Here is a 57671-nt window from a genome sequence, read left to right on the forward strand (position 1 = left end):
TCTCACCGGCATATCCGGTACAATAATAAGTAGGAATTCCAAGGTTCATCATAATATACTGAAAAGCCCTCGCATAGCCGGCGCATACCGTCCGGTTATTAACGAGTGCACTATATGCATTCTGATTCAAAGGGGAATTCTTGTGATATTCTATTTTATTCAAAAGAGTGTTGTGCACATATACTTCTTTGTTAAAATCACTATCCTGTGTTTGCGCTGCACTTATGATTTCCTGGGCAGCATGGTCGAATGCCGCCTTTGAAGCAGCGAGATTGTCAGCCGTTTCGTTAAATTGGAGGGAAATTTCCACACAATTTCTATTTCGCGTAAAGCGTCCTCTATAAGCCGAATCCAGCCAGAATATTTCCGGATGGTCATTAAATACCGCCATAAAGATATTTATAAGCTGTCTCGGAGTCACTTGCTCCACCGGAGTGAAGATGCCATTTAATGCGGTCGCATTCGCATATATCTGACGGTATAGCTTTTGCTCTGAAGTATCAAGCATTCCGTAATACGGGTAGAACTCTACATCGAAGGTAAGATCAGCACCGGTATCTCCAAAGGTAAGCTCCTGTTCCAATTTCTCCGCTTCTTCGTCGCCGACTTGTTCGCTGCTTTCCTGAATCGGCACATATCCGCTTTTATCGGACAGTTCCGCCGGTACTTCAATTCCCGTTCTTTCCGGAGGAACGTAGGAATTACCTGTATTTGTTATGTTCCGAAGCAATTCATCCGAGGTATAGACTTGATCGTTTTCAGGGAATTCTTCGTCAATGACAGCACTAGTCTCCTTTATTTCCTCTTTTTCGGGTGAATATAAGAGTTTCGCCACATGGTTAGAGAAGTCAGGGTGAAAGGCACTGATAATAATAAACAAACTTACGAGAGCAAGAAGGCCAAGCAACAAATATAACATTATTTTTATCAGTTTCATATTATGCGTCTCCCAACCCTCTTAAGTCCTCAAGTTCCTCTGCCGTCAGTTCCCGATATTCTCCTGCTTGCAAGGATTCATCCAGCCTAAGACTTCCCATTGCCGTCCTCTTTAAAAAGGTTACCTTATTACTCACTGCCTGCAGCATACGCTTCACTTGGTGAAACTTCCCTTCCGTAATCGTCAGATAAAGACTCTTTTCTGTCAATAGTTCTACCGATGCAGGGAGAGTAAGCTTTTCTTCACCGATATCTACTCCCTGTTCCAGCAGAAGGATTTCTTCCTTCGTTAAGGGACGTTCTATCTCCACATAATAGACTTTTGTCACATTTTTTTTGGGAGAAAGCAGAGAATGGGCAAGCGCTCCGTCGTTCGTCATAAGCAAAAGTCCCTCCGTATCCTTATCCAGACGTCCTACCGGAAATAAATCATGGTACCCTGTCTGCTTTAATAACCCTGTTACCGTTTCATTCACATTATCCTGTGTAGCAGAAACTACCCCCCGCGGCTTATTCAGCATATAATAAACATATTTCCGATAGACACAGGGAGATCCTTGAAAAATGACCTCGTCCTTTTCTTCTTCTATCTTCGTCTCAGGCTTCGTTATCACGGTTCCGTTTACAGTTACCATTCCTTTTTTTATGTAAGCCTTCACCTGACTCCTGCTCCCAGCGTTAACTTCACATAGGAATTTATCCAATCGCAGCATCTTATTCCCCTTCCTTACTTCTTATTTATTCCTGCCGTTCATATACCTTTACTATAATGCATTTCATAAACCTATGGTGGCATCATTGAAAAAAAATTGGAAAACTTTTTTTGTTACAGGATTCTTCCTTTTACTAACGCTCCTGCTTTTGACCTTTCCAAAAGAAAGCCTTGCCTATTCCTTCACCGGATTACAATTATGGTTCAACCGAATGATTCCAACCCTTCTTCCGTTTATGATTCTATCCGCAATGATGATACGGCTGAATCTGACCGGGCAATTCGTACGCGCTCTTTCTCCGTTTCTTTGTCCCATTTTCTCGATTGGACCGAACGGTATTTATGCCATTATCGTTGGATTCTTATGCGGGTTTCCTATGGGAGCGAAGGTAGTTGCCGATTTGCTCGTACATAATAAGATATCGGAAGAAGAGGCGGAATTCCTGCTATCCTTTTGTAATAATATCGGCCCCATTTATTTCATCAGTTTTGTACTTCCGACCTTGAACCTGACGAAAAAGATGCCGTACCTTCTGGGGATGTATGGCATTCCTCTTTTCTATGGCGTTTTTTTGAGATACACCATTTACAAAAATACGATCGGGATTCCAAGGACGGCCCACCCTTTTATAAAACATAAAGCATTGCTCTTAGCAGCGGAAAAAAATAAAAACATCCCCTTTTTAGATGCTTTGGACGATTCTGTTATGTCAGGACTATACAGCATCGCCAAGCTGGGCGGTTATATGGTTTTATTTAATTTGCTGAATTTAATACCGCAAGTTTTTATGTCAGGTGAGAAAATTGCAAGGAGTTCGCTTCCTTTTTTTAACTGTCTCTTGGAAATTACGAGCGGAATCAGCCGTATAGGAGATACTGCTCCTCTTATTGTGCTCTTATTTCTACCCTTCGGCGGTTTCTCCTGCCTGGCTCAGACTTATAGCATGATAAAGGATACCGGCCTATCCTTGAAAACATATACAATTCATAAACTCATTCTAACAGGCCTCACGGCAATGTATTATGGAATCTGGAAGTTATTTTCTCCGTCTTCGTTTCTTCTTTGAGCGGATAGCGGACAAAAGAATCACTATAGCAAATAGTACGAATAAAATAGCGACACAAATAAGGGATACCTGGAAGAAATATAAGACTGTGATTTCTTTCCGTTGTTCCTGCTTTTCCTTGTTTTGACTTATTAGGTCACTCGCATCCTCTTTGACTGACCCGTTTGTCTGCTCATTTTCTCCGGCCGCTATAATATTGCTCGCTTCTACGGCTTCCTCCTCATCTATCCCATAACGGATAGACGGTAAATGAATATGGTTGCTTTCGGTAAAACCATCAAATCCGTTATAGGCTCTTACAACAATCTCCGGAACCGTACCAGAAGGCACTTGAAATGTAAATCGGATGGTGTCTTCATCTCTCGGAGACCATCTTTGCAAATCAGAAAAAGTCACGCCTCCATCGTAGCTATAGGAGTAATACAACATATAACTGTCATAATCCTGGGCGGATACCTCTACGGTTACACTTCCGGTATCTTCTTTTACATCTTTCACATCAATAATACAAATATCAGGTGCCGTATCGTCAGGCGTTACAGCAGTAGATGGCAGTGGAATCTCTACATTTTGATAATAGCTATAGTCAACACCGAGCTGTTTCGACTGCAATCCATAGTATTTCGCCACAGCCGTAGCGTCCAAGATACCGAACTGCTTTAAACTTTCCGGGGAGGTATAGAATTCCTCATCATTTTCCTGATCCAGATGACAATGCTCGATTAATACAGCGGTTAAATCGTTAGCAGTAGCATGGCGGAGAATGCCATAATAGTCTGTTCCCCGATCGTTTAACTTCGTCTTAATCCCTCGGGAATATAAGCCCAGATCTGTCAGCATGTCCATTTCGACACTTGCAAAAGTGTATCCTCTTTGGTATTCCTTATCAAAAGCGGACACCCATACCTCTGCACCGAACAAATCATGTTTAACAGACATGTTGAAATGAAGGCAGAACAAAAAGTCTGCATTCACAGATTTGGCAAATAGCACTCTTTCTTCCAGTGTCATATCCTCATCATTTTCTCTCGTTAAATATACAGTAATTCCTTCGTATTTTTCCAACTCTTCCTTCATGGCTTTCGCCACTATCATTGTCATATATTTTTCCGTATATTTTCCATATTCAGCACCGAGATTCTCACCTCCGTGCCCTGGATCTAACACTACAACAACAGGTTCACTACCGTGAACAAGCTCGCTACCGCGAGCCGGAAGTACCTGACATAGGAAGAAGAAAACCCCTGCCCAAAAATAAACCATTACTTTATTCATTTCCCCATATATCCCCCTATCAAATATAAAAAACGGCTCCGCCAATGACGGAGCCCGTTAAAATTAACGTTAAAATATATTACAATAAATCCAGATTCAACGGTTCCTCGCCGGTACCATTCCCCTCATCTAAGAAATCTTCCTCCTGAGGATTCAACTCCGCCCGGTTAGCCCTTACAATCTCGGAATAGCTATTCAAATTATTTACAAAGCTTTCATAATGCGCTGTGGTCATATTGGCTGTCTGAGCAATCAGATTCTCCATATTGGCGAGCATATCATCCGCATATTGCATTACCGCAGTCTTAATATTGTTAGCTTCTATCGTAGCATTATCCAGAATCCCCTGTGCCTGATGGGAAGCGAGGGTCACCACCTCATTCGCCTGGCTGTATGCCTGTTGCATAATCTCGTGCTCATTAATCAACTCATTCGTATGAAGCGTTGCTTCATTGATAAGAGCTTCCGCCTTAGCTCGGGCATCATTTAAAATGGCTTCCTTATTGCTGATAATCTTCTGGTAACGCTTTATTTCATCAGGTGTCTTCATGCGAAGCTCTCTGAGCAATTCGTCAATTTCTTCTTTATTTACAATTATCTTTGTATTAGATAAAGGCTGATATTTACAACTGTCAATATATTCCTCTATCTCATCTATTAATTGTTCGATTCTACTGCTCATATATTAATCTCCTATTACTGATAATATCTGTTACTCTTCACCGAATCCATATTTTTCATAAACAAGCTTCACAATAAATTCCGGAACACACATGGAAATATCTCCATGAAAGCTTGCAATTTCTTTCACACCGCTGGAACTCAAATAAGCATACTCTAGATTAGGAGTGAGAAATATTGTATCCAACTCCCCTCCCGACAGCTTATGGTTCGTTTGGGCAATCTGCAGTTCATAATCATAGTCGGTAATAGCCCTAACGCCCCGAACTGCTACATGGATGTCCTTTTCCTTCGTATAATTAACCAGCAATCCACTGAAAGAATCTATCTTCACATTCGGCAAATCCTTAGTAGCTTCCTGTAATATCTTAACACGTTCTTCTACAGAAAACAACGGAGTCTTTAAGTTATTATTCAACACACCTACCGTTAATTCGTCAAAAATACTTGCTGAACGCCGGATGATATCAAGATGACCGAAGGTAACCGGGTCAAAGCTTCCTGGGTATATTGCTTTCTTCATTTCTAATCCCCTTCTCTTGCAACGAATACGTGCTTATTCGTTTTGTAATTCTTTACTTTCGTAATTTCAAATCCAAGTTCCTCAACATACGAAAAGTCGCTTTCAAGTGCGGCTTCCATAACAATAATGGTATTCTCCGTCACATAAGCTTTTTGAGAAAGTATCGATAAAACCTTTCGCTCATAGCCTGAAAGATAAGGGGGATCCATGAAAATAAGGTCAACCTCCTTCTCCCCTATCATGGAAAGAGCACCAAGCACGTCCTGCTTTAAAAGAACTGATTGCTCTTCAAAGCGAGTAAACTTTACGTTCTCACTGATGCAGGCAAATGCTGACTTATCATTTTCTACAAAATACACCTTTTTCGCACCACGGCTTAAGGCTTCAATCCCAATACCGCCGCTTCCAGCGAACAAATCCAAAAATACACTATCACCTATATAAGGCTGCATCATATTAAATAAGGTTTCTTTTATTCTGTCGGTAGTAGGCCTTGTGTTTTGCCCGGGAATCGTCTTAAGTCTCAGGCTTCTGGCCGTTCCTGCTATTACTCTCATATGAACTCCATCTTTATAGTTATTATTTAGCCGTTAAGCGCTTATAAACTATATATCAACATATTAATCGTTTCACGGCCTGTGGTCAATCTTTTTTACGAAATCTTATCCAAGTTCTTATACTCGAATCTTAACCCCTTTCGTATCTCGCTTTCCAAGCTTTAAGCGGTTTAGCTCAACATTCTTATTCTTATATTCTATTGTCTGATCCGAGGTGCTGTTTGTATAGTATACCGCTTCCACGTAATCATTATCGCTAAGCTTCATTCCGCGTACCCCCACAGCTCCCTTTTTCTTCTCAGGAATCTCATCGATCTGGAATCGAAGGAAAAAGCCTCCGGCCGTCTGCAGTACAATGTTTTTTTGCTCATCAGCAATTACTACACTTACCACTTCATCACCGTCCTGAAGCTTAGTGGCTGCAACCGTTCTTTTCATTACATCGAATTCTCCGCCGTCCACAATTTTCAACATAGACATTTTGGTCGCGAATATTACCCGATACAAGTTAAGCTGTGTTTGGCTGGTTACTAAGAGGATTTCCTCTTTTTCCGAACTATAATTGCTCACATTATCCACTGGGATTCCTTTATCCCTGAATTTTCCAAAGGGAATATCCTGGACCTTAATCGTATGAAGCTGTCCTTTATTCGTGAAAATACATATTCTTCCCACATTTTTACAGGAAAATACATATTTATTTTCTGCATCTGCCGCTTCCTTGTTGCGTTCATAGGTGGGCATATCGATTGTTTTTAAGTATCCGAAACGGTCCATCAGACACATCACTTCCATCTCTTCTACTTTCTTCTCTTCATATACCGCTTCTGCACCATTTTCTACTACAGTTCTTCTTTCCCTCGCATATTCTTTCTTGATGGCACCCAATTCGTTCATAATAACTTGGGCCATGGAGTCCCTGCGCTCCAGAATATCCTCATAACGGTAGATATTTGCCATCGTCTCTTCATGCTGATTCATTAAGGCTTCGATTTCCAGACCGATTAGACGGTATAGACGCATATCGAGAATGGCATCAGCCTGTTTTTCTGAGAACATAAGCTGGGTGGCCATGATTTTCGATTCTTTGGACTTGAATTTGATACCATCCACATTCCCGGACACAAGGCATGCTTTCGCCATGGCACGGTCCCTACTTCCCCGTAAAATTTCAATAATCAAGTCGATTACGTTGCAAGCCTTAATAAGACCTTCCTGTATTTCCTTTCGCTCCATCTCTTTTGCGAGAAGGGTCTCATATTTTCTCTTGGCGACCTCGAACTGAAAGTCTACATTCGCCTTAATGATCTGCTTTAAACCGAGCGTTTCCGGCCTTCCTTTGGAAATCGCCAGCATGTTCACTCCAAAGGTATCTTCCAGGCGTGTTTTCTTATAGAGCATATTCTTGAAATTCTCGATATCCGCATCCTTTCGAAGTTCAATAACGATACGGATGCCCTCCTTGGAGGACTGGTTGGAAATATCCACAATATCCTGTGTCTTTTTCGTTTCTGCAAGTCCGGCCACATCGGAAAGAAACTTAGAAATGCCGGCACCTATCATCGGATAAGGAATCTCAGTGATAACCAGGTTAGTCTTTCCACCCTTGGCCTTTTCTATCTCTATCTTCCCACGTACCTTAATCTTACCGCTCCCACTTTCATATATATCCAGGAGTTCATCCTTGTTAATGACAATGCCGCCTGTCGGGAAATCGGGACCTTTTACATATCTCATCAACTCTCTGGTGCTTATATTTTCATCCTTCATATAAGCTCTTGTGGCATCGATAACCTCTCCCAAGTTATGGGGCGGGATACTGGTAGCCATTCCTACTGCAATTCCCTCCGAACCGTTCACTAACAAATTAGGAATTTTTACAGGCAGCACGGACGGTTCCCTCTCCGTTTCGTCGAAATTAGGAACAAAGTCCACCACATTTTTATCGAGATCGGAAAGAAAAGCTTCCTGAGTTACTTTCTGAAGCCTCGCTTCCGTATACCTCATAGCAGCCGCACCGTCACCCTCAATGTTACCGAAATTACCATGTCCGTCTACTAGAGGCATCCCCTTTTTGAAATCTTGAGTCATCACTACAAGAGCTTCGTAAATTGAACTGTCACCATGAGGATGATACTTACCCATAGTATCTCCCACAATACGTGCGCTCTTTCTATACGGCTTGTCATATCGCATCCCTAATTCATACATATCGTATAGGGTTCTACGCTGTACCGGCTTTAACCCATCCCGCACATCAGGAAGCGCTCTCGCAATAATAACGCTCATCGCATAATCGATATATGATTTCTGCATCACTTCCGAATATTCGGTCTTTATAATTCTACTGTCTTCCATGTTACACTTACCCCTCCGACCAATTACTAAATATCAAGCTCGGCATCTGCCGCATGCTCGTAAATAAATGTCTTTCTTGGAGGCACCTCTGTGCCCATTAACATCTCTGTTACCTCAGAAGCCATTCTGGCATCTTCAATTTCCACCTGCTTTAACAGACGGCTTGCCGGATCGAGCGTTGTCTCCCATAGCTGATCCGCATCCATTTCACCAAGTCCTTTATACCTTTGCAAGGTAAAAGGCCCCTTATGTCTTTTCCTGTATCTTTCCAACGCCTTATCATCATAGAGATATTCTTCCTTCCCTTTGGAAGGCATCGCTTTATAAAGGGGAGGCATAGCCAGATACACATGCCCTTCGAAGATAAGCTCCGGCATAAATCGATAAAATAAGGTCAAAAGCAAAGTAGAAATATGTGCGCCGTCCACATCCGCATCGGCCATAATGATAATCTTATCATAGCGGAGCTTGGAAATATCGAAATCATTACCATATCCTTCCGAGAAACCACACCCGAAAGCGTTGATCATCGTCTTAATTTCCGCGTTGGCAAGTACCTTATCTATGCTCGCTTTTTCCACGTTGAGAATCTTTCCCCGGATAGGCAGAATCGCTTGAAATGCACGGTTCCTTGCTGTTTTTGCACTTCCCCCCGCGGAATCTCCTTCTACGATAAAGATTTCGCACACAGAAGGATCCCTGGATTCACAGTTTGCCAGCTTACCATTGGAATCGAAGGAGAATCTCTGTTTTGCCAGCATATTTGTCTTCGCTTTTTCTTCCGATTTTCTGATTTTGGCTGCTTTTTCCGCACATCCGATAATACTTTTCAAAGTTTCCAGGTTACGGTCGAAATAACGGATGACTTCATCTCCGGTCACCTTGCTTACAATCTTGGCAGCATCTTGGTTATCCAGCTTCGTCTTCGTCTGCCCTTCGAACCTTGGATCCGGATGTTTAATGGAGACAACGGCAGTCATTCCGTTACGGACGTCCGCTCCGGTGAAGTTTACATCTTTTTCCTTTAAAATGTTGAGTTCCCGCGCATAAGTATTGATAGTATTTGTAAACATGGTTTTGAAGCCGGTCAAATGAGTGCCGCCTTCCGCATTGTATATATTGTTGCAGAAACCGAGTACATTTTCATGAAATTCATTTACATACTGAAAGGCTACCTCTACTGAGATTCCTTCGCTTTCACCTTTGAAGTAAATAACATCATGAATGCTTTCCTTCGCCTTATTCATATCACGGATGAAACCGATAATTCCATCCGGCTCGCGATATGTTATCGCCTCTGTCTCCGCTCTTCTTTTATCCTCGTAAATGATGGTCAGAGCCGGATTCAAATAGGCAGTTTCGTGGAGGCGGCTCTTCACCTCATCCTCTTTGAACCTTGTCCTGTCAAAGATAGTATCATCCGGAAGAAAATTAACCTTCGTTCCCGTTTCTTTTGTCTTCCCAATGACCGGCAACAGCCCTTCTATCAGTTCGACAGTCGGGGTTCCTCTCTCATATCTATCTTCATAGATTAAACCGCCGTTTTTAACTTGAACTGTTAAATAGGATGACAACGCATTGACAACGGAAGAACCTACACCGTGAAGGCCTCCGCTCGTTTTGTAGGCAGAATCATCGAATTTACCGCCTGCGTGGAGCGTAGTAAAAACGAGACGTTCCGCACTGATTCCTTTTTCATGCATTCCTACCGGGATACCGCGTCCATTATCTTCAATCGTCGCGGAACCATCCGCCTCCAATGTTACTCTTATCGTGTCACAGTGCCCAGCCAGATGCTCGTCCACTGCATTATCGACAATCTCGTAGATTAAGTGATTCAACCCCTTCGTCGAAACACTTCCTATATACATACCCGGTCTCTTCCTGACCGCTTCCAAACCTTCTAATACGGTGATGCTCGATGCATCATAGGTACCCTCTCTTCCCATTATACACTGCCCTTTCTTCATTTCTTCATGAGTCTAAAAACACACACTGTAGTATAGCATATCCACCATTTCTTGGAAAGAACAAAAGTGTGCTTCTTCACTCTCGCGATTAAAACTTTTAGCTGCACAGCCCACTTCTTACTATGACAAAAAAACGAGCGGCGTATTCAGTCTTCACCGAATATGCCGCCTATGAAACTAATTTTCATTCCTAATTCTTCTTACAGCAGGCCACTGCCAGAGCACCTGGCCCTATATGGCAGGCCACGCTAAGAGATAATGGCGCCATATGCACATCGAATCCGGGGAATACCTGGAGCAACTCTTCCTTAAATGCATGAGCAGCTTCCACATTGTGTGCATAAGCAACCTGCAGCCAGATGTTGTCCTTATCTGCACCGCCGAAACGATTTATCATATCGTTTTTAATGGCTGTCGTCATAATTGTTTTGCCCTGTGCTGTAGTACGTGCCTTGGCAAACGCATCCAGTTTTCCGCCTTGAATCTGCAATACCGGCTTTAACTTAAGGAGCGTGCCGAGTGCTGCTGCAGCCGGAGTGATTCGTCCGCCTTTTTTTAAATAGTATAAGGTGTCCAACATAATATAAACACTGGAATTAGCCTTGTCCTTTTCCAGGAATTCTTTGATTTCTACCGCACTCTTTCCTTCTTTCACCAACTGAATAGCATCCAAAGCTGCCTGCCTCTGTGTTACAGAGATTCTCTGATTATCGACTACCTGCACTTTTCCTTCGTAGTCATGAGAAAGCATAATTGCACTCTGGCAAGAGCCGGAAAGGCTGCTGCTCATAGGAATATGCACGATTTCATCATAATCATCTAATAAATTATTCCATAAGTTCATCACCGCTTCCGGAGAAGGCTGGCTAGTTACCACCTGATCTCCCGCAGCGAGTCTTTCATAAAACTGCTCTTGAGATAAATCAATATCTTCAAAAAAGGTTTCTTCATTAATCATAAAAGGCATCGGTAGTATATGCAACCCAAGTTCCTTTGCCTGTACCTGCGTAATTCCACTGTTGCTGTCCGTTACAATTGCAATATTTGCCAATTTCATTTCCGGCATCCTCTGCTCATTCCGGCACGGATACCTCTCCTTCCGCCTGTAAATTTTGCTCTTCTTATATCTTACTGTCAGATTGTTCTAAAGTCAACCGAATTTATTACCTTTTCCAGATACTGCTTAAGGGGTAAATGCATAGGATTATCGAGCATTTCATCTTTCAAAAGAAGTTCATCCACACATTCTCCGGCTTGCTTTAATACATCTGAATCTTGATAAATATCTCCTATTTTAAAGTCCATCAATCCGCTTTGCCGAATACCGAACAAATCGCCTGGTCCTCGTAGCTTCAAATCTTCTCCCGCAATAAAAAATCCATCGTTGGAGTGATTTAAAATATCCAAACGTTCCATCGTCTGCTTCTTATTCGAACCGCTTACAAAGATACAATAGGACTGATGTTCTCCACGACCAACACGTCCTCTTAACTGATGAAGCTGTGCTAAACCGAAACGTTCTGCGTTCTCCACCATCATCACCGTCGCATTCGGTACGTTAATTCCTACCTCAATTACGGTGGTGGATACAAGTACATCGATATGATGTGCTGCGTATGCCTCCATAATTTTATTTTTATCTGCAGGTCTCATTTTACCATGAAGGTAGGCTATTTGTATGTTTGAAGAAAGGACATTTTTCAGCTTTTCCGTATAGGAAATTACATTTTCTGCGCCTTCTATTTCTCCTTCCTCCACCATCGGGCAAATGACATATATCTGCCGCCCGGCCTGCACTTCTTTTTCTATAAACCGATAGGCTTTCTCCCTGTAATCCGTAGATACAACAGCATTCTTGATGGGAAGCCGATTAGCCGGAAGTTCATCTACAATGGAAATATCCAAATCTCCATATAAAATAATGGCGAGAGTTCGAGGAATAGGGGTCGCACTCATTACTATAACGTGTACATTCTCTCCTTTTCCCGCAAGGGTTTCCCTCTGTCTCACTCCGAAGCGATGCTGCTCATCCGTTACTACGAGAGCGAGCCTGTGGTAGTTGACCTTCTCCTGGATAAGCGCATGTGTGCCGATAATCAAGTTGACGCCGCCGCTTTCTATTTCTTTATATGCCTCTTTTTTTTCTTTCACAGTCATAGAACCGGTCAGTAATATAGGAATAAAAGGCAGATTATGTGCTTTTGTAAGTTCTGTTACTGCTTCGAAATGCTGCCTTGCCAACACTTCGGTCGGAGCCATGAAAGCACTTTGATAGCCGTTGGATACACACATTAAAAGAGCAAGAAAGGCAAGAATTGTCTTACCGGATCCAACATCGCCTTGTATGAGTCTATTCATCACTCTGTCGCTCAATAAATCTTCCTTGATTTCTTCCCATACCTTTTGCTGGGCATTGGTCAACGCATAAGGAAGCCCTTCGATTAACCGATTCGTCTGAGCGACCTCCATCATTGGATAAGAGTTCGTAAGAACTTCATTGTGCTCTCTACATTTGCGAAGCATTAATATGAATAAAAAGAACTCATCGAACACAAGCCGCTTTCTGGCCGCCAGCATCTTTTCATAGTCGGGCGGAAAATGAATATGTTCTATCGCCTGTTCATAGGAAATAAGTTCTTGAGACTCTTTGATATCCTCCGGTAAATAGTCCTCGCCAAAATGATAATGGGACAATGCCTGCTTTACAGACTTTGTAATCATATTGTTCGTCAGTCCGGCTGTAAGAGAATATTTAGGCTGCAAAATTCCGGTTAGTTTGAGATATTCTTCCGGTTTATATATTTTCGCCTGCTCCATAATTAACCGGCCGCCCCTCATCTGAGGAATTCCGCGAAAAATATAGAAAAGTCCCTTTTTCAACATACTTTTTACATAAGGAGTATTAAAGTATGTCATAGCAACTTGTCCGCCTGCATCCTTAATGACAAAATTCAGTATAGTCAGATTACCTGCCTTTTTCGTGCTAATATTACCTACAAGGCAGGCACGTATCGAACAAACCTCCCCAATAGGCGCCTCGCTAATCATAACAGGCTCCTGAAAAGTCTCATAATCTCTTGGATATTCGTGTAAAAGTTCTCCTACATTACTTATATTAAGCTTTGCAAAAAGCTTTACCGTCTTCTCTCCCACACCTTTAATATCAATAATATTCGTACTATCATTCATAATCATACCATCTGTCAAAAAAAGGACGGTGTCACTCCGTCCTTCTTACACCTGCTTTTATTTATCCTACTTGGATGTGAAGAGTAACATCCTAATTACCAGCTCTATTCCGCAGAAACAATATAATAGTAAATGGGCTGGCCGCCATATTGCAGCTCCACATCACATTTCGGATATGTCTCTTCTACTTTGGCTCGTAGATCTTCCGCCGCTTCCTCAGAGATTTCTTTTCCATAATAGATACTGATAAGCTCTTTGTCAGCATCCATAATACCTTCAATCATGGAGAAAGTAACGGCCTTCATATCCACACCGTTAGAAAGAATACCGCTATCTCCGATTCCCATGTAATCGCCTTCTTTAATCTCTTTATCGTCGATGACGGTATCGCGCACTGCGTAAGTGACCTGCCCGGTGCTGACTGCCTTGATTTCTTCCATCATCGTCTCTGTATTCTCTTTTACAGAAAGATCAGGTATATAATTAATAACAGCCGTAATACCCTGCGGTACCGTTTTTGTAGGAATTACAACGATTTTCTTGTCTTCCGACATATGAACCGCTTGCTCTGCAGCGAGTATAATGTTCTTATTGTTTGGAAGAATATAGATAGTATCCGCATTTACCTTATCGATAGCATTGAGCATATCCTCAGTACTCGGATTCATTGTCTGTCCGCCTTCTATAATATAATCAACGCCCAGACCGGTGAAAATCTCATTGATTCCCTCGCCAACTGAAACAGCAATAAATCCAACATCCTTTTTAGGCATCTGGGCAGCAACTGCTTCCTGGCTCTTTTCTGCCATTTTAAACAGCTTTTCCTCATGTTCCAAACGCATATTATCAATCTTCATATTAGATAAAGAACCATATTTCAGCGCTCTTTGGATAGCGAGCCCCGGATCATTGGTATGTACGTGTACCTTTACCACATCATCATCCGCCACTACTACAAGAGAATCACCGATGGATTCCAAATACGCCTTAAAGTCAATTTCCTGTTTGATATTAAAATTCTTACCACCCAGCATAATAATAAACTCTGTGCAGTAACCGAATTTGATATCCGCCTGTGCATGGGTATCCATGTTCATCAAAAGTCCTGATAAGTCAGCTGGTTTCGCATCCGGTATTGTCAGATCGATTTCTTTTCCAAGGAAGGCATCGTAAGCGCCTTTTAACACTTGCATAAGACCCTGTCCGCCGGAATCCACAACCCCTGCCTGCTTTAATACGGGTAACATATCGGGAGTCTTACTTAAAACTTCATCCGCATATTGAATAATTTCTCCAAAGAAAATCTCTAAATCTTCCTGACCGTTATCTGCAAGCTCACGTGCTTTCTCAGCCGCACCTTTCGCAACAGTAAGGATCGTTCCCTCCTTCGGCTTCATAACAGCTTTATAGGCAGTCTCTACTGCCTTATCGAAGGCTTCAGCAATTACATCTGCGTTCAATTCTTCATATTCTCTTACGACTTTTGTAAATCCGCGAAACAACTGGGAAAGAATTACGCCGGAGTTACCTCTTGCCCCGCGCAAAGAACCGGAAGAAATTGCTTTGCATAAAGAAACCATATCCGCATTCTCCATAAGGGATACTTCTTTCGCTGCCGCCATAATGGTCAATGTCATATTCGTACCGGTATCGCCATCCGGTACCGGGAACACATTCAAATCATTGATCCATTCCTTCTTCGCCTCTAAATTTTTCGCACCAGCCAAGAACATCTTGGAAAGTATCTTAGCATCGATTGTATTAACCACAACAAAATCCTCCTTACGAGTGTTTTCTACTCATTAATCAATTACTCTTACACCTTCTACAAAGATGTTAATCTTCTCAATTTCAATACCGGTAAATTCCTCCACCTTATATTTCACATTACTGATCAAGTTATCGGAAACCGCGAGAATACCCACTCCGTAAGAAACTATCACATGAAAATCAAGTATCAGTTTGTTATTATCAAGAGTAACCTTAATTCCTCTTGTCATGCTCTCCATCTTTAAAAGCTTCACCAGGCCGTCTTTCACATTAACACTGGCCATACCTACAATGCCAAAACATTCCATTGCCACCGAACCGGCATACTGTGCAATTACTTCATTATCAATAGCGATATTTCCCATATGGGTATCCATAGAAGAAGCTCTCATAACATACCTCCTTATATTTTAATCGTAGACATATAATATGTATTATAACCGCTTCGTTCCAAAAAAGAAACTAAAATAATAAAAAAGTTTACCCTTTGGAAATTTAGGCTTGCATTCCGTTATCTTTTCTGATATTATACTACTGTTGTGAGTATAAATTCCGAGGAGGTGCAAGACGATGGCTAAATGTGATATCTGCAGTAAAGGCGCTCATTTTGGTAATAATGTAAGCCATTCCAATAGAAAAACTAACAGAATCTGGAATTCGAACGTAAAAAGCGTAAAATGCAAAGTGAACGGAGCTTCTAGAAAATTGCATGTTTGTACAAGCTGCTTGAAATCAGGCAAAGTGGAAAGAGCATAATTTTACTAAAGTATTCAAATCAAAAAACAGCTTAATAAGCTGTTTTTTTAATGTCATAAACCTTTTTAAGTTCCTCATATTCCCTGTTGATCAGTTGAACCATATCATGGTCTCCTGCCACATTATCCGGATGGAACATCTTCATCAAATCCTTATATCTCTTCTTCAAGGCAAGACGATTATTTACTCCGCGAAAAAGCATACCCACCATATTAGAACTGCCAAAAAATGATGGTTCTTCCTCGTAAAGTTCCTTTTTTGCATTGAACATGTCCTTCTCTTTTAGAAATTTACGGCGGTCTTCTTCTAAATCTTCAAATCCACTTTTTAGAAGTTTCATCTTCTGGTCGAAGAAAACATTTTCCCTTTCCAACCTTTTCCGGTCAGCTTCCAGTAAACGGTTCTGAGACTCCGAATGCTTTATAAACTGTTTCTTCTCCTCTTCCAGCATCTCTTCTCTATGATCGAGATCCTTTCTAAGGTTATTCAAACGAACATTTTCTTTAAATAACCATACCTTCAATTCATTCCATTCATCGCTGGAACCATCTCTTAATATTTCTGCCAACTCGCGTTCAAGGTCCTTTTCCCTTTGATAACTCATTGTAAAATAATACCCCTCTTTATAATCCCTTATCTCAATCGCAATAATAGAAATTGTAACCGACTAATAGTAGCAGCGCACATACGATTAAACCGAGAAATCTACTTGCAAAAAAAAGCATAAGTAACATGCCTACCGCAATCCAAAAAGCGATAAAACCAATCATTTTTTTCATGCAACCATCTCCGCTTATGCTTCTTACTTTATCTTATGCAATTTCTGCACAATAGATACCCATTACTCTTCACCTTCAGGAAATGCAATTTCTACCGCATCTTCATCGTTCATCATTTCTTCTTTCTCCGATGGCTTTGTAAACTTATCTACAATGTCAGGAATCATATCGAGAACCTTCGTTATCGTATCCTGATTCTTAATATTTACCAACTTAGTCGTGCCGTTCTTGATAACGAGTACTGCGCTCGGTGTCATCTTCCCGGTAAAACCACCCGCTCCTCCGCTCTTCTTATCAGCAGCACTGGATCCTGCTCCTACACCAAATGTCACATCCACGAGCGGCAATATGATCGTATCGCCTACCTGTGTCGCTTCACCAACTACCGTCTTTGTAGAAAGTACAGAATCAATACCCTTCATCAACGATTCTATTACTCCTGAGAAATTATTTTCTGCCATTTAAGCGTCCTCCCTTTTTAACATTTTTAACAGTTGTCTTATATTCTTATCGCGATATAACCGCAAGGCTACTATAAGTAGCGTAAAAGCGGTGACTTTTCCTCTTATCTTCAGGTTTCCTTTTATTATCATCTCTTCAAAATCAGCCTGTAGCGAAACGTTTCTTCCTATGAAAGGATAAAGCATGCCATAAATGGCAAATATCTGTCCCGTACTGGCAGGATCTCCCGTTCCTATGGTCAAACAGATATCGCATTTTCTCGGACGAATACTTCTTATCACTCGAAAAAGCTGATTCTTCGAGAAACCAAAGACCTCTTTAAACAGTTCCCCTTGTATGATTTCTGCATAATATCCTATGTTTCCAATAACTTTTTTTATTTTATCACATATGCTCGTTATTGTGTACTCAATATTTCTTATTATATCCAAAAGTTTCAGAAAGAGACTTACGATTTTGGCAAAAAGATTCTTTATTTTTATCCAGAGGCTGTCTTTCTCTTCCGCATCATCTCGCACTTCTCTTGTATTTCCATCTTCCGCTTCTGTCCCAGACGCATCTCCATGGTATTCATCTTCAACTTTTATACTTTCTTTTTTGTTTATATTGTCATTTATTGTATTATCTATATCCTCATTTTTTTCATTATCCGTATTATCATTTCTTCCGTCATCTATATCGTTGTCACTTACTTCTCCATTAATATTACTAGTTATACGGTCACTTTCCATTTCTTCTGTTTTATTCTTTTTATCAGCTCTTTTTTTCCTGTTTTCCCTGCTTTCTTTTCTTTGGCTCTTCCCTTTATCCTTGGATATCCTTGGCTTTGAGGAATCAAAAATAGTAAATATAAGAATTCTGGCTTTTATATAGGAAGCATTAGGATAAGACAGAAGAATATTTACGAGATGAAGCAGCCATGTGACTCTGATTTCCACATGAAACGGCTCATCTTTTCCCCATTCCCCCTCCGCATTAACGCGGTATCTGACTGGAACGAACAATATGAGGATAATAGCAAAAAGCAAAACACCAATAATAATTGCCAGTACTATTCCTATTATTTTCAATATCAACAATAATATGTGCAGCATAGATACCCCTTAATGATTTACTTGAGAGAACAGAAACTTCTTAATGTCAGGACTTCCACTTTTTTCTATCGCCGCTTGTACGATTCCTATTACAGTATCTAGCGCTTCCTCATATCCTTTGCAAATGCCTATAATATAAGGAGGATGTTTGCGATAATATTTCTGCCGCAGAAAAATACTATGATAAATCTCAAGCTGGTCACTCCCTTTGGCTAGGGTGATTACATATATGTTCGGCTGCAGAGCTCCATAGCGCAGCTTCCATTTCACCTTATACGGTTTTTTTATAGTTTGACCAATATATAGACTTTTATAAAATTTCATTCTGGGAACGCCTTTCTGGCAAATGTTTATAAAAACTAGAATCTATTAGATAAAGGGATTACTGTTCACAGGTACTATTCCGCGAGGCGTTTTGTGCACAATGTGCACAAAATCCCGAGTTTAACAGACGCCAAATTGCATGTTCTTGATGCAATTTGTGTGATATTGTTACTGTGAGCACCATAGGTGTGAACAGTAACATAAAGGGATTATACCACAATACTTCCGGGAAAAAAACATTGACATTTTTTTGGAGTAATTTATACTTTATATTATAATATACATAATTATTTCATCGCAAAGGAGGAAATAAACTTATGATAAATACTGCGTGTATTGCTCTGAAACCCGGCATGGAAGTGGGTGAGGATGTTTTTAATTATAAAAATGAACTTCTAGTTCCGATAAATACTATACTTACCGAAGAACATATTAAAAAGATCACTAGGCATTCTGTTATGTGTGTCCTTATAAAAGAACCTGTTGACTATGCTACAACTCATTTTGAGAGGGTGCGGCTAAGCCAGGAATTCCAAATATTTGAAGTTATTTATAAAGAAAATCTCACTCGTTATAAAGAGCTTATGAACGACTTTGTTATAAATGGTACTCCTTTGGAGATCAGAGAGCTTATGGATATCTATAACACACTGGTTCCTCATGCCAAAAATGACGATTTTCTGTTGGACTATCTGTACCATATGCTGCCGAGTGAAGATGATATGACTCACGCACACTGCCTGAACTCAGCTTTGATTGCCGGAGTATTTGCAAAATGGCTTAATCTTTCGAATGAAGATACCGACATCCTAATCCAATGCGGCTTCTTCTATGATATTGGCAAGCTAAAGCTTTCCAGCGACCTGCTGTGGAAACCCGGGAAGCTGACAGATCTGGAATTCGCTCAAATGAAAACACATACTTTAATCGGATTCAATTTATTAAAAGAACTGGATTTAAATCAGCATATACTAAATGCTACACTGATGCATCATGAACGTTGCGACGGCTCCGGTTATCCTTCCCGGCTTAGAGGGGATAAAATAGACCGTTTTGCCAAATATATTGCTATTATCGATTCCTATGAGGCGATGACCTCTGCCCGAATGTATCGTCAGTCCATGCATCCCTTTCAAGTGATCGAACGTTTTGAAAAAGCCGGATTTATCATTTATGAAGAATCGATCCTTCGTCCTATACTCTCCCATATCGCCGGCACCCAGATGGGTTATAACGTACGGCTAAGCGATGGAAGAATCGCAGAAGTTATTGTAATTAATCAAAAGCATCTTTCCCGGCCGCTTCTGCGTGCCGGTAATAGTATTATCGACTTATCATCGGATCTATCCTTACAGATAGAAGTTATTTGCTAAGTCAACCGATATCTTGCTGTCATGTTCCAAAATAGGCGTCGAAGATTCTCTTGGCAATAGGCACTGCATAATCGCCGCCGGAGCCGGCGCCTTCTATAATGATAGTTACACATATCTCCGGATTTTCAGCCGGAGCAAATCCGGTAAACCACGCATGTGAATCTTCTTTCACATTATTATATTCTGCAGATCCCGTCTTTCCTGCCGCTGTATAGGATAAGCCCTTTAAACGGGTAGCTGTTCCTTCTTCTACAACGTTTGTCATTAGCTCAGTAAGCGCAGCCGCTTCTTCTTCCGATATTATTTTGCGATAAGAAGAAGGTGCAAACTGTTTCACTACCGTTCCTGTACTATTTTCCACTCGTTCAATCAAGTATGGCCGCATCACATTCCCTTTATTTGCGATAGCACTCGTAATCATATTTAAATGAATAGGAGTCATTCCCGTCGTTCCTTGTCCGATAGCGACCTGCATCATATCTGCATTGGTGGAGTCCTCATTCACTGCAATTCTACTTTTGCTGTAGTTCATCTTCAAAGGGAGTTCCTCGTTAAACATCAGATTCGCCAGAGTGCTTTGAAAGCTTTTTCTGTCTAAATTAAGACCGATATTCGCAAAGGAGGAGTTGCATGATTTCGCAAAGGACTTAACAAGATCCTCATTGCCATGACTCTGCCCATGGTAGCAATTAATCCGGTCCGCCCCATTTGTAAAGCTTCCGGTGCAATTAAAATGATAGTCATGGTAATTACCCGGATTTTCTTTTATATATTCGAGCGCTGTAATGATCTTAAAGGTAGAGCCGGGAGGATAGAGCCCTTGTGTCGTGCGGTTTAATAAAATACTATTATCTTTATCCTCGACCAGTCCATCCCACAATGCCTCAATTTCATTCGGATTAAAATCCGGTTTGGATACCATGGCCAATACCTTTCCTGTGGAAGGCTCTGTCACGATAATCGCTCCTTTATAAACCCCGAGTGCGTTATAAGCCACTTCCTGAAGCTCTACGCTTAACGTCGTATATACACTGTCCCCCGGATATTTTTCCCCGGAGACTTCATTAGCGACCTTGTCGGAAAGGGGCGCATTAGAATTAATCAAATAATAATTCCCCAAGGCTTCCACCCCTGCCCTTCCATTGGTGGAATAACCTACCGCATGAGCGAACAGATTCGTATACGGATATTCCCTCACTTCCCTGCCATCTTCCTGCGTTATTGTCTCGGCAAGAATATCTCCATCCTTTGAATAGATGGTTCCCCTCGTATTTTTGGCAATCAACATTTTCTGCCTGCTGTTATAGCTATTATTAATCAACTCCTGTTTATTGGTCACTGAATAATAACAGATATAAGACATCATACTTACGAAAAGGCCAATGAATAAAATGGTCACTGTTACAATCTGCAAATTTACTTTTTTTCTATCTTTATTTTCATTTTTATTCTTCTTCGTTCTCATCCAAATCCTCGAAATAAGTCACTTTCTGCTTTTTCTTTTTTCGCGCCTTCCGATTCTCCCTCTCCTCATCTCGCTTGATCATACATAGCCCTTCAATAATGGCAAACATAATCAATGTCGTTAAGACAGAACTTCCACCATAACTGATTAGCGGTAACGTAACGCCGGTCAACGGAATGAACTTGCTTCCTCCACCAATCGTAAGAAATACCTGAAAAATATAAGTCACTCCAAGGCCAAAAGCAATCAATTGATAAAATCGATCTTCAAGATTCATGGATATATTCATAAACATAAGAAAACAACTTATGCATATGAGAATCATACACATAGAAAATACAATACCGAGTTCTTCGGCAATTGCTGAGAAAATAAAATCAACCTCCACAAAAGGAATCGATTCCGGCGTTCCCTGAAATAATCCAAGCCCGAACCAGCCGCCGCTTCCGATAGCGAACAGCGATTGTGTAATCTGAAAACCGCCTGAGTCAATCTGACTCCACGGGTCACTCCATGCCTGCACTCTCACTTGAACATGGGTAAACACCTTATAAGCGATGAAAGCAGCACCCGCTCCCCCTATTCCTCCTGCCAAAAGATAGAGCGGATTCTTCGTCGCTACGAATACCATAAATACATATACAATAAAAAAGATAAGAGCACTCCCTAAATCTTTCGATATAACCAGCACAATTACATGAATTCCTGCCACTACGGCTGTCGTGAATACTTCAAAAAAAGAAGATGCTTCATACAATGCGCTCGCTACAAAAAATACAAAAATAATCTTCACAAATTCTGATGGCTGAAACGTCACACCACCGATAGAATACGATATCTTCGATCCGTATGTGGCCGAGCCTAAGATAAGTACTATACCGAGCGCTCCAATGCCGAACAGTGCATAGATCCATGTTAAGTTCTTCAAAAACTTCAACTTATGAACAAAAAAAGGAATGAGCATAGCAACCACAAGGGAAAATGCTACAATCATAAATTGTTTTACCGCTTTTTCATAAGAAATTCTCGTTAAAATGACAAAACCAATACTTAAAAGCATGCACATATTGTTAACGATTAATCGGTTTGCTTTCGGATAAATCAAATGAAAGAGAACGACTGTCGCAAACAATACAATCTGCTGAAAAGCATAAAAAATCAAATAACTCATCTCTCCCGTTTCGAAGCAAATAGCCATAAAACAGGAGAAGTGAATACTTAGCATCAAAAGATTCTGTCTTGTATAAATACCGCTTCGCGCTTCCTCATCCCGATACCGGAATACCGCAAAGCATTCATATGTGTATAAGGCCATCAGAAGTGCAATGACATATTTGGATAATTCCGTTATATATAATTCCATAATTCACCCGTACGCCTAAAAAGCGTAATTTTATTCTACCCCTCGATTGAAATGCCCATTTGTAAATTCCATAAAAGGAGGCTGTAATTGCCCTTTTTTCCTTCCCTTTACAAACTCTTCATAAAAAGTGAGAATATCTTTCGTCTCTTCCTTTGTTTCTGTCGTAAAATCCAAACGAAACGATGAGATTCCAAGACCTTCCAGTTTAGTAAGTCCATTGTGTAATGACATCGGCACTGAATTATAAATTATATTATAACAGTGTCTGCAGTTACAATAAACAGGAAATTCTTTACGATATCTATCCCTTAGGAAATCGGCAATATCCTCATGCGCAGTCTCCGCTCCCGCCAGTCCCTTCCTGCAGCGTCCCATCGTTTTGGTAATGCAGTTGGCAGTTATCATCATCGGAATCCTACCGTAAACAATCTGCGACAGATTTTCATTTCCCACTGTATCTATAAGCCTTGCCGTCTCTTTAAAGTTCAGTTCATAAGGAAGATATCTTTCCTGACAGACATCCATGTAAGCATCATAAGCTTCCTTATTCCAAATGTATAAGTTAGCATCTGAAACAATTCCTTTTTTCCATGAAATCTCCTGCAACCATTGAAGTTGCTCCTGATTACGGATCAATACTCCTGTAAACGGATTTTCTTGCAGCAATCTTTCCATTTGATTTAGAAATAGAGTATCGTAATCTCTTATAACATAAGGCAAAGCCAAATAAATTTCCACATCTTTTTTGAAATTTTCAAGAAGTTTTATGGAATCCTCTTCCATAAATAAGTCGGAAGAAAGATAGATTCTTGCCACTTCGCTCCCCCTTACCGCCTGAAGCTGCCCTTTATTTTGCACAAAGGCGTGCAACTTTGTTTCTGCTTTCCTATTTTCAGTTTTGGGTTGCGCTGAAGTCGTGTCCTCTTTCTCAAAGCTATCTCCGACAGCTTTGATATCCCTGATAGCTTTGATATCCTGTGTACTCTGCGGCCTATTCCTATAAGCAAGCTCATTTCTTTCTCTTATTTTCTCTTCCAGTTCCTCACAGGCTGTGCGCCTTAATTCATTAAGGGCCTTTACCGGAATAAAAATATCGGACTCCATGTCGATATCCATATGCTCAAAGAAAAAAGCTGTATTTCCGCTTTTTATGAGTTGCTTTTTAACACCATCTTCGGTTAAAGGCTGCTTTTGAGCCTTATCTACCACATTTCCATAACTAACAGCCTCTATATCTTTATAAGTAACCGTAAAACGAGCCGGTCGATTCTTGTATAACACTGCTTTCCCTATGATAGGAAGCCTGAAATCGCCTTCTAAATATTCCTGCCTGATCTCCTGCAATACAGCCTCATCCTGCCCCCGATAGCTGGGATTATCCAAAGTTATCATATCCCTGCCATTATGCTTATGATAATATCCTTCACTAATTTCGCTTCGGATATACAAACTGCGTAACTTATCCATGTCGGCTTTATCCACTTGAAATCCTTCTAAGTCTTCCGCATAATATTTATCAATATATTTACGATAAAGTGAAGTTACTCCTGCCACATACTCGGGGCTTTTCATTCTTCCTTCTATTTTAAAGGAATCAATTCCTGCTTCAATCAACTCCGGGACAAGTTCTATGCTGCACATATCTTTTGCGCTGAGGGGATACGTCTTTCCATCCTGCCTCTTTTTGCCTTCTTTTAATTCCACTTCATAGGGCAGGCGACAGGGTTGTGCGCATCTTCCTCTATTACCGCTCCTTCCCCCTAAGATACTGCTGAACAAACATTGTCCTGAATAACAATAACAGACAGCTCCATGGACAAAGGTTTCTATCTCAATGTCCACCGTATCTTTTATTTTCTTAATTTCCGCCAAAGACAGTTCCCTTGCCGGAACAATCCTTTTCGCTCCCAATTTCTTTAAATAGGAGGCACCATAGGAACCCGTCACGCTCATCTGCGTACTGATATGGAGTTCCAGATCGGGAAACCACCTTCCGATCGCATGAAAGACTCCCATATCCTGAACGATTACGGCATCCAATCCTGCAAGATAAAGAGGAGACAGATAATCATATATTTCACCGAACTCCTCTTCTTTTACTAATGTATTTAAAGTTAGATACACTTTGCTTCCATATACATGAGCATATTTTATTGCGCTGATAATATCCTCCCTGGAAAAGTTATCCGCATAAGCCCTTGCACCGAACTTATTGCCGCCTAAATAGACCGCATCCGCTCCGGCATGTATCGCGCCGAGAAAGCATTCATAATTGCCTGCCGGTGCCAATAGTTCTACTTTTTTCATCTTTATACCCCACGCTGATACATTTCTATTTGACTAGAAAAAGCTGCCTTTTCTTAAGACAGCCTGTACGCTACGGTTCTCTTTATATTACTTTTTCGCTTCCTTCAGTTCCATTTCCATACGAATCATCTTCTTGGCACTCTCATTGATTTCTGCTTGCAGACCTTTTACATTCTTCTCTGTATTTTCCAATTTCATCTGCGAAGTAATCAACTCGTGTTTCAAATCATATAGTTCCTTTTCCTTGCTCTGAATCTCTTCTTCTAAAAGGCTGATTTGCTTCTTAGCCTTAAAGTAATCGTCGGCAATGTTAAGCTGCAACAACACATTCTGGGTGTCGGAAGGCTGTCTTCTGAAGCTGTCAACTTTACCATATTCTATCATTTTATTATTAATATAGGATGCTACCCGCTGTAAATACTCTTCACTTTCATAACCGCTTAGCGTGAATACCTTGCCGCCGATAATCACTTCCGTATCCGTTTTTGTTGACATTTTCCCACCCCTTAACACCAAAATATGCCATAATGTGTTCTTAAATTACACAATATTTATTATATAGATATTAAGAGGGAATTTCAAGTCCTAAATGATGATATGCCAAATCTGTCGCCATCCGCCCTTTCGGAGTCCGATTCAAAAACCCGTTTTTCAAAAGATAAGGCTCATATACATCCTCCAACGTTCCTGCATCCTCTCCAATGGAAGCCGCAAGGGTATCCAGCCCTACGGGGCCACCCTTAAATTTATCGATAATAGTCGTCAAAATATTGCGATCGATATAATCCAATCCCATACGATCCACATCCAGAAGATCCAGTGCTGTTCTGGCAACTTCCCCGGTAATAACACCATCATATTTAATCTGTGCGAAGTCTCTCACTCTCTTTAACATTCGGTTCGCCAGACGAGGCGTTCCCCTGCTTCTCCTTGCCAGTTCCTCGGCGCCCTGCTCTTCGATTGCGACTTTTAAAATGCGTGCGGAATGGAGGATAATAAGTTTAAGCTCCTCCACCGTATAAAATTCCAGTCGGTGTATCACGCCAAAACGATCTCTCAATGGAGCGGTCAGAAGACCTGCCCTCGTAGTGGCACCTACCAAGGTAAACTGAGGCAGTTCCAAACGAATCGAACGTGCACCGGCGCCTTTTCCTATGATAATATCGATGGCATAATCTTCCATGGCCGGATAAAGCACCTCTTCCACTTGCCGGTTGAGGCGGTGTATCTCATCTATGAACAACAGATCTCCGGGTTGCAAATTGTTCAAAATAGCTGCCATCTCCCCGGGTTTTTCTATCGCAGGTCCGCTGGTCACTTTCATATTAACGCCCATCTCAGTCGCAATAATCCCCGCAAGTGTCGTCTTGCCAAGCCCCGGAGGACCATAGAACAATACATGATCCAGAGAATCATTCCTAAGCTTTGCCGCGTCGATATATATCTTCAGATTCTCCTTAACTTTAGTCTGGCCGATATAATCGGAAAGACACCTGGGCCTTAAAGAGCCTTCTATTTTCATATCCTCTTCTGTTAAATTCGTTTCGATCATTCTCTTTGCCATTTATATAACCGTATTCCTTCCAAACTCCGGCACTTTTTAATACATCTTTTTCAGCGCCATCTTTAAAATTTCTTCCACGTCCATATCGGGAGTAAGATTGAGTTGCTTCACTGCCTTCAATGCTTCAGCAGATGAATATCCGAGTGCTGTAAGGGCCTCTATCGCCTCATTTCTCGCACTCGTTTCGCCGGAAAAAGCTTCCAGCGCAGATCCATCGGTTCCTTTATCCATAAAGGCATCTTCGATGGAGACCTTGTCCCTCAAGTCTAAAATTACTCGCTCTGCCGTCTTCTTACCGATTCCGGGAGCTTTCGAAATAGCCTTAATATCCGCAGAAATAATCGCAAAGCGCAAATCATCCGCGCTCATAACGGACAAAATGGCGAGCCCGCCCTTAGGACCAATGCCATTAACCGTAATTAACTTCTTAAAAATATCCAAATCATCCTTTGTCAGAAACCCGAACAATAAAAAGGCATCTTCTCTCACATGAGTATACGTATATATCTTCACTTCTTCACCGATTCTCGGAAGGCGTCCTGCCGTTCCTGATGAAATCTTAATATTATAACCGATATTATTCGCTTCCAGAATAAGATTCTCTTCCGTAATATCTACAACTTCACCTATTATATATGCTATCATAATGATCTCTCCTGATTTTTATGTGATAAGTATATCACGGTGAACATATGTTTGCAAGTCTATCCCTCCATAATTTGTAAAGAACGGATATAAGGATCTGCAATGCCTTCCATCAGCTTGGCAACATGATGTTCCAAAAAATTATCTTCTCCCTGAGTAAATCCTTGTGCAACTAGTTCTTGAAGCACCAAATTACAGACTGCCTCTATAATGATTACTTTTTGATCGTTCATATTTAAAAGGTAAAGATAATCCTCTGTCTTTGTTCCCTCCCAGGCACTTGCCTGACTGCCCATTTCTACAAGCAGATTCAAAATATCACCGATTTCCGACAATATGGGAAGGTCTTTCATTCCACGATGCATCCATTTATAAAAAGGAGTATATTTCCTATTCAGAAGATAGACCATAGAAATCGTAGTTTTTATAAATTCCGACAAAGAAAGTTGAGCTGCCACATATTCCCCTCTCTTCATCGCTCTGGCATAATTATATTGTCCTGATTGTGCCATAACAGCCGCCCTTGCCGCTATTTTCTTAAGGCGTACATCTTCCGGATAAAAAGAAAGGAGCTTTTCTCTAATCGCACTGAACTCTCCTAACGGATCCTCAAACACCTTGCCATTTACTGCGAGTCCAAGCCTTGATTCCGGTATTTCCATCCACTCCATCAGGCTATCAGGTGCCTTTTCCATGCCGATCAATCCATAATAGAAATCAGAAATCATATGCACGCCGACCCGTCCTTGTCCTCCTGCGCTAACGATTCGTCCTTTTAACCCCTCGAATTCTGATGGGAGCCTATCATATTCCTCCGACAGTCTGCATCCATATTTCTCATAATCTTCTTTTGTCAGCCAGAGGCAAAAAGATGGACCATAATCATGATCCATAGAAAAAGCATCATCAAATCCAAGGCATTCCGATCCTTGTCCTACCAGGCCTGCCGCTACTTTACCGACTAAATCAGGAAACTTCTCTTCCAGCATCGGTCTTCCATATGCAAAATAATATCTCTCAGCTAGTTCCAAACCTTTCATTTCTTTTCCGCCTACCTCTTGCCTTTACTGCTCCACTTTCAGCCCTTGATAGATTTCCTCAGCTTTTGTACGGTACTGCTGCGCCTTTTCTTCCTCTTTTAGACATTCACAGACCGCCGCACAGTTCTCACAAAGAACTCCATAGCTTTGGTTTTCTCCAAAATGCTTTTTCACTTCTGCCAGCGCTTTTTCATAAGAAAGCAACGCATTCTTATAATCTCCCATACGATAATATGCCTCTCCGACCCCGGCAAGGGCTGCACTGTAATGAGCGTCTGTCTCGTCCCCATTCCCTGCCTGTTCAAAAAGCAAAAGAGCGTCCTTTAACGCCTCCGAAGCGTCCTTAGCCCTGTCCAACTTAAAATATAAAAGAGCTAGATTCGTTAGAGAAGTAGCTTGCTGTACTTCGCTGCCCTCCAGCTTTCTTACGATGGAAAGTGCTTTTTCCGTAAGTTCTATCGCTCCTTCATTTTTATCCATCTGTTCAAGAAGAAGGCTCATATTATTATAGAGGCCTGCGAATCGATAATCATCTTCCGCAAGCAGTTCTTCGTAAATCTTCAACGCCTGTAAATAATAACGGTAAGCAGACTCCAACTCCCCTGCCGCGCGGTAAGCAGTTGCCGTATTCAAAAGAGTAGTGGCGAAATGCTCGCTCGTATCCAGCTGTATCTCTTCCATTAAAAGAAGAACATCCTCTGCGATATCGAACGCCTTTTTATAAGAAGATATACTGCGGTAAAACCCTATCATTTCATTGCCGATTACAATATATCCGGGATAATCTTCCGCTTCCCTGGCCTTTTCCAATTCCCGGAGTAAATAAGGCTCCACCTTATCTATTTCATTTTTTTGAAACAATTCATCCAACTGTTTAAAAAATATTTCCGCATTCATAAATTTTCTTACCTTTCTCTCTGTTTTACCTGCATATTTGGTATTTTAACATATAATGGCACATATGGAAAGAAAGCAAATACAGGGTATATTCTTATGATGATGGAATAAAAATAAAAAGTCTTTCAAGAAACCGGAAGGATCCCGTATCTGAAAAACTTTTTATATCATACATATTTTATTATTACTTATTATTGATGTAATTGATCAATCCCTCAGAAGCAATAATCTTCTGCATGAATTCGGGAAATGCCTGACCCTGGAATTTCGTACCCTTCGTCACATTTGTGATCATCCCTGAATCAAAATCTACTTCCACTTCATCACCTGCTTCAATTCCCTTGGAAGCCTCCGGGCATTCTATAATAGGAAGCCCGATATTAATTGCATTACGGTAAAAGATTCTGGCAAAGGTTTCAGCAATTACACAACTCACTCCGGCTGCTTTAATAGCAATCGGCGCATGTTCCCTTGAGGAGCCGCATCCGAAGTTCTTATCCGCTACAATAATATCACCTTTTTTTACCTTTTCCACAAATTCTTTATCGATATCCTCCATACAGTGAGTAGCAAGCTCCGCTGGATCAGAGGAGTTCAAATATCTTGCCGGAATAATTACATCCGTATCCACATTATCTCCATATTTAAAAACTGTTCCTTTTGCTGATTTCATATATCCCTCCATACTGCCTTCCGGCAGCTTTTTACTTACTATTCAGCCTTCGACTTCCTAGCAACACTTTATGCACAGAAATACTGCTATGCAGTATTTCGCGCTTGCTAAACTCGGGTTTTCTGTGTGCTTTGCGCACAAAAACACCTCGCGATATTGATGGCTGAACTGTTACGCTTTTTATTCTTCATACCGTTTCCTTACTGCAATCTGTCCGGGCTGGAAATCTTCCCTTCGATAGCACTCGCCGCAGCGACTGCAGGACTAGCCAAGTAGATTTCCGATTTCACATGTCCCATACGTCCTACAAAGTTACGATTCGTAGTGGATACGCATCGCTCGCCTTCTGCCAGGATTCCCATATATCCGCCAAGGCAGGGACCGCAGGTAGGTGTACTTATTACCGCACCGGCTTCGATAAAGGTCTTTAAGAGTCCTTCCTCCATCGCCTGCATGTAAATGGACTGAGTGGCAGGAATAATGATACAACGCATCCCCTTTTTCACATGTCTTCCTTCGAACACTTCTGCTGCAATACGCAGATCATCCAGACGACCATTCGTACAAGAACCGATAACTACCTGATCGATCGCCACATCTTCTTTCACTTCATCGATAGTTCTCGTATTCTCGGGAAGATGAGGAAAGGCGATTGTCGGCTGCAGAGCACTTAAATCAATCGTATATTCTTCCTCATAGACCGCATCCGCATCCGCCTCATAAATGGTATACGGCTTCTTCGAGTGTTCCTTCATATAGAGAATGGCCAAGTCATCCACAGGGAAAATTCCATTCTTTCCACCGGCTTCAATTGCCATATTGGCAATCGTAAACCTATCATCCATGGAAAGGTTCTTAATTCCCTCTCCGGTAAACTCCATAGATTTGTAGAGAGCGCCGTCCACCCCTATCATTCCGATGATATGTAAAATGACATCTTTACCGCTCACCCATTTGGACATTTTTCCTATTAAATTAAATTTAATTGCCGCAGGCACCTTAAACCATGCTTTTCCGGTTGCCATCCCTGCCGCCATATCTGTACTCCCCACACCGGTAGAAAATGCTCCGAGTGCTCCATAAGTACACGTATGAGAGTCCGCTCCGATAATAACATCGCCTGCAACAGTAAGTCCCTTTTCAGGTAAAAGTGCATGCTCAATTCCCATTTCCCCTACTTCAAAGTAATTCGTAATGTCATTGCGGTATGCAAACTCACGCATACATTTACAATGCTCCGCCGATTTAATGTCTTTATTCGGTACGAAATGATCCGGCACAAGCGCAATTTTATCTTTATCAAAAACGCTGTCTACCTTCATCTTTTCCATTTCTTTAATTGCCACCGGACTCGTAATATCATTGCCGAGAACTAAATCCAAATCCGCCTCTATCAGCTGTCCAGCTTCTACTTTATCGAGTCCCGCATGTGCTGCCAGAATCTTCTGGGTCATTGTCATTCCCATCACTTCATACCTCCTACAAATATTAATTTTCTATCTTCACCTATAAATTCTTTCATCTTTTATTCAACCTTTTCTATATTGGTGAATTCTTGTAATAATATTATCATAAAAGGGGCATTTTGAAAAATATCATGTATTCATATTTGCAATAACTTGTAGTTATACCCACTAAGTGATACAATTACTAATATTTATTATTTATATAAAAGAAAGGCAAAGAACCATGGAACAAAATCTCAACCTATATCAAATATTTTATGAAGTGGCAAACTGCCGCAACTTTTCTATTGCTGCCAAAAAATTATATATCAGCCAACCTGCCATCAGTAAATCGATTGCAAAGTTGGAAGAACATCTGCATACTGCTCTTTTTCACCGTTCTTCCCGTGGCGTCACCTTAACGACTGAAGGTGAAACTCTCTATAAACATGTGGAAAGCGCTATCCTCTCTCTGCGCTCGGGAGAAGATCTATTAAAATCTGCAACTTCCCAAGGAATCAGTCACCTTTCTATCGGTGTCAGCACGACGCTATGTAAATATGTACTCCTTCCCTTATTAAAAGATTTTATCGCAACCAATCCTAATATTAAAATTACAATATCCTGTCAGTCAACCTTTGAGACCATTGCGGATTTAAAAAGCGGGGCTATCGATATCGGTCTGGTAGGTATCCCCTCAGGGGATATCTCGGAAGCTTCTTTCATTTCCTATCTCCCGATTAAAACGATAGAAGATATTTTCGTCGCTACGGATACTTATTTAGCTCCCTTTCTTCATAAAAATAAAGCGGACTCATATGAATTCGAAGCATTTTTCAAAGAAGCTTCATTTATTATGCTGGACAAAGAAAATATTTCGAGGAAGCATACCGATACCTTTTTGAATGAACATCAATTCACTTTGCATAACATTATCGAAGTGAACAATATGGATCTATCCATCGAGTTCGCCAGAGCCGGCCTTGGCATCGCCTGTGTAATTAATGATTTCGTTAAAGAGGATTTGAAAAACGGAACGCTTCGTGAATTAAAATTAGGACATAAGGTTTCCAAACGTCAAATCGGCTTTGCATATCCATCTAAGATACCGATGACAACATCTATGAATACTTTAATTCAATATTACCAGATGCTTATGTAAAATAAGCATCTGGTACGCAGTGCTTTCTATCTATATGCCGTAAACCCTATAACCATTCTCCAAAACGGCGTATATAAACTACTTTTAGTAACTGCGTTGATAAACAGTACCCCACAAGAAGTATAATAAGCCATGGAGCAAATTCCAACGGCAAACGAACCATATCAAACCCCACTGCCATATCTGAAAAGGCAACTATCAGAGCCGCAATAGCAATGATTGTTGTTGAAGCCATTAATAGTCCGGTGGGCCAACTTTGGATAAACGGAACCTTTGCAGTACGGATCATATGAATAACCAAAACTTGTGATACTGTACCGAATACGAACCATCCGCACTGGAACAATGGGGCATATTTCACACCGTTCGCCCCAATCATCCACCACATTACCAAAAAGCATAGAACATCGAATACCGAACTTAGCGGTCCCATAAATGCCATAAATGATTGAATGGATTTAGTCTCCCATTTGCGAGGTTTCAGTAAATACTCCCTGTCTATATTATCGAAAGGAATACCCATTTGAGAGAAATCACACAATAAGTTCTGCGTCAGGATCTGTATGGGCAGCATAGGTAGGAACGGCAGAAAAACAGAAGCAATAATTACGGAAATCATATTTCCAAAATTGCCGGACGCTGCCATTTTAATATATTTAACAATATTTCCGAATGTTTTTCGCCCTTCTATTACACCTTCCTCTAGTACCATTAAGTCCTTTTTAAGCAAGATTATATCGGCGGTTTCTTTTGCGATATCAACAGCAGAATCTACTGAAATGCCGACATCTGCTTGCCGTAATGGCGGCGCATCATTAATTCCATCGCCCATGTAACCTACCGTATGCCCGTTCGCCTGAAATGCCTTGACCACTCGTTCCTTTTGCGAAGGTGACAACTTCGCAAAAAGATTGCATGTATTAACGGCAGCCAGCAGCGCCGCATCGTCCATTGATTCAACATCTTTCCCTGAAAGGAAATGTTCGGATTCGACACCAACCTTACCGCAAACCTTCACCGCAACTCCTTCGCTGTCGCCTGTTAGAACTACGGTACGAACACCATGCTCACGCAATGCAAGAATCGCTGCCTGTGCGCTTTCCTTAGGTGGATCAAGGAAGCCTACAAATCCTATTAAAACCATGTCACACTCATCGTCTACGCTGAAAACTTCAATACCCGGCACTTCATTTTTCTGTGCTACGGCAATCATACGCAGGCCATCGGCATTATGCTTTTCATAGGTAATTCGAACACGTTTGCACATATCTTCCGTCAATTCAACAATCTGGTCATTCCATTCCACAAAAGAACAAATATCCAGCATTTCATCTACCGCCCCTTTGGTAACAAGCTGGCGTTTACCGCTTTTATCTTCTAAAACCACACTCATTCTGCGGCGTGAAAAATCAAATGGAATTTCATCTATACGCGTATAGGCCGCCAAAACACTTCTAAGGTTATTCTCCACAGCTCGATTTATGATGGCTAAATCGATCAGGTTTTTAAGCCCCGTCTGAAAATGGCTGTTCAGATAGGCGTGTCGAAGAATACGGGCATCATCCTCGCCTGAAGCATTCATATATCTTTCCAATACAATTCGGTCTTCGGTCAACGTACCCGTCTTGTCGGTACATAGAATATCCATTTCTCCGAATGTTTGTATCGCTCCCAGTGTTTTGACGATCACTTGATGTTTCGACATGGAAACCGCACCCTTGGCTAACGTAGATGTCATAATGACCGGCAGCATTTCAGGCGTAAGCCCTACTGCAATTGTAATAGCAAATAGAATCGCGCTGCTCCAGTCGCCTTTGGTAAATCCGTTAATAAGCAGTACTACAGGCACCATGATAATCATAAGACGAATGAGCAGCCTGCTCACCGAATCAACACCGCGTTCAAAACTATTTTTTGCCCTGTCCCCAGACAGAGATTCTGCCATAGAGCCGATATAGGTTTCATTACTCGTGGCCAGAACAATTCCTGTTGCACTGCCGCTCACCATGTTAGAACCCATAAATCCAATATTTTTTATATCAGTCAGCGCATCATCTAAGGCTGAGCGGATGTCTGCAAACTTCTCGATCGGATTGGATTCCCCTGTGAGCGCCGCCTGCGCCACAAATGCGTCTTTTGCTGAAAGGAATCGTATATCCGCCGGAATCATATCTCCCGAAGAAAGACGTACAATATCTCCCGGTACAATTTCATCTATTAAAATTTCAATCTGTTCACCATCTCTCAAGACATCTGCTTTGTTAGAAATCATTTTTGACAGTTTCTCCGCAGCCGCATTCGAACGCTCCCCTTGTACAAAGGCTACCAAACTGGATAAAGCGATTAACGATAAAATAATACTAACGGTTAAATAATCAGGGCGTGAGGAATAAATAACGTCTGTAAATAATGTTATGAGAGCAATGATGAACAACACTATATTAAATGGATTTATAACTGACTCCCTCAGTCGGTGCCGCATGGTATTGTTTTGGCCTGATGTGATTACATTCTTGCCATACTCTTCCTGTCGCTTTTCAACCTGTTCAGCGTTAAGACCGGAGGGCGAAGACGAAAGCGTCACGTATAAGTCTTCCAAACGAAGAAAAGCATAGTTACGCAGGTTCTTTTCGCTTTCATTCTTTCTTTGTTGAAGTTGGACACTGCTTTTTCTTAGAATTTTCATTAGAATCACTCCTTTCATTATTAGGATTCCCATAAAATACAAAGGCAACAAGAAAGCTGCCCCAAAAGGCTGTGCTAAAATAATAATTCATTAATAAATAAGGCATTGTAGGAAATATATTCCTTACAATGCCTTAAGATTAATTATTAATTAATTTGTTACTTTCATTGTTCCAGCTATAAAGGCTGCGAATCTCTTTACCTACTGTCTCAGAAGAATGCTCAGTCGCTAATTTTCTCATGGCTTTGAAATGTGCCTGTCCTCCGGCCTGTGACATATCGAGAAGGAAATCTTTCGCAAAAGTTCCGTCCTGAATATCGGAAAGCACTTTCTTCATTGCCTTCTTCGTATCTTCTGTAATGATCTTAGGTCCTGTAATGTAATCACCATATTCTGCAGTATTGGAGATGGAATATCTCATTCCTTCGAATCCTGACTGATAAATAAGATCTACAATCAGCTTCATTTCATGGATACATTCGAAATATGCATTTCTTTCATCATATCCTGCTTCCACTAATGTTTCGAAGCCTGCCTGCATAAGCGCACAAACACCACCGCAAAGAACTGCCTGCTCACCGAAAAGGTCTGTCTCCGTTTCCGTACGGAACGTAGTCTCAAGAACACCTGCTCTTGCACCACCGATTGCCGCGGCATATGCCAGAGCGATATCCAATGCCTTGCCTGTTGCATCCTGGTGCACTGCCACAAGACTGGGAACACCTTTACCTTCCTGATATTCGCTTCTTACAGTATGTCCCGGTCCTTTCGGAGCAATCATAGTTACATCTACGTCTGCCGGAGCAACAATCTGTCCGAAATGAATGTTGAAGCCGTGTGCGAACATAAGCATATTGCCCGCCTCGAGGTTGGGTTCAATGGACTCTCTATAAGTCTGAGCTTGAAGCTCGTCGTTAATGAGAATCATGATAATGTCCGCTTTCTTAGCCGCTTCCGCTGCTGTATATACCTCAAATCCCTGCGCCTGTGCTTTTGCCCAAGATTTAGAACCTTCATAAAGACCAATAATGACATTGCATCCCGATTCCTTTGCATTGAGTGCGTGTGCATGTCCCTGGCTGCCATAACCAATCACGGCAATTGTTTTCCCATCTAAGATGGAAAGGTTGCAATCTTCCTGATAATAGATATTTGCCATTTCTTTTTCCTCCATTAAATTAAGTAATTTAAAATAATTTTATAACTGAAAGGGTTCTTCCCTAAGAGCTAACAGATTATAAATAAGTAACGTTGTGGCTGCCTCGTCCAAGTCCCGTAATTCCGGTTCTTGCTAGTTCGAGGATATCATAGCCATCTAAAAGGCTTATAAAAGCTTCAATCTTAGACTGTGCCCCGGTCAATTCGATAATAAGACTTTCTGAAGCAACATCGATAATCTTGGCACGGAATACATCCGCTATGGCAATCACGGCTTGTCTTTCTTTCGCCTCCGCTTTCACCTTAATGAGAACAAGTTCTCTATACACGCTGTCGTCCGGTTCCAAAACCTTAATGTCCCTTACATCGACAAGTTTCGCTACCTGCTTTTCTATCTGATCCAATATTTCATCATCACCCGAAGCTACAATTGTAATTCTTGTATATCTGGCATCTGCGGTCTCTCCCGCTGTAATGCTCTCAATGTTGTAACCGCGTCTGGAAAACAGACCCGATATTCTGCTTAAAACACCAGATGTATTATCTACCAAAAGCTGAAATACTTTCTTACGCATGGAACGTCCTCCATTCTCATTTGTCGATTGACATCTATTTTAACAATACTATTTATAAAAGTCAACAAAAATGCTTTAATTCTCTAAGACTTTAACTCGTTGAATTGCAAAATATATATTTACAGCAATTCTATCTTATTCCATATCTTTGCATTTTTGAAGGGCCAAAGTACCAGTTCTCGCAACTTCTACAATACTGATAGACTGTAACATATTAATGAATAGCTGAATACGTTCCGGCACATCACAAATCTGAATAATCATCATATTTTTCGACATATCTACAATTTGAGCTTTCATAATATCACAATTTTCCATAATATCGCGCCGGTTATTTTTATTGTATTTTACCTTAATCAGCATAAGCTCTCTGCTAATGCTCGCACTTTCATCGAAAGTTTTTACTTTAATAACGTCTAACTTTTTATTTAATTGTTTTTCTATCTGTTCAATCGTTCTCTCATCACCACTGCTTACGATCGTCATACAAGACACTGTGGAATCGTCAGTTTCTCCTACGGCTAAAGAATCGATATTAAAGCATCTTCTGGAAAAAAGACCGGCCACTTTACAGAGAACGCCCGAGCGGTTTTCTACCAGTACGGAATATATTCTTTTCATCTCATTCGTCCTCCTATTTTACTAAATCCATCGGATCTATCAAGCATTCCAACAACATGGATTTATCCTCTTTTAAGAATGCATCAATAGTTTCTTCTGCCTTTTCCATATCGCACAGACGAAGGAAATCCAACTCATACGCGGATGCCAATTTCTCTAAATCAGGGCTTCCTGATAAATCTACAACAGAATAGTTATCCTTATAGGTATAATGCTGATATTCCCTCACCATTCCCAGGTAATTATTCTTCAATACTACGATTTTAACCTGGATTCCATGCTGTTGCATCGTCGCCAATTCCATCATAGACATCTGGAAGGAACCATCACCGCATACAGCCACCACCTGCTTTTTCTTATCAGCAATCTTAGCTCCTATCGCCGCAGGAATAGAATATCCCATAGTTCCCATTCCTCCGGAAGTTAAGAAACGACCTTTTTTTACAACATGATATGCACAGGACCAAATCTGGTTCTGGCCTACATCTGCAACATAGATACCGTCATCCTGCATTTTCTCAGAAAGTCTTGTAATGAACTTTGCCGGATCCACATAATCTTTGTTCGGGTTACGCCTAATTACCATAGACTCTCTATGCTCGTCCAACGCCTTCACCCATTCTTCATGTTCACAAATCATTTCTTGCTGTTCCAAATCTTTAAAGATATGTCCTGCATCTCCAACAAGGGGGATATGAGGCCCTACATTCTTCCCTATTTCTACCGGATCCACATCGATATGTATTAACACCTTATAATTCGTAATCATATTGGGATGGCTGACTGCTCTGTCCGCCACCCTAGCCCCTACTACAATGAGCAAATCCGACTCTTTTAATGCACGATTAGCACAAGGCGTGCCGTTATTTCCTACCATTCCATAATACATCGGATGTCCGGTGGGCATAATACCGATTCCCATCATCGTGGATACTACCGGAATGCTATATTTTTCCGCAAATGCTCTTAACTCTTCTTCTGCATTGCTAAGAGATACTCCGCCACCGGCACAAATTAAGGGTTTCTTTGCTTTTTCCAGTTCCTTTGCCACCTTTTTTATCTGAGCCATGTTTCCTTTTACGGTAGGCTTATAAGTTCTCATATTAACGCTTTCCGGGTAGCTGAATCTGGCAAGGGCTGCCTTCTGTACATCGATCGGCACATCGATAAGGACAGGTCCTTTACGTCCTGTATTCGCAATATGGAATGCTTCCTTAAATACCTTAGGAATCTCGTTGACATCTCGAATCAGATAGCTGTATTTTACAAAAGATTCCACCGCTCCTATGATGTCCGCTTCTTGAAAAGCATCACTTCCTAACAGCTCGCTATCCACCTGCCCTGTAATACATATAAGAGGGATGCTATCGGCAAAGGCCGTTGCAATTCCCGTAATCACATTGGTTGCCCCGGGACCCGAGGTAACCGCGCATACGCCTACTTTTCCTGACGCTCTTGCCAACCCGTTTGCCGCATGGGCCGCATTTTGTTCCGTGCGGACGAGTATTGTACGGATGTCAGAATCCAAAATACTATTATAAAACGGACATATTGCCACTCCGGGATAACCAAAAACAAACTCTACGCCTTCTTTTTCCAGGCATTTTACCATTGCATCTGCACCAATCATTTCAATTCCCTCGTCTTTCCATGTATTTTTACGGTCAGCACAGTAACTGCGCAGACCGGATAAATAGTCACTATGTATCCTCACCGGACCATACCGTACTATTTAAATCTATTCATAAAGTTGGCAAACGGAGATACAGCAGCCTCAAGGTCTTCAATCGCCTTATTAAGCTTTTCATAATCAATAGAACTGATATCTTCCATCGTATCCGCGAGTACTGATGAATTTTCTTGTACGAAGGTATCCACGTTTCCACTCGTGCGAATCACATCCTGGCTCATTTTCCCTAAACCAGCCGCTGCATTTTCAGCTTCTGCCAGCGTAATCTTTGCCGCAGTAATTGCTTCGTCTGCATTGTTAATAAAATCATTGAATCTGGGAAGTAAGATAAACATACAGGCGACTACCACTGCCAGAATTCCTACTGCTGATATCGCAGTCACCTTAGAGTAGAGTGTACGCATTTTATTCTCACTTAAAATTTCTTCCAATAGCTCCCGTTCGCTTAATTCCTTCTTTTGCTCGTTTTCTAATATCAGATTATCCATGCCAATAACCATGCCTTTCTTACATATATATTATGATGTTGGGGTTAAAAGGTATTTTTACCTCATGATACCCATGATCTTTTGACCCTGGTATCATATTATATTTTATAGTATATCGGCATTATTTATGTTCTTAATACCACTTTTTTATTTTCCGTCCTATTCTGAGATATGAAGTATCCGCTTTGTCAGCTTCACGGCATCTGCTGCATCTTTGGAGTATCCATCCGCTCCAATTTCATCCGCATAATCTTGTGTGATAACAGCGCCTCCGATAATTACCTTCGCCTTAACACCTTGTTCCCTCGCATGAGATATTACTTTTCTCATCTCCTGCATCGTTGTCGTCATAAGAGCAGAAAGTGCGATCACACTGGCATTATGCTCGATTGCCGCCTGAATGATATGTTCTTTTGGTACATCCTTTCCTAAATCAACCACACGGAATCCATAGTTTTTCAACATAAGGGCCACCAGATTCTTACCGATATCATGGATATCCCCTTCTACCGTCGCTATAATGACGGCCGGCATTTCCTGCTTTCCATTCCCTTCCTTCAAAAGGGGCTCCAAATATTCAATCGCCGCCTTCATTGCCTCCGCGCTGGAGATAAGCTGAGGAAGGAAGTATTTCCCTTTATCGAAAAGATCGCCCACCTCATTAATAGCAGGAAGCAATGCATCATTTAATATAGACTGCGGTGTTTTCCCTTCTTCCAAAGCGCTGATCGTATATTCCGTGATCTTTTTCCGGTTTCCTTTTAAGACAGCCTCCCATATAACATCCATTATGGACGCATTCCCGGACGTTTTCTCCTCACGTTTTACTGTACTTAAATTCTCACCGGGAGCTTCTTCTTTTTTCTTTTTCTCTTCAATACCGCCTATCAGCTCGATATAGCGAATATCAGCCTCTTCCTTATTCAGCAATAAATCGGCTGCAAATGCGCTGCAAACCAATAGCTCTTGTGAGGGATTCGCAATGGCCATCGTCAACCCTTCCTGAATAGCCATCGTTAAAAAGGCAGTATTGATATAACCTCTCTGAGGAAGTCCAAAGGAAATATTAGACAGTCCGCAAACCGTTGCATAACCATTTTCTTTGCAATAGCGTATTGTCTGGAGGGTTTCCAACGCCGCCCGCTTATCTGCACCTACCGTTGCGACCAGACCATCCACCACAATATCCTTTTTATCCATACCAAGCGCCACTGCCCGTTTCGTTATTTTATGGATAATCTCCTTCTTTTCCTCCAGATTTTTCGGAAGTCCTTCATCCGAGACGGGAAGGAGAATGAACATAGCACCATATTTTTTCACAATGGGAAGCAATGATTCGAATTTCGCCGATTCATACGAAACAGAATTCACCAGTGCCCTTCCGGGATAACGCCGGAGTGCTTCTTCCAGTACTTCTACGTGGCTGGAATCGATAGCCAACGGGAGATTTGTAACTCCGCCTACCTCCTCTAAAGCCCGAAGCATCATTTCTTTTTCATTTATGCCGCTCATTCCCATATTAATATCTAAAATGGCAGCACCGCATGCTTCCTGAGCTTCCGCGAATTCCATAACCATATCCATATTTCCGGCACGAAGCTGTTCCTGAAGCTTCTTCTTACCGGTAGGGTTAATCCGCTCTCCGACGATCATAAAGTTGTCATTCAGACCGAATTCGACCGCCTGACGTTCCGAGGTCAAATAACGTTTCTCAGCTTTTTTACGCTTCTTGATTTCCATTGCCTTTGTATGAGTACATAGTTTTTCAATATACTCGGGTGTCGTACCGCAGCATCCTCCCAATATGGAGGCTCCTGTTTCGACAAGCATCGCCATTCCTGCCGCAAAATCATCGCTATTCATATCATAGACCGTATTGCCATCTTTATCGAGATAAGGAAGACCTGCATTCGGTTTCGCAATAATCGGTATGGAAGTGACTTCTGCCATGCTTCTTATCACTTCTGCCATTTTATCGGGACCGGTAGAGCAGTTGGCTCCTACCGCATCGGCACCGAGACTTTCCAAAACAATGGCCGCTGTCTTCGCGTCCGTTCCATAAAGGGTTCTTCCGTCCGCCTCAAAGGTCATCGTTACTATTACCGGTAACTCACAGACTTCCTTCGCGGCAATCAACGCTGCCCGGCTCTCCTGCAGACTCATCATCGTCTCAACAGCAAGTATGTCCACACCTGCACTGACAAGATAACCAATCTGCTCCTTATATATCGCAATCAGCTCTTCAAAATCCATAGTTCCCATGGGGGAAAGCTGTTCTCCTGTCATAGTGATATCAGCGGCAACAAGACAACGCCCATCTGCCGCTTCTTTGGATATGGCAACCAGCTCTTTATTCATCCACTCAATATCGTCGCCCAGTCCGTATTCCTTAAGCTTTACAGAATTGGCCGTGAAGGTAGGGGCGTAGATAATATTGCTGCCTGCCTCTATGAATTCTTTTTGCAGTCCTATGAGCACATCTCTATGCTCTAAGATCCATTTTTCGGGGCAGACCCCTGCGGGCATTCCTCTTTTTAGCAGGTTTGACCCTGTGGCACCATCCAAATAAATAGGATGCTCTTTTATCAAATCTTTAAATTCATTTTTAGTCATTTTACAGCTATACCCCTTTCAAGGTCTTCGGAACATATGTATAGCACGAATTGCCCGTACAAAGGTTCGTTTGTTTTTCATGCTACCATATATTAAAAAAAACTACAATATTTGATATGTGTATTCTTGCTTTCATACACTATATATGGTAATTTCTAATATGACAAATATTTATTTTTCTCGATACTTTTCGAATACATCATTATGCCAATGGAGGAAGAATCTCTTGAACAAAAAGCTTATATCTCTCTTATTTCTTTTCGCCTCATTTCTTTTGGCTGGATGCAATAGCCATAAAGAATTGGAGGAATACAAAAATAGTATGAATACTTTTTATTCGGATATTTGTGAATATAATAATATAATAAATGCTATAGATGCTACCTCCGAAAACTCTGTTAAAGAACTGCTATCCGCATTGGATAACGTGAAAGAACGCTTTGTATGGATGGCTTCTTTGCCTGTCCCGGAGGAATTCTCTTCCATTGAGATTCTTTCAGATGAAGCGAAAGAGTATATGACTAATGCTGTTTCGCTTTATCATCAAGCTTTCAAAGGCGATATATTCGATCCCTCTGCCGCTGAAACTGCAAAGGAATATTATGACCAAGCCAATCAACGAATGCACGATATTCTAACCATTCTTCATGGCAAGGACGATGATGGCGGTACGATTCCCTATTCCGAATCAATAGAGTAAGCTGCGTGAATACTTTTATACTTTACTACAGCGAGGTTTTTCCTATGGTATAAAAAATATGCCGTTCATTTCGGCATATTTTTTAAAACAGAAAAGTTATGCATTGCAAACTTTTCTGTTTTTATTTTTATTCAAGTAATAGAAAATTATCACCTGCTATTTTAAGAGCCTGATTTTACCAATAAGAGGAACCTCTTTCTCCTCTTCGTTAATTGCTGCTATGAGTCCAATAATCCAACAAACAAAAATGAAAATTGACCAAATTGCTCCTATGTAAGGAATAACTCCTAATAAACCAAATAAGAAGATAACTAATGCCTGATTCACATGAAATTTGGCTCCTTCCTTATCTCCTGCAAGAATAGCAATAAGTAAGCCTATCCAAGTGATGTACGCTACAATACCTGTCATTTTTTTATCCATATCTTTTCTCCCTCCATAATAGATATTTTTGATATTCTATCACACTTATTTTCTTATTGCTATAAGAATATGAGAACTTTATGATGAAATATGACAAATTACTGATAAATGCGAAATAAACAGAATATTGTTTGGCAATTAATATCTTCTACTTCGTTAATATTTCTTTAATATCAGAAATACTATGACCACTTTCTCTAAGATTCTTAATCTCTGCAATTCTTTGCAACGCCTCTTCTCTTAGAAACCTACGGGTCAAATTCTCTTCCTCCTGCCGGAAAGGCAGCAATCCTTCTTCCGTATAAAATTTCAGCGTACTATAGCGGCAATTTGTAATCCTAACCAATTCTCCAATCGATACATATTCCGACGCCATAATCTTTTCTATTGTTCTTTGTCTGGACATTTTTCACCTACCTATACGCTGGCAATAATTCAACCCCCTGAATCGGTAACTTACATGAACGGGTAGAGGGCCATATTCTATAGTATCTATTGTCCACTTTTACAAGTGTTTCCTCTCCACTTCGCAACTCTTCACAGGAGTGACCATGTTCGCATAAAAATTGCATCGCACTTTGACGCCTGTCTTTTACAGTCGTTCCCAGAATTACCATATCGATAAAAATTGCCTGTCTTCTATCAAAAAAAGGAAAGAGTAAATTAATGCCTTCTAGATAAGGATTCTTAAAAAGATTATGTTTCCAATTAAGAAAGCTCAGATAAGTTCTCCTTACACCGCTGTGAAATTCCTGTTCCAAAATTATTCTATAGAGTGGATTTTCTGCCATAAGCTTAATAAGTCTCGCTTGTATCTTTGTCTGCTCTTCAATGGAGAAGATATCATGGATACATCCGCACTCTCGAAAGAGCCAAAGGATAGCAATCGTCTCCAAAGGGATCTCACCCGGCTCCAGAATAATAGCACGCAATTCTTCCGTTACCCTCAAATATATCTCTTCCTTCCCCTTATATTCACGCATCGTTATATTTGCCGTATAGTAAGTCATATCACAACCGAGGATATTAGGAACTTCTTCGAGAACTTTTCCTGCCTCCAAAATCGATGCCATCTCTTTTTCTACTGCCCGGCGCTTCCTGCTGCTCATCCGTTTTATTTCTTTCAACTTCTCTGTAAAGCGAAGTTGAAATTCATCGACATCCGTTTGGACCTCTTCTATGAATAATTCTTGTAACATACCGGCCACAGCAATTCCAATCACAGCAGCTTTCTTTGCCTGTGTATTATGCTTGCTGTCTTGACCGTCCAAAGCAACCAAAGCAAACTGCTCCTTTATCGTATAATCTTTAATCATTACAGTCTCCCTTCCTATACTCTATCATAATCATCCTACTTACCACTTACTACTTACTACTTACTACTTACTACTTACTACTTACTACTTACTACTTATGATATATAAGGATAATAGAATTGTCAATACAATTTGCCAAATTTAAAGTGGAAAGAATTATATGAAAAACTTTCCGAGCGATATTAATTCACCCCAAAGCTGGCTGTGACCCTATTAATTTTATCTACTCGAATTAATAGGGCCGCAGCCAGCTTCTTCTAATAATATATATTTACATCTTACTAATTTGAAATGAATAGTGAATATCCGATCCTGCATCTATGTGATAGTCAGGCTCCACATCTGCCCCCCAGCTATCGATTCCACCCACTCCTCGTACGGCTCCTAAGATAGAAACGACTGTCCTTCTTGCCGGAGGTAACTCTTCATGATGAGTGGCGCTTTCCAACTCGATCGGTGTATACGGAATACAGGAAAAAGCGAACTCCGCTCCCCCTTCCAGCATCGAAAAGCGAAGACCGAAAGATGAATTCGGCTCTTTTCTTTTGCTATTATTTAATGTTGTATTTCTATGAACTTCTACCCATTTCGTATTCATATGAACATTACAATCTTGAGGCACCAGATATTTCGTTACCGGCAATCCCTGTACTTCATAAATACCGGGAACTCCTCCTGCCATCCGATCCGGATAAGTCTCTCCCGACAAACCTTCATATCGATATCCGGTCGCTTTGGTAGGTATAATAAATCGCATACCGAATACAGGCAATTCAGGCAGGCTATCATTCCCGTGATACTTCACATGAACCTGTATCTTCCCATCGGCAAATACTTCATAAGTGACCTCTACCTTTGTCGAAGGGGTCGTTACTGTTTCATACAAGAATGTAATCTCTACCTTTTTAGCTCGCTCATTCTTCGTATATCGGTTGTTTTCCGGCGCTATAGGCAGAGTGACTTCTCCTCCATCCACCGATAGCTTCGTATTAATGCAGTTAATAAATGCATCCGCCCCCATCCACATCGCACTACGAAGCGGAAATCCATTCCCTCTATCGTTGTCAGTCACTGCACGCCAGAAGGCCGGACGAGGTATACGATATAGCCATTCATTTCCTTCAATAACTAAAGACTCCATCCCTCCTTTGACATAGGAAAATAAATAACTGAAATCTTCCCCATGCAGCCCGAGCACTACATCTCCATATACGACACGCATCGTATCTTCCTCATGATTTTCTCTATTTATGTAGTCCATAATAATATTTCACCTCCTGCATTGCGGGCTTTTCCATTCTGTCTGCAAATACAATTCCGTCCCCGGAAAACTCATAGTCAGAGGGACGATCATCAAAATCACCGCCATAACGGAGGACTTTCTCACCACTCACTTCATCCTCTACCCAAAGCGCCTGGTCGATATAATCCCAAATAAAGCCTCCCTGATACATTGGATACTCATCGAGCAAACTGATATAGGACTTCATTCCACCGAGAGAATTCCCCATATCATGCATATATTCACATAAAATAAAAGGCTTAGCCGGATCGTTATCCAAATATTCTCTGACCTGTAAAGGAGAAGCATACATGCGGCTTTCCACATCCGAAATAGCAGCCTCATATGCCCTGTTATGAACCACTCCTTCATAATGTACCAGACGGCTTTCATCCGTTTCTTTATAAAAGCGATTCATACTCTCAATATTATCCCCCGCATAGGACTCATTTCCCAAAGACCAAAATAGTATGGATGTATGGTTCTTAAATACTTCGAAGTTCGTCTTCGCCCTGTCCATCACTACATCTTTCCATTCGGGAATACTTCCCGGAATGTTCCATGACGGTTCAACGACCCCCATCTTCTGCCAGGATCCATGGGACTCCAAGTTCACTTCCGCCATCATGTAGATGCCATTTTGATCACACATATGATACCAGGAAATCTGATTCGGATAATGGCTCGTTCTGACGGAATTGATATTATTTTCCTTCATCGTCTTCATATCCCATTCCATCTCACTCCGACCAATACAACGGCCGTTTTCAGCGCTCCATTCATGCCGGTTAACACCATTTAAAATCAAGCGTTTGCCGTTGAGCAACATTATCTTATCCTTAATCTCAATTCTTCGAAAGCCGACCGGATAGGAAATGAACTCTTCCACCAGGCCATCTTTCGTTTCTAAGACTATCCCTAATTCATATAAGTAAGGATTCTCATTGCTCCATGCAACTACACCGTTAAGAGCTACGGATTCTATCTGAACCTCTTCTCCCATAGGAAGCCTCTGTTCCAAACAGACTCCTCCCTTCTTATCGGTTAAAGTCACTATCACAGTTCCTTCCTTTTCCATATCCTTAGAAGAAAGCTTAAGAGAAAGAGAGAAGCTCCCGGATGTATTATCCTCTGCAAGTATAGGCTTCGCCCAGAAATCTTCCACATGCAGATCCGGCTTTGCATATAGGGTCACATTCCGGTAAATGCCAAAGAAACGAAAGAAGTCCTGATCTTCCAAAAAAGCTGCCGTGCTGCGTTTATGTACTTCTACAGAGATTACATTGCCTGTTTCCTTAATAAAAGGAGTTAGGTCAAACTCGGAAGGGGTGAAACTATCTTCTGCATAGCCGACAAAATGCCCGTTTAACCATAGATACATGGCCTGTTCCACTCCTTCGAAGCAGATAATAACCCGCTTATTCTTAAGTCCCTCCTCCAGGTCGAACTCTTTACGGTAGGAGCCTACCGGGTTATAGTCGGCCATACTAAAGCTTCCTGCCTCAGTATTTTCCTGTAAAAGTGCATGAGCAGGCCTACGAAATACATGTCCTTCCCACGGGTACATCGTATTGATATAATGAATCTTATCATATCCGGAAAGCTCGATATGCCCCGGAACCTTAATATCATGAAAGCCTTCTTCTACATATTCCTCCAGATAGAAATCCGCCGGACGCTCCATCGCATTTATGGAATAGCAGAACTTCCATTCGCCATTCAATGACTGTTCCAGAGAACTTTCTCCTCTCTCGAACTCTTCCTGGCTGCGGTACCACTTATGGTCGCTGCGCGCCGGCAGCTGATTCACCCTGAAAACCTCAGGTTGATCCAGCCATGCAATCTCTGCCTTCATAAAGCTTCCTCCTTACAAAATCTTTGTATTTTACTTATTCCTTCACGGCCCCTGCCGCTACACCTGCCAATATGTATCTTTGGAAAAATACATAAATCGCTATAGTCGGTATCATAATAATGATAATACCGGCAGCCAACGTCTGCCACGAGCCTTGTTGTGCATTCGCATAGTCCATCAAAAAGGTAGTGAGCGTGCGCAGCTTGTTTCTCGGCATGTATAGGTACGGAATATACATATCGTTAATAATATTAATCGCTTTGATAATACATACGGTCGCTGTGGCCGGTGCCAGCAATGGGAAAATAATCTTGATAAACAATCCGAAATAACTGCAGCCATCGATGAGTGCCGCTTCATCCAGAGCAACCGATAATCCCGAAATGAATTGTCTGTAAATATAAAGCTGCATTAAATCGGATGCCACATAGATTACAATAGGCGCTCCCAGTGAATTGTATAACCCAAGCCCTTGTATTACTTGAAAACGTGCAATCTCCGTTACGAAAGTCGGGATGAGCATCCCTATGAAAAACAAGGATACCACAAGCTTTTTCCCTCTGAATTCGAATCGTTCAATAATAAAAGCTGTTATCGTACCGAACATTACATTAAAGAAAAGAGATACTATCAATATAATACCTGTATTCTTAAAGCCAATCAATAGGTATTTGTTCGATAAAACATCTTTAAAGTTATCAAAGGTAACTCTATTCCATTCCGGCAATAGCAAAGGAGAAGTTGCCACCATATCAGCCTTTGTTTTCAATGCGGCGAACAAAGTAAGGATAATCGGAGCCATGACAAGTATTACCATGCCTACACAAAGAATCTGCTTTATCGCTTGTTCTGAAATTCTCTTTATCATATCAACCCTTCCTCCTATCCTTAAGTATCAACCCATGAATCACTTTATTCTGAACGAGATAAATAGCCACAATCATAATCATAATCGCCACAGCCATTGTAGATGCAAGACCGAAATTAGAATAAGTGAATGCCGTAGATATCGTGTAAAGCGTAAATGTAGAAGACGCATAGCCGGGGCCTCCTGACGTGATAACGAAGGGTATATCGAACACTTGAAGGGCACCTCTAATGTTATCGAACAATACAAAGTCTACCATAAGCATAATTCCGGGGATCTGGATATACTTAAATAACTGCCAGGAGGTCGCTCCATCCACTCGCGCCGCCTCCGCCACATCCTGAGGAATTGATTGCAACGCTGCCATAAAAAGAATTACGTGATATCCGCTGAAGCGCCATACGGAAACAAAGGCCAGCACATAATTTACTATTTTTGGATCCGACAGCCAGCTTCTGATTAAAAACTCCAGATTAAGCACTTCTAAAATAGCATCGAAGGCTCCGTTAATCGGGGAGAAAAAGTAAGAAAAGGCATAGGCGACCGCAACACCATTGATAATGTAAGGCATAAATACCATCGTCTTATAAAACTTGGCAGCACGAAGTTTTCCTGTCAAAATTACGGCAAATCCAAGTTCCACCGCAATCATAAAAAGATGAATGACGAAATAAACGGCATTATTTTTCAGCGATAGCCATAAATCTTTATTTTTCAGCATGGAAACATAATTAGCCAGACCGACGATATCATTTTTATCCGAATAGCCATCCCAATTGGTGAAGCTCATACGAAACAGATCCATCGCCGGAACGACAACAAATATGATTAATAATATAATAGGAACGACCAATGCCGTTATTATGAACTGCATCCTCTTTTTTCTTAATCTGCTCATAGCAATAACTGTGCTCCTTCTATTGTTTCATTTGATTTGAAAATTTGAGGACTGCTTTTGGCAGTCCTCGCATCGTTTCCTTCTTACTTAATTTGCAATTTACTTCTGGCATCTGTCCATTTTGCGTTCAATTCATCGAATGCAGCATTTAAGTCAAAGCCATCTGTCATCATCTGCGCACCAAGTTTCTTATAATCGAAAGTTGTTTCATTTTGTATCGCTGTAAAGTCATCCCCACCGCCATCATACATAATCAATACTTTATCAGGAGTGAGTTCGTCTGCCTGTGCCAATACAGGATCTTTATCCTTAGGGAAGTTTGTCATGGATGATGCTGAGGATACATAATTGATGTAATCCGGATACCATGCATCTGAGTAGAACCATTCCACGAAAGCAATCGCTGCTTCCTGATTCTTAGAATGTGTTGTTACACCCATGAAGGAGTCTCCCTGTACAATTACATTATAAGGATCGGAGGTTGTATTTCTTGTAGGCAGATAGAATGTTCCGAGCTCAGAAATGTCTTCTGCTCCATTTTGTATGTTCTGAAGCCCCCAATCTCCTAAAGCAATAATCGCTGCACTTTTAGCTGCGAATAAAGAAGTTACCTGATCATTACCAAGCCCCAATGGATCTTTGCCGAGCACACCTGATGTAAATAAGCTATATACCTTATTGTATGCCTTATTGATATCAGTTCCCTCTGCAAAAGGAGTATCCTCTCCCGCCATGGTATTCCAATTCTGTCCATTTCCGGCTTCCAGTGCAGGCATAAACTCCATATAAGGATAATCAGGCCATTCATCCTTTAATCCGCAAGCGATTGCCATAAAGTCTGCATTATCTTTCCCATAATAATCTTGTAACGTTTTAGCAGCTTCTTCCAGTTCTGTCCATGTAGTAGGTACTTCCACACCCGCTTCTGCGAACATATCTTTCCAATAATATACATATTCATAACCGGAAGTCATAGGAATACCTAATACTTTACCGTCAATGGCATAGCCGGAAGCCAACTCGTTATTCACACTTGCCTCTGTTCCTGATAAATCTACAAGATAGTCTTTGAATCGCGATAAGGTAAAAGGTTTATTAAACATTACATCCGGTAATTGGTTCGCAGATGCACGCATCTTCATCGCATTCCAATATTCGCTGTCGTCTTTGATTTTCTCAACTTCAATGTCTACATTAGGATATCTCTCCTGAAATCTTCCTACCATATCATTGTCCTCGATAAAATCATTTAAATTGTTATCCCATATTGCAAAAGTAATGGTACCGCTTAAATCCGTCTTATCCGTCTGTGTTTCCGGAGCCTCCTCCTTCTTCGTTTCGGACACCGTTTCCTGTGCCGGAGTTTCTGTCGTCTCCGCTGTGTTCTTGTTTCCGCATCCTGCAAGAGCAGATACAGCCATTACTCCGATTAATAAGGTTGCTAACATTCTTCTTTTCATTGAGCAATTCCTCCCTTTCATTTTGTGGCTTAATCATAGCAATCAAGGGAAAATGATACCATCTCTTATCGTTATTTTTATTGATGTTTCTTCAGCTTTCCATTTTTCCGTTTCTTGATGTTTTGAAAGTTTTACTGATATATCGTAAGAAAACCATGCGTATTTACATGGTTTTCCGGTACTGAGCGGGACTAATTCCATTTATCTTCTTGAACATCCTATTGAAATGTTCCACATTATGATATCCTGTCATCTCAGCAATTTCATATACCTTAAAGCTAGTTGTCTTTAATAATTCCCTCGCCTTTTGCATCCGGAGACCTGTTACATACGAAGAGAAATTCTCTCCCGATTCCTTCGTAAAACGATTGGTAAAATATTTTTCATTTAAGCCCACATGTTCAGCTACTCGTCCGAGAGAAAGTTCCGTATCTTCATAATGATCGGTAATATAACGCTTGGCTCTTACTACCATATCTGTTTCTGAGGCATTAAGCTTAGAAGCGGAATAATCCATAATCCATGCAAAATAATTGGTCAGCCATATTTTCAAACTTCTAGTATCTTCAATGTTACGAAATTTCTCAATATAGTCATATTGTTTTCCAAACACTTCAAAAAAACTGGAATTATCTTCGCCAAATCGGTTTCCTATCGCTAAAATAGCCGCGCTGACCCTTCTTGAAATTTCCTCCATGGAATGACCACGAAACCATTCGAATAACTTTTCCTTTTCCTCCACCATATTTTTCTCATCCGCAATATAAAGGGCTCCGGCCAGTTTTCCATATTCTTGTGATAACATAAGAATCTCATCCCAATGAAAGGATTCATCACTTAAATCAATAATTGCACATTCGCCTTTCAAATGACGAAGGCATATTCTATTCCTGATATCCGTAACTTGATAATCGAACTCTGTATATCCCAAAGTCTTCTGTCCAATTACTGCCGAAATCTTCACATCGAACTCCATTCGTCCGATTCTTTGCAGTTCTTGTATCATTTTCATAATTCCTGGCAGATAGTCTTTTTCATTAATTCTATAATACACAAAAAAGAAGGAAGGCTGTTCTATGTATATGCTGCATCTGGAAGCGAACCTAGGGTTGCGTTCGAAGCTATCAGCAAGCTTAGAAGCACTCTTTCTCTCATTCTCCTCCCCACGGTATCCTTCTATAAAAAAGCCAAGTATCGCATAGCTTTCCGCAAAAAATTCTCCAAAGATCGAGTTTACTTCTTCCGGCGTCATTTCTCCTTGAATCATTGCCGCCAAATAGTCTTTTGCGCCCTTTCCTACACTCTTCATTCTATCTTCATATTCCTTAATTAACACATTCAACCTTCTTACCATGGCATTGAACTGATGAATCATCATCCGAATCTCAGATTGACCGCTGGGTGATATATGCACCTCCAGATTCCCTTCCTCTACCTGCCTTAGTCCACTGCTGATTTCTTCTACCGGCTTTACAATGCTTCGCAGACAATACCTGGAAAAATATGCTGCAAACCCAAAAATCAGTATTGCAGCAGAAAGAAGGAACATTGCATTCTTCCAGTAATCAGCAGTAAGTTGCGAGGTCTTAATATAGCTCTCAATATACCATGCCATATCGTTAAACTCGATCGGTGTCCTCACGAGAGTATATTCTCCGCTTAAAAAATTGTTATCCTCTTCTTCATTCGTAGAAAAAACAATTTCACCATCATTATTCGTAATCTGTGTAATACCTAGTTTATTCTTTCCTGATTGATAATCAAGATTATATTTCTTAATTCTTTCCGCCGCTGCTGTTGAATGATAGAAGGTTACCATTTCTATCTTCTGAGAGCGGTCTGTCATCACATCCGGTGCGAGGGCAAATGCTAAAACGAGCATATCCTTCCTTCCGCCCATAAAAAGATCGTTAACTGAACCTGTATCGTAAGATCCAACAAATACTCGATTGGGATTCACAAGTGCTGATTGATACCATTTTGTATCCTTAATTTCTTCTGCTGGACGTTGAATATCATTCTTAATATAAGTATCCCTGCCGCTTTTCATATAAAAACCCACAGAAATAATATCTTTCACCGGTTCCAATGCCAGATTCCCCGCTTGTGATAATTTCTGTTCATTTATATAGCGAATCTCCCTATCCGCCGTATCCGTTCCTGCCGCATAAGCTAATATTTCACTATTATTCGTATAAATCAAATGTGATAGACGCATAGACATTACATTGATATCCGATAAAAGTTCAGTAATAACCGTTTCTTGCGCCCGCTTGATATTCTCAACTGCCTGATTCTTAAACTGCTGGTTCAACACGAGAAGCGAAATAATTAATACGATTAATATCGGTATCATAATAAAAAGAAGAAATAGCATATTATATACTGTTTTTAATGGAAGCATTCTCATTTTTTGTTTTCTGAACATCCCTGGCCCTCATATAGTCATCGATATCGTAAAGTTTCTGCTGCATACTTCTTTATCTACTGAAAATTCTATCAGAATTTATTTCACGCTTTTCATTATATCATAAAAAAGGTATCGTAGCCTCTCGAGATTACGATACCTTTTAATTTTATTATTATCCGCTTAGATTAATTAAAACTTTCCTGCATTAGCAGCTTCTTCGATGGAAACTGCAACTGCAACAGTCATACCGACCATCGGGTTGTTACCAGCTCCGATAAGACCCATCATTTCAACGTGAGCCGGTACAGAAGAAGAACCTGCAAACTGTGCGTCAGAGTGCATACGTCCCATAGTATCTGTCATACCATAAGAAGCAGGACCTGCCGCCATGTTATCCGGGTGAAGGGTACGTCCCGTACCGCCGCCGGATGCAACAGAGAAATATTTCTTGCCCTGTTCCATACATTCTTTCTTGTATGTACCTGCAACGGGATGCTGGAATCTTGTAGGATTGGTGGAGTTACCTGTGATGGAAACATCAACACCTTCCTTGTGCATAATTGCAACGCCTTCACAAACATCGTTTGCACCATAGCAGTTAACTTTTGCACGAAGTCCTTCAGAATAAGACTTTCTGTATACTTCTTTTACCTCATTGGTATAAGGATTATATTCCGTCTCAACGAAGGTAAATCCGTTAATTCTGGAAATAACTTGAGCAGCATCTTTTCCAAGACCGTTCAAGATAACTCTTAAAGGTTTTTTACGAACTTTGTTCGCCTTTTCAGCGATACCGATAGCACCTTCTGCTGCTGCAAAAGATTCATGTCCTGCAAGGAAACAGAAGCATTCTGTCTCTTCTTCTAATAACATCTTGCCAAGGTTACCATGTCCAATACCTACAACACGTGTATCTGCAACGGAACCGGGAATACAGAAAGACTGAATACCTTCGCCAATTGCTGCTGCTGCATCTGCTGCTTTTCTGCAATCTTTTTTAATTGCGATTGCTGCACCTACGATATAAGCCCAGCAAGCATTCTCAAAACAGATAGGCTGAATAGCCTTAACCTGGTCATATACATTAAGACCTGCGTCTTTTGTGATTTTTTCTGCTTCTTCGATAGAAGAGATTCCATAGCTATTCAACACGGAATTAATTTTATCAATTCTTCTTTCATATGATTCAAATAAAGCCATTTTTAAGTCCTCCTATTCTTCTCTTGGATCGATAATCTTAACAGCATCAGCAACACGACCGTACTGACCTTTCGCTTTTTCCCAAGCGGTATTCGGATCATCGCCTTTTTTGATGAAATCTGTCATTTTACCGAGGCTTACGAACTGGTAACCGATAATCTGGTCTTCTGCATCGAGTGCAATACCTGTTACATATCCTTCAGCCATTTCGAGATAACGAGGACCTTTACTCAAGGTACCATACATTGTACCTACCTGGCTTCTAAGACCTTTTCCTAAATCCTCAAGGCCAGCGCCAACCGGAAGTCCGTCTTCTGAGAACGCACTCTGAGTTCTTCCGTATACAATCTGTAAGAATAATTCTCTCATAGCGGTATTGATAGCATCGCATACAAGGTCTGTGTTCAACGCTTCCATAACAGTTCTGCCCGGTAAGATCTCTGCTGCCATAGCTGCGGAATGTGTCATTCCCGAACATCCGATCGTCTCTATCAACGCTTCCTGAACAATACCTTCTTTAACGTTAAGTGTCAACTTACAAGCACCCTGCTGAGGAGCGCACCAGCCCACACCATGTGTTAAACCGGAGATATCTTTTACATCTTTCGCCTTTACCCATTTTGCTTCTTCTGGGATAGGAGCACAGCCGTGATTTACGCCTTGTGCTACTATACACATTTCTTCAACTTCCTTTGAATAAATCATGTGAAAACTCCTTTCAATATGTAACATGTGAATATTTTGTCATAATCGCAACTATTATTCTCGCATACTTTCTACAAAAAATCTAGTACAATTTCAAATTATCTTATATTTTTTGGATTTTCCTTATTACTACTTCGCCCTTATCCTTGTAAATGCTGTCTGAAGGAATATAACCTCTTACGGAAGAAGTCGGATATACACTGGAGTTTTTCCCGATTACCGTTCCCGGGTTCAACACTGAATTACAGCCTACTTCCACCCCATCGCCCAACATGGCACCGAATTTTTTAAGAGCTGTTTCCACACAACATTCTGCTAATTTCACCGTGACCAATGTTTTATCACTCTTCACATTGGAAGTAATAGCACCTGCTCCCATATGAGCCTTATAACCCAGTATGCTATCACCTACATAATTATAATGAGGAACCTGGACTTTATTAAAAAGGATAACATTTTTCAGTTCTGTAGAGTTACCCACTACCGCTCCTTTTCCTACAATCGCATTTCCTCTGATAAAAGCACAGTGACGAACTTCTGCCTCCTCATCGATAATGGCAGGGCCTGCAATATAAGCACTGGGGAAGATAGTCGCAGACTTTGCAATCCATATATTATCTCCTCTTTTCTCATACCTTTCTACCGGAAGACTATTTCCCAGCCGGATAATGAATTCTCCAATCTTTGGCAATACCTCCCATGGATAGGTCACTCCCTTGAAAATATCCGTTGCAATCGTCTCCGAAATTGTATAAAGAGCTTCCACTTTTAAACGTTCCATCGCATTCTCCTTCTTTATTTCTTATAATTTTTTGCTGCCATATCAAACTGTGCATATAACGAAGTTTGATTCCCTAACTGCTTCACAATATTCGTTCTGCGGGATACAAAATCATCTAATTTCTGCATATATTCTTCTTCCGTGATATCTCCTTGCGCTACCAAAGTCAATCCTTTTTCCCAACTGGCAGTAAGAGCAGGATCCAGCAAAGGCTTAATAGAACCGGCAACCACATCGTATATCATTTCTCCCATCAAAGTTGGTGTGATCATCTGTGTTTTTTTATTTAAAGATAGATATTCGATATGTACAAGCTTCTTTAATATTTCCGCTCTCGTCGCAGAAGTACCGATTCCGCTTCCTTTCATCTGAGCCCGAAGCTCCTCATCTTCGATAAATTGTCCTGCATTTTCCATAGTAAGTATCATTGTTCCGGAATTATAGCGCTTAGGTGGCGAAGTTTCTCCTTCCTTAATATCGAACTTTCGGAGGAAAAGTTCATCTCCCTTTTTCAGACGTTGTATCATCTCAATAAATTCAGGATCCTTTGTATCGCTTCCTTCTTCCGTATTTTCTGTATTTTCTATCTCTTCATTCTGCAGCGTTCTCTCTTCTTTCTTTTTAGAAAAAGAGAATTCTGTAACTTTCAAGTAGCCTTCCTGCTCCAATACTTTGAAGTTGGCGAAGAATTTTTCCTGTTTTAAGGAGAGCGTAAGCGCTATTTTTCTATATATTGCAGCCGGATAGAAAATACTTAAAAAACGCCGTACAATAATTTCATAGACCTTTGTTGCCGTAGGGTGAAGGCTACCTACATTATTAATTCCTTGTCCTGTAGGAACGATCGCATAGTGATCTGTAATCTGCTTATCATTTACATATCTCGTTTTGGCAATATTTTTGTAAGTCCCGCTTTTAAGTACTTCTTCAACAAATACTGCCGTTTCAGAATATCCCTTCAAGCCATTAATATTTTTATATATTTCCTTAGCAACTGCGCTGGATAATACTCTGGCATCCGTTCTCGGATAAGTTACCATTTTCTTTTCATATAACTCTTGCACGATGCGGAGTGTCTCATCAGGACTGATTTTAAAATATCTGGCACAATCATTTTGAAGTTCAGCCAAGTTATATAAGAGAGGCGGATTCTTCGTCTCTTTTTTCTTTTCCACCGATTCCACGACTGGAATAGCCCTTGGTTCTTCCTCCAGCGAAGCAATTAACTCTTCTGCTGTCTTTTTTTCCTTAAATCCATTTTCTTTATACAGAAGGGGAGAATTGTAATATTTGGTGCCCTCTACCGCCTTCCATTCACATTCGAAGTTCTTATCTTCCGACTCTACCCCTGCAATTACCCTGTAAAAGGAGGTTTTGACAAAATTCCTGATTTCCCTTTCCCGGTTAACGACCATTCCAAGTACACAGGTCATAACCCTGCCCACAGAGATTACCGCCTTATCCGCCTTCAAGTAGGATTTGATGGAATTACTATACCTTAAAGTAAGCACCCTTGAGAAATTAATTCCCATTAGGTAATCTTCTTTCGCCCTAA

The 57671-nt window shown here is 41.0% G+C and carries 51 protein-coding genes (2 of these 51 running past the window's edge); 5 read left to right on the top strand and 46 right to left on the bottom strand.

Annotated elements, in window-relative coordinates; translation table 11 throughout:
* Positions 1-937 carry the 5' portion of a transglutaminase domain-containing protein gene (locus RBB56_RS00655; RefSeq protein WP_306720457.1) on the bottom strand. 545 nt of this gene lie to the left of the window's left edge, so 937 of the gene's 1482 nt are visible here — the first part of the coding sequence; it begins with the start codon at positions 935-937; the stop codon falls past the left edge of the window.
* Between the two features lies 1 nt (position 938).
* The gene (locus tag RBB56_RS00660) at positions 939-1649 is read right to left on the bottom strand and encodes a pseudouridine synthase (RefSeq protein ID WP_306720458.1); all 711 of its coding nucleotides are present in this window, start codon (positions 1647-1649) and stop codon (positions 939-941) included.
* A 73-nt stretch (positions 1650-1722) separates the two neighbouring features.
* Between RBB56_RS00660 and RBB56_RS00665 the strand changes: the two genes are divergently transcribed.
* A complete protein-coding gene (locus RBB56_RS00665; RefSeq protein WP_306720459.1) occupies positions 1723-2715 on the top strand; it encodes a hypothetical protein in 993 nt (330 codons plus the stop codon).
* Here the strand turns inward: RBB56_RS00665 and RBB56_RS00670 are convergent.
* The 10 genes from RBB56_RS00670 to RBB56_RS00715 form a co-directional block, all read right to left on the bottom strand.
* Positions 2686-3990, bottom strand: a complete 1305-nt coding sequence (locus RBB56_RS00670) for an N-acetylmuramoyl-L-alanine amidase family protein (protein ID WP_306720460.1) — start codon at positions 3988-3990, stop codon at positions 2686-2688. The genes RBB56_RS00665 and RBB56_RS00670 overlap by 30 nt on opposite strands.
* A gap of 79 nt (positions 3991-4069) precedes the next feature.
* A complete protein-coding gene (locus tag RBB56_RS00675) occupies positions 4070-4672 on the bottom strand; it encodes a vacuolar family H+-ATPase subunit H (RefSeq protein WP_306720461.1) in 603 nt (200 codons plus the stop codon).
* A 30-nt stretch (positions 4673-4702) separates the two neighbouring features.
* Positions 4703-5194, bottom strand: a complete 492-nt coding sequence (gene coaD, locus RBB56_RS00680) for a pantetheine-phosphate adenylyltransferase (protein WP_306720462.1) — start codon at positions 5192-5194, stop codon at positions 4703-4705.
* A gap of 2 nt (positions 5195-5196) precedes the next feature.
* Positions 5197-5751 carry a 16S rRNA (guanine(966)-N(2))-methyltransferase RsmD gene (rsmD, locus tag RBB56_RS00685; RefSeq protein ID WP_306720463.1) on the bottom strand — a complete coding sequence of 185 codons (555 nt, stop codon included), beginning with the start codon at positions 5749-5751 and terminating at the stop codon, positions 5197-5199.
* 117 nt (positions 5752-5868) lie between these two features.
* Positions 5869-8109, bottom strand: coding sequence for a DNA gyrase/topoisomerase IV subunit A (locus RBB56_RS00690; protein WP_306720464.1), 2241 nt, complete (start codon positions 8107-8109; stop codon positions 5869-5871).
* 26 nt (positions 8110-8135) lie between these two features.
* Positions 8136-10058 carry a DNA gyrase/topoisomerase IV subunit B gene (locus RBB56_RS00695; protein WP_306720465.1) on the bottom strand — a complete coding sequence of 641 codons (1923 nt, stop codon included), beginning with the start codon at positions 10056-10058 and terminating at the stop codon, positions 8136-8138.
* Positions 10059-10269: 211 nt separating this feature from the next.
* On the bottom strand, positions 10270-11136 hold the full coding sequence (locus RBB56_RS00700; RefSeq protein ID WP_306720466.1) for a DegV family protein: 867 nt from the start codon (positions 11134-11136) through the stop codon (positions 10270-10272).
* 77 nt (positions 11137-11213) lie between these two features.
* Complete coding sequence (recG, locus tag RBB56_RS00705) at positions 11214-13268, bottom strand: ATP-dependent DNA helicase RecG (RefSeq protein ID WP_442905438.1); 2055 nt, start codon at positions 13266-13268, stop codon at positions 11214-11216.
* 104 nt (positions 13269-13372) lie between these two features.
* Complete coding sequence (locus RBB56_RS00710) at positions 13373-15001, bottom strand: DAK2 domain-containing protein (protein WP_306722056.1); 1629 nt, start codon at positions 14999-15001, stop codon at positions 13373-13375.
* Positions 15002-15070: 69 nt separating this feature from the next.
* The gene (locus RBB56_RS00715) at positions 15071-15430 is read right to left on the bottom strand and encodes an Asp23/Gls24 family envelope stress response protein (protein WP_306720468.1); all 360 of its coding nucleotides are present in this window, start codon (positions 15428-15430) and stop codon (positions 15071-15073) included.
* A 178-nt stretch (positions 15431-15608) separates the two neighbouring features.
* Here RBB56_RS00715 and rpmB point away from each other — a divergent pair, with 178 nt between their 5' ends.
* Complete coding sequence (gene rpmB / locus RBB56_RS00720; protein ID WP_306720469.1) at positions 15609-15794, top strand: 50S ribosomal protein L28; 186 nt, start codon at positions 15609-15611, stop codon at positions 15792-15794.
* Positions 15795-15825: 31 nt separating this feature from the next.
* Here the strand turns inward: rpmB and RBB56_RS00725 are convergent, their stop codons facing one another.
* The 4 genes from RBB56_RS00725 to RBB56_RS00740 form a co-directional block, all read right to left on the bottom strand.
* Entirely contained in the window at positions 15826-16398 is a 573-nt protein-coding gene (locus tag RBB56_RS00725; RefSeq protein WP_306720470.1) for a hypothetical protein, read from the bottom strand.
* Positions 16399-16635: 237 nt separating this feature from the next.
* Entirely contained in the window at positions 16636-17034 is a 399-nt protein-coding gene (locus tag RBB56_RS00730; protein ID WP_306720471.1) for a GerW family sporulation protein, read from the bottom strand.
* Positions 17035-18129 carry a DUF2953 domain-containing protein gene (locus RBB56_RS00735; RefSeq protein ID WP_306720472.1) on the bottom strand — a complete coding sequence of 365 codons (1095 nt, stop codon included), beginning with the start codon at positions 18127-18129 and terminating at the stop codon, positions 17035-17037.
* 9 nt (positions 18130-18138) lie between these two features.
* Positions 18139-18399 (bottom strand): hypothetical protein, encoded by a 261-nt coding sequence (locus RBB56_RS00740; RefSeq protein ID WP_306720473.1) that lies wholly within the window; start codon positions 18397-18399, stop codon positions 18139-18141.
* 371 nt (positions 18400-18770) lie between these two features.
* Between RBB56_RS00740 and RBB56_RS00745 the strand changes: the two genes are divergently transcribed.
* Entirely contained in the window at positions 18771-19826 is a 1056-nt protein-coding gene (locus tag RBB56_RS00745; RefSeq protein ID WP_306720474.1) for an HD-GYP domain-containing protein, read from the top strand.
* A gap of 19 nt (positions 19827-19845) precedes the next feature.
* On the opposite strand, the gene RBB56_RS00750 is transcribed toward RBB56_RS00745, so the two are convergent.
* The 10 genes from RBB56_RS00750 to leuC all read right to left on the bottom strand — a co-directional run bounded on the left by RBB56_RS00750 (position 19846) and on the right by leuC (position 31246).
* The gene (locus RBB56_RS00750; RefSeq protein WP_306720475.1) at positions 19846-21291 is read right to left on the bottom strand and encodes a peptidoglycan D,D-transpeptidase FtsI family protein; all 1446 of its coding nucleotides are present in this window, start codon (positions 21289-21291) and stop codon (positions 19846-19848) included.
* Positions 21272-22654: an FtsW/RodA/SpoVE family cell cycle protein gene (locus RBB56_RS00755; RefSeq protein ID WP_306720476.1), complete on the bottom strand. Its 1383-nt coding sequence runs from the start codon at positions 22652-22654 to the stop codon at positions 21272-21274. The genes RBB56_RS00750 and RBB56_RS00755 overlap by 20 nt, the downstream gene beginning before the upstream one ends.
* Positions 22655-22684: 30 nt before the next feature.
* Complete coding sequence (locus RBB56_RS00760; RefSeq protein ID WP_306720477.1) at positions 22685-24961, bottom strand: peptidase U32 family protein; 2277 nt, start codon at positions 24959-24961, stop codon at positions 22685-22687.
* A gap of 87 nt (positions 24962-25048) precedes the next feature.
* Complete coding sequence (zapA, locus tag RBB56_RS00765) at positions 25049-25456, bottom strand: cell division protein ZapA (RefSeq protein ID WP_306720478.1); 408 nt, start codon at positions 25454-25456, stop codon at positions 25049-25051.
* Between the two features lie 70 nt (positions 25457-25526).
* On the bottom strand, positions 25527-26525 hold the full coding sequence (gene ruvB / locus RBB56_RS00770; protein WP_306720479.1) for a Holliday junction branch migration DNA helicase RuvB: 999 nt from the start codon (positions 26523-26525) through the stop codon (positions 25527-25529).
* A gap of 36 nt (positions 26526-26561) precedes the next feature.
* Positions 26562-27170: a Holliday junction branch migration protein RuvA gene (gene ruvA, locus RBB56_RS00775; RefSeq protein ID WP_306720480.1), complete on the bottom strand. Its 609-nt coding sequence runs from the start codon at positions 27168-27170 to the stop codon at positions 26562-26564.
* A gap of 59 nt (positions 27171-27229) precedes the next feature.
* On the bottom strand, positions 27230-28210 hold the full coding sequence (locus RBB56_RS00780) for a DUF4037 domain-containing protein (protein ID WP_306720481.1): 981 nt from the start codon (positions 28208-28210) through the stop codon (positions 27230-27232).
* A 24-nt stretch (positions 28211-28234) separates the two neighbouring features.
* Positions 28235-29107, bottom strand: coding sequence for a tetratricopeptide repeat protein (locus RBB56_RS00785; protein WP_306720482.1), 873 nt, complete (start codon positions 29105-29107; stop codon positions 28235-28237).
* Between the two features lie 184 nt (positions 29108-29291).
* Complete coding sequence (gene leuD, locus RBB56_RS00790) at positions 29292-29780, bottom strand: 3-isopropylmalate dehydratase small subunit (RefSeq protein WP_306720483.1); 489 nt, start codon at positions 29778-29780, stop codon at positions 29292-29294.
* A 200-nt stretch (positions 29781-29980) separates the two neighbouring features.
* Complete coding sequence (leuC, locus tag RBB56_RS00795; RefSeq protein ID WP_306720484.1) at positions 29981-31246, bottom strand: 3-isopropylmalate dehydratase large subunit; 1266 nt, start codon at positions 31244-31246, stop codon at positions 29981-29983.
* 223 nt (positions 31247-31469) lie between these two features.
* On the opposite strand from leuC, the gene RBB56_RS00800 reads away from it, so the two are divergent.
* Positions 31470-32387 carry a LysR family transcriptional regulator gene (locus RBB56_RS00800; RefSeq protein WP_306720485.1) on the top strand — a complete coding sequence of 306 codons (918 nt, stop codon included), beginning with the start codon at positions 31470-31472 and terminating at the stop codon, positions 32385-32387.
* Positions 32388-32433: 46 nt separating this feature from the next.
* Here RBB56_RS00800 and mgtA read toward each other — a convergent pair whose 3' ends face one another.
* The 7 genes from mgtA to RBB56_RS00835 all read right to left on the bottom strand — a co-directional run bounded on the left by mgtA (position 32434) and on the right by RBB56_RS00835 (position 42218).
* The gene (gene mgtA / locus RBB56_RS00805; RefSeq protein ID WP_306720486.1) at positions 32434-35073 is read right to left on the bottom strand and encodes a magnesium-translocating P-type ATPase; all 2640 of its coding nucleotides are present in this window, start codon (positions 35071-35073) and stop codon (positions 32434-32436) included.
* A gap of 139 nt (positions 35074-35212) precedes the next feature.
* Positions 35213-36232 (bottom strand): ketol-acid reductoisomerase, encoded by a 1020-nt coding sequence (ilvC, locus tag RBB56_RS00810; RefSeq protein ID WP_306720487.1) that lies wholly within the window; start codon positions 36230-36232, stop codon positions 35213-35215.
* A gap of 76 nt (positions 36233-36308) precedes the next feature.
* Positions 36309-36806 carry an acetolactate synthase small subunit gene (gene ilvN / locus RBB56_RS00815; RefSeq protein ID WP_306720488.1) on the bottom strand — a complete coding sequence of 166 codons (498 nt, stop codon included), beginning with the start codon at positions 36804-36806 and terminating at the stop codon, positions 36309-36311.
* Between the two features lie 135 nt (positions 36807-36941).
* A complete protein-coding gene (ilvN, locus tag RBB56_RS00820) occupies positions 36942-37427 on the bottom strand; it encodes an acetolactate synthase small subunit (RefSeq protein ID WP_306720489.1) in 486 nt (161 codons plus the stop codon).
* Positions 37428-37440: 13 nt separating this feature from the next.
* A complete protein-coding gene (gene ilvB, locus RBB56_RS00825; RefSeq protein ID WP_306722057.1) occupies positions 37441-39057 on the bottom strand; it encodes a biosynthetic-type acetolactate synthase large subunit in 1617 nt (538 codons plus the stop codon).
* Positions 39058-39155: 98 nt separating this feature from the next.
* Positions 39156-39617, bottom strand: coding sequence for a hypothetical protein (locus tag RBB56_RS00830; protein WP_306720490.1), 462 nt, complete (start codon positions 39615-39617; stop codon positions 39156-39158).
* Positions 39618-39764: 147 nt separating this feature from the next.
* Positions 39765-42218, bottom strand: coding sequence for a homocysteine S-methyltransferase family protein (locus RBB56_RS00835; protein ID WP_306720491.1), 2454 nt, complete (start codon positions 42216-42218; stop codon positions 39765-39767).
* Between the two features lie 322 nt (positions 42219-42540).
* Between RBB56_RS00835 and RBB56_RS00840 the strand changes: the two genes are divergently transcribed.
* Complete coding sequence (locus RBB56_RS00840) at positions 42541-42918, top strand: hypothetical protein (protein ID WP_306720492.1); 378 nt, start codon at positions 42541-42543, stop codon at positions 42916-42918.
* A gap of 156 nt (positions 42919-43074) precedes the next feature.
* Here RBB56_RS00840 and RBB56_RS00845 read toward each other — a convergent pair whose 3' ends face one another.
* The 13 genes from RBB56_RS00845 to RBB56_RS00905 all read right to left on the bottom strand — a co-directional run.
* Positions 43075-43341: a hypothetical protein gene (locus tag RBB56_RS00845; RefSeq protein ID WP_306720493.1), complete on the bottom strand. Its 267-nt coding sequence runs from the start codon at positions 43339-43341 to the stop codon at positions 43075-43077.
* A gap of 148 nt (positions 43342-43489) precedes the next feature.
* A complete protein-coding gene (locus tag RBB56_RS00850; RefSeq protein ID WP_306720494.1) occupies positions 43490-43747 on the bottom strand; it encodes a helix-turn-helix domain-containing protein in 258 nt (85 codons plus the stop codon).
* Between the two features lie 7 nt (positions 43748-43754).
* Complete coding sequence (locus RBB56_RS00855; RefSeq protein ID WP_306720495.1) at positions 43755-44657, bottom strand: hypothetical protein; 903 nt, start codon at positions 44655-44657, stop codon at positions 43755-43757.
* A 271-nt stretch (positions 44658-44928) separates the two neighbouring features.
* Positions 44929-45918 carry a beta-galactosidase small subunit gene (locus tag RBB56_RS00860; RefSeq protein ID WP_306720496.1) on the bottom strand — a complete coding sequence of 330 codons (990 nt, stop codon included), beginning with the start codon at positions 45916-45918 and terminating at the stop codon, positions 44929-44931.
* The gene (locus RBB56_RS00865; protein ID WP_306720497.1) at positions 45902-47794 is read right to left on the bottom strand and encodes a glycoside hydrolase family 2 TIM barrel-domain containing protein; all 1893 of its coding nucleotides are present in this window, start codon (positions 47792-47794) and stop codon (positions 45902-45904) included. Before RBB56_RS00865 ends, RBB56_RS00860 begins: the two co-directional genes overlap by 17 nt.
* Before the next feature lie 34 nt (positions 47795-47828).
* Positions 47829-48662, bottom strand: coding sequence for a carbohydrate ABC transporter permease (locus tag RBB56_RS00870; RefSeq protein WP_306720498.1), 834 nt, complete (start codon positions 48660-48662; stop codon positions 47829-47831).
* A gap of 1 nt (position 48663) precedes the next feature.
* Entirely contained in the window at positions 48664-49560 is an 897-nt protein-coding gene (locus RBB56_RS00875; RefSeq protein ID WP_306720499.1) for a carbohydrate ABC transporter permease, read from the bottom strand.
* An 83-nt stretch (positions 49561-49643) separates the two neighbouring features.
* On the bottom strand, positions 49644-51020 hold the full coding sequence (locus RBB56_RS00880; protein WP_306720500.1) for an ABC transporter substrate-binding protein: 1377 nt from the start codon (positions 51018-51020) through the stop codon (positions 49644-49646).
* 163 nt (positions 51021-51183) lie between these two features.
* Positions 51184-53448, bottom strand: coding sequence for a helix-turn-helix domain-containing protein (locus RBB56_RS00885; RefSeq protein WP_306720501.1), 2265 nt, complete (start codon positions 53446-53448; stop codon positions 51184-51186).
* Between the two features lie 171 nt (positions 53449-53619).
* Positions 53620-54630: a GGGtGRT protein gene (locus RBB56_RS00890; protein ID WP_306720502.1), complete on the bottom strand. Its 1011-nt coding sequence runs from the start codon at positions 54628-54630 to the stop codon at positions 53620-53622.
* Positions 54631-54642: 12 nt separating this feature from the next.
* Positions 54643-55335, bottom strand: a complete 693-nt coding sequence (locus RBB56_RS00895) for an iron-sulfur cluster assembly scaffold protein (RefSeq protein ID WP_306720503.1) — start codon at positions 55333-55335, stop codon at positions 54643-54645.
* Between the two features lie 103 nt (positions 55336-55438).
* Positions 55439-56116, bottom strand: coding sequence for a UDP-N-acetylglucosamine pyrophosphorylase (locus RBB56_RS00900; protein ID WP_306720504.1), 678 nt, complete (start codon positions 56114-56116; stop codon positions 55439-55441).
* Positions 56117-56130: 14 nt separating this feature from the next.
* Positions 56131-57671, bottom strand: partial view of a DNA topoisomerase gene (locus RBB56_RS00905; RefSeq protein WP_306720505.1) — the 3' portion only. The gene runs 490 nt beyond the window's last position; only the last 1541 of its 2031 coding nucleotides appear in the window; the start codon falls outside the window, past its right edge; the stop codon is at positions 56131-56133.

Origin of the sequence: Kineothrix sp. MB12-C1, from assembly GCF_030863805.1 — a bacterium.
Classification (GTDB): Bacteria; Bacillota; Clostridia; order Lachnospirales; family Lachnospiraceae; genus Kineothrix.

Excerpts from the sequence above, each read along its gene's own strand:
- RBB56_RS00660 (WP_306720458.1), bottom strand. The coding sequence starts at position 1,649 with ATGCTGCGATTGGATAAATTCCTATGTGAAGTTAACGCTGGGAGCAGG.
- RBB56_RS00665 (WP_306720459.1), top strand. The coding sequence starts at position 1,723 with ATGGTGGCATCATTGAAAAAAAATTGGAAAACTTTTTTTGTTACAGGA.
- RBB56_RS00670 (WP_306720460.1), bottom strand. The coding sequence starts at position 3,990 with ATGAATAAAGTAATGGTTTATTTTTGGGCAGGGGTTTTCTTCTTCCTA.
- RBB56_RS00675 (WP_306720461.1), bottom strand. The coding sequence starts at position 4,672 with ATGAGCAGTAGAATCGAACAATTAATAGATGAGATAGAGGAATATATT.
- coaD (WP_306720462.1), bottom strand. The coding sequence starts at position 5,194 with ATGAAGAAAGCAATATACCCAGGAAGCTTTGACCCGGTTACCTTCGGT.
- rsmD (WP_306720463.1), bottom strand. The coding sequence starts at position 5,751 with ATGAGAGTAATAGCAGGAACGGCCAGAAGCCTGAGACTTAAGACGATT.
- RBB56_RS00690 (WP_306720464.1), bottom strand. The coding sequence starts at position 8,109 with ATGGAAGACAGTAGAATTATAAAGACCGAATATTCGGAAGTGATGCAG.
- RBB56_RS00695 (WP_306720465.1), bottom strand. The coding sequence starts at position 10,058 with ATGGGAAGAGAGGGTACCTATGATGCATCGAGCATCACCGTATTAGAA.
- RBB56_RS00700 (WP_306720466.1), bottom strand. The coding sequence starts at position 11,136 with ATGAAATTGGCAAATATTGCAATTGTAACGGACAGCAACAGTGGAATT.
- recG (WP_442905438.1), bottom strand. The coding sequence starts at position 13,268 with ATGAATGATAGTACGAATATTATTGATATTAAAGGTGTGGGAGAGAAG.
- RBB56_RS00710 (WP_306722056.1), bottom strand. The coding sequence starts at position 15,001 with ATGTTCTTGGCTGGTGCGAAAAATTTAGAGGCGAAGAAGGAATGGATC.
- RBB56_RS00715 (WP_306720468.1), bottom strand. The coding sequence starts at position 15,430 with ATGAGAGCTTCTTCTATGGATACCCATATGGGAAATATCGCTATTGAT.
- rpmB (WP_306720469.1), top strand. The coding sequence starts at position 15,609 with ATGGCTAAATGTGATATCTGCAGTAAAGGCGCTCATTTTGGTAATAAT.
- RBB56_RS00725 (WP_306720470.1), bottom strand. The coding sequence starts at position 16,398 with ATGAGTTATCAAAGGGAAAAGGACCTTGAACGCGAGTTGGCAGAAATA.
- RBB56_RS00730 (WP_306720471.1), bottom strand. The coding sequence starts at position 17,034 with ATGGCAGAAAATAATTTCTCAGGAGTAATAGAATCGTTGATGAAGGGT.
- RBB56_RS00735 (WP_306720472.1), bottom strand. The coding sequence starts at position 18,129 with ATGCTGCACATATTATTGTTGATATTGAAAATAATAGGAATAGTACTG.
- RBB56_RS00745 (WP_306720474.1), top strand. The coding sequence starts at position 18,771 with ATGATAAATACTGCGTGTATTGCTCTGAAACCCGGCATGGAAGTGGGT.
- RBB56_RS00750 (WP_306720475.1), bottom strand. The coding sequence starts at position 21,291 with ATGAGAACGAAGAAGAATAAAAATGAAAATAAAGATAGAAAAAAAGTA.
- RBB56_RS00755 (WP_306720476.1), bottom strand. The coding sequence starts at position 22,654 with ATGGAATTATATATAACGGAATTATCCAAATATGTCATTGCACTTCTG.
- RBB56_RS00760 (WP_306720477.1), bottom strand. The coding sequence starts at position 24,961 with ATGAAAAAAGTAGAACTATTGGCACCGGCAGGCAATTATGAATGCTTT.
- zapA (WP_306720478.1), bottom strand. The coding sequence starts at position 25,456 with ATGTCAACAAAAACGGATACGGAAGTGATTATCGGCGGCAAGGTATTC.
- ruvB (WP_306720479.1), bottom strand. The coding sequence starts at position 26,525 with ATGGCAAAGAGAATGATCGAAACGAATTTAACAGAAGAGGATATGAAA.
- ruvA (WP_306720480.1), bottom strand. The coding sequence starts at position 27,170 with ATGATAGCATATATAATAGGTGAAGTTGTAGATATTACGGAAGAGAAT.
- RBB56_RS00780 (WP_306720481.1), bottom strand. The coding sequence starts at position 28,210 with ATGAAAGGTTTGGAACTAGCTGAGAGATATTATTTTGCATATGGAAGA.
- RBB56_RS00785 (WP_306720482.1), bottom strand. The coding sequence starts at position 29,107 with ATGAATGCGGAAATATTTTTTAAACAGTTGGATGAATTGTTTCAAAAA.
- leuD (WP_306720483.1), bottom strand. The coding sequence starts at position 29,780 with ATGAAATCAGCAAAAGGAACAGTTTTTAAATATGGAGATAATGTGGAT.
- leuC (WP_306720484.1), bottom strand. The coding sequence starts at position 31,246 with ATGGGAATGACAATGACCCAGAAGATTCTGGCAGCACATGCGGGACTC.
- RBB56_RS00800 (WP_306720485.1), top strand. The coding sequence starts at position 31,470 with ATGGAACAAAATCTCAACCTATATCAAATATTTTATGAAGTGGCAAAC.
- mgtA (WP_306720486.1), bottom strand. The coding sequence starts at position 35,073 with ATGAAAATTCTAAGAAAAAGCAGTGTCCAACTTCAACAAAGAAAGAAT.
- ilvC (WP_306720487.1), bottom strand. The coding sequence starts at position 36,232 with ATGGCAAATATCTATTATCAGGAAGATTGCAACCTTTCCATCTTAGAT.
- ilvN (WP_306720488.1), bottom strand. The coding sequence starts at position 36,806 with ATGCGTAAGAAAGTATTTCAGCTTTTGGTAGATAATACATCTGGTGTT.
- ilvN (WP_306720489.1), bottom strand. The coding sequence starts at position 37,427 with ATGAAAAGAATATATTCCGTACTGGTAGAAAACCGCTCGGGCGTTCTC.
- ilvB (WP_306722057.1), bottom strand. The coding sequence starts at position 39,057 with ATGATTGGTGCAGATGCAATGGTAAAATGCCTGGAAAAAGAAGGCGTA.
- RBB56_RS00830 (WP_306720490.1), bottom strand. The coding sequence starts at position 39,617 with ATGGTTATTGGCATGGATAATCTGATATTAGAAAACGAGCAAAAGAAG.
- RBB56_RS00835 (WP_306720491.1), bottom strand. The coding sequence starts at position 42,218 with ATGACTAAAAATGAATTTAAAGATTTGATAAAAGAGCATCCTATTTAT.
- RBB56_RS00840 (WP_306720492.1), top strand. The coding sequence starts at position 42,541 with ATGAATACTTTTTATTCGGATATTTGTGAATATAATAATATAATAAAT.
- RBB56_RS00845 (WP_306720493.1), bottom strand. The coding sequence starts at position 43,341 with ATGGATAAAAAAATGACAGGTATTGTAGCGTACATCACTTGGATAGGC.
- RBB56_RS00850 (WP_306720494.1), bottom strand. The coding sequence starts at position 43,747 with ATGTCCAGACAAAGAACAATAGAAAAGATTATGGCGTCGGAATATGTA.
- RBB56_RS00855 (WP_306720495.1), bottom strand. The coding sequence starts at position 44,657 with ATGATTAAAGATTATACGATAAAGGAGCAGTTTGCTTTGGTTGCTTTG.
- RBB56_RS00860 (WP_306720496.1), bottom strand. The coding sequence starts at position 45,918 with ATGGACTACATAAATAGAGAAAATCATGAGGAAGATACGATGCGTGTC.
- RBB56_RS00865 (WP_306720497.1), bottom strand. The coding sequence starts at position 47,794 with ATGAAGGCAGAGATTGCATGGCTGGATCAACCTGAGGTTTTCAGGGTG.
- RBB56_RS00870 (WP_306720498.1), bottom strand. The coding sequence starts at position 48,662 with ATGATAAAGAGAATTTCAGAACAAGCGATAAAGCAGATTCTTTGTGTA.
- RBB56_RS00875 (WP_306720499.1), bottom strand. The coding sequence starts at position 49,560 with ATGAGCAGATTAAGAAAAAAGAGGATGCAGTTCATAATAACGGCATTG.
- RBB56_RS00880 (WP_306720500.1), bottom strand. The coding sequence starts at position 51,020 with ATGAAAAGAAGAATGTTAGCAACCTTATTAATCGGAGTAATGGCTGTA.
- RBB56_RS00885 (WP_306720501.1), bottom strand. The coding sequence starts at position 53,448 with ATGTTCAGAAAACAAAAAATGAGAATGCTTCCATTAAAAACAGTATAT.
- RBB56_RS00890 (WP_306720502.1), bottom strand. The coding sequence starts at position 54,630 with ATGGCTTTATTTGAATCATATGAAAGAAGAATTGATAAAATTAATTCC.
- RBB56_RS00895 (WP_306720503.1), bottom strand. The coding sequence starts at position 55,335 with ATGATTTATTCAAAGGAAGTTGAAGAAATGTGTATAGTAGCACAAGGC.
- RBB56_RS00900 (WP_306720504.1), bottom strand. The coding sequence starts at position 56,116 with ATGGAACGTTTAAAAGTGGAAGCTCTTTATACAATTTCGGAGACGATT.